The organism is Bordetella genomosp. 13 (genome assembly GCF_007679965.1).
Classification (GTDB): Bacteria; Pseudomonadota; Gammaproteobacteria; order Burkholderiales; family Burkholderiaceae_B; genus Bordetella.
This window is the reverse complement of record NZ_VEHL01000012.1, coordinates 55,759-111,520: the sequence shown is the minus strand read 5'-3', so window position 1 is coordinate 111,520 and position 55,762 is coordinate 55,759. Positions and strand designations below refer to the sequence as shown.

Below are 55,762 nucleotides of genomic sequence, written 5' to 3'. Positions count from 1 at the left end.
AAGGAGCGCTATGCCAGGCACGCCACGGCGCTGGGCAACGCGCTGTCCACGATCCGCCGCACCGCCGAGGCCGCGGCGCTGCGCTACCTGCTGACCGAGCAGATGAAGCAGACCGACATCCCGGTGGTGGTGCTGGGCGACATCAACGACGACCAGCACAGCAACACCGCCAACATCCTGACGGGGCAGCCGCGCTACCTGATGGGCGACTCGCTGGGCGGCGGCGACGTGGCGCTGTACACCGCGCAGACCCTGCAGGAATACCGCGACACGCGCGACGTCTACTACACCCACGTGTTCCAGGACCAACGCGAATCGCTGGACCAGATCCTGGTCAGCCAGGAGTTCTACGACCACAGCCGCAAGCGCATCTGGATGTTCGACGGCATGGTGGTCAACAACGACCACCTGAACTTCGACAACCACAAGACCAGCGGCACCAACGACCACGGCATCATCCGCGCGACGTTCAGGTACCGGCCGGCAAAGGGTTGAAGATCGGGCCGCGGTCGGCCGGGCCGCGGCGAGGCAGGCATCAGGCCTGCGCGCGCTCCCGGCACAGTTCTTCGTACACGGCCTCGGTGCCCTGCACGAACATGTCCAGCGAGAATTCGCGCAGGCTGCGTTGGCGGGCGCCGGCGCCCATGCGCTCGAGCACCGAGCGGTCGTCCAGGATGTCCGACAGGATCTGCGTGACGGCCTTGGGCGTGCGCGACGGCACGATCCAGCCGTCTCGGCCCTCGGTCACGTTCTCGGGCAGTCCACCCACGTGGCTCACGATGACGGCCTTGCCCATGGCCATCATCTCGCGACAGGCAAAGGAGATCGTCTCTTGATAAGAGAGCACGAACCCCACGTCCAGCGCCGCGATGAACGGGCGCACGTCCTGCAGCAGCCCGGTGAAGATGACCTGGTCGGCCATGCCCAGCGCCCGCACCTGCTCGCGCTGCGCATCGGTGGGCAGCTGGCCCGCCAGCAGCACGTACACCTTGCGGCGCTTTTCCTCGGGCAGCTCGGCCACGCCCTTGACCATGTCGATCCAGCCCTTGTAGTCGGGCGTGCCGGCATTGCTGCCCACCAGCAGGACGTCGTCGCCGGCCTGCGGCACCCACTGCCGCCGCGCCACGCGCGCGACCTCGGGACTGGCCGGACTGTAGTGGTCGGTGTCCACGCCGTTGTGCACCACGCGCAGGCCGCGCGTGCTGTAGGGCGAGGCGGACAGCGCGCGCCGCGTGTACTCGCACACGCAGACCACGCGGTCGGTGGCGAAGCGCGCGCGCATCAGGTTGCCGGTGCTGCCGGCCCACAGGTCATTGTGCTTGGTGTAGACCACGCCGGGCCGGCGCTTGCCCATGCCCATGATGGCGAGCATCACCAGGCGGTGGTCGGTGGATCCGTTGACGTGCACCACGTCGAAGTGCTCGCGCCGCAGCAGGCGGCGCAGGCTCATGCATTCGCGCCACATGCGCCCCACGCGCGTGGAAAACGGCACGGCCAGCGCGCGCACGCCGTCGATCTCGCCGGCGCGCGCAAACAGGCGGCTGGAGCCCGGCGCCGCCACCATGATGTCGTGGCGCTGGGACAGGGCGCGGGCCAGGGTCAGCACGTAGGTCGTGTGGCCCCCGCCGTCGCCGCCGTGGAAATTCGTGTACAAAATCTTCATGAACGAGCTGCGCTCTCGGCCGGTAAGGCAGTAGTGGGTTGGCCGGAAGCCGGCTTGGACGGAATCAGCGTCCGCCAATCGATCTTGGGAAATACGTCCGCGCCCAGCGCACTGTCCAGGGAAAGGTTGTAGACCTGGACGCCGCGGCTGCGCAGCAGCACGCTGGCATCGCGGAAGGTCGGTTCGATGTGGTTGGCGAACTGCCGGTCCAGGGCGGTGCCCAGGCGGTCCTTCTCGGTCTCGTAGAAGCGCGGCTGGCTGGCCGCGTTCTTCATGTCCAGGCCGTGCAGGTAGATGCGCTGGAATCCCAGCCACACCAGGAACTGCAGCGCGCTGTAGGCCACGGTACCGCCGCCGAACAGGCCCCGCCGCACGTCCAGGCTGAAGCCATGCGCGTGCACGGGCCGGTAGGCGTCGAACAGGATCAGGTCCGGATCGCCGCGCAGCTGTTCGGTCAGCCGCGCCGGACTGGGACGCGGCAGCATCGTGCGCTGGTGCACTTCCTCGAACACGGCCAGGCGGCAGGCGATGCGCTTGGCCGGCACGTTCTGGGCGATCCACTTCACCGCCTCGGGCGTGATCAGCAGCAGCAGGTCCTGGCTGAGAATCTGGTCCACCAGATGCCGGCGCCGGCTCATGAAGCCGGTGTCCAGCATGGCGTAGTAGTTGAAGCGCAGGTCGGGAAAGCGCGCCTGCAGCGCGATCGAGCCATTGACGCCCATGACGTGGCTCAGGTCGAGCTTCGAATAATCGATCTCGGCCACCGACGGACCGCTGAGGATCAGATGGCAGGCCTCGCCCGGCGGACGCGGCTCGTTGTCCAGGTCGATCAGCGGCGGCGAATAGGGCGTGCCGCGTATCCGGCACTCCAGCAGGCGCGAATTCTCGTCACGGCGGACAGAAACCATCGGCCAGACGGCCTGGTTGTGGCGCATGGCCCGCGAGTGGCTGTATCGGTAGGTGTACCGCAGCAGCCTGGTCACCGGGCGTGAGGCCAAGATTCGATTGAGCATGGCTCCGGAGGCGGCAAAAAAAGTGACGGCAAGTATAGCTTGCCCACCTTTTGACATCCTTCCGGCGACGGGCGCGAAACCCGGGTTACATCGGCACACATCGCGCCGGCGTCCAACCATTGCAGCGCGTTGCAGCGGGCGCACAGCGCGATGGAAATGGAGTCTCATGGGTTCATGGAGTCCGCATTCGCCGCGGCGCGGCCCGCGATCCGGGCCTGGCCGCAGCGGACCCCGACAGTCCTGGGAGATGACCATGCGAGCCTTGAAACTGACCCTGATCCTGAGCGCCGTCGCGCTGACCCTGCACGGCTGCATCGTGGTGCCGGGGCGGCATCATCACCATCATGATCGGTACTATCACGACCGGTACGACCATCGGGGCCCTTACTGGCGTTGAAGCTGCGGCCGGGGCGGCACACAGGCGGGCAGGTCGTTGCCGGTGATCCGGCATATCGCCTCCTTGTGATGGCCCACCAGCGTGGCCGCGCCCGTGCGGTCCAGGCAGTCGCTGTAGGTATGGACGCCCCCGCCCTGCACGAAGCCGGACACGATGCCCACCACGGTCCGGGGGTCGGAATCGTAGCCGCGCTCGAAACCCGCGAAGACCGGCCCGCCGGAATCGCCCGCGCACGGGCCGCCGTCGAAGCCGCGCTTGCCGGTTTCCCACAGCAGGTACTGCGCCGCGTCCTTGCCCTGCAACGCGCTGACCAGGTTGAAGGCGGCGAAACGGCGCCAGCGCGGCTCTTCTTCCGATCGGCCGTAGCCGGCGAATGTGATGGGGTCGGCGGGTTTCAAGGGCGTGCCGAGCAGGAGTTCCCTGGGCAGCGCCTTGAGCGGCGGCGAGAATGAAAACAGCACCAGGTCGACGGCCGGCGCCCTGCCCGCCACGTAGCCGCCCTGATCGTGCTGGTCGGGGATGAACACGTCCTCGACCACACGGTCCCCCGTGTCATCCATGCCCACGCCGGGCTGGAAACCCAGTTGCAGCACCCTGGCGTCGCTGCGTCCTCGCATCCACCCATCGACGCCCGTGGGCTGCAACAGGAAATTCGCGGTCAGTTCCGCGCTGCCGTCGGCCACGCAATGCAATGCGGTCAGCGCATACCGCTTGCCCACGACGACGGCCGAACAGAACGGCGTCCAGTCCTTTCCCGCGACACGCCGGCGCATGAGCACGACGGAGCCGTGCGCCGCTTCGGAATAGGGAAGCTTCGGCAGGTAATGGTCGGTCAGCGCGTTGCGGCCGCAGTAGGGGCCGTCACATCGGCCGCCCGTCCATTTTCCCTGCTCGATCAGTTCGCCACGCCGCACCTGCCTCACCGCGTCCTGCATCTTCAGGATCCTGGCGAGCGCCTCCTGCATGGAGAAGGGTCGCGTCTCGATCGGAACCTCGATGGCTTGCATCAGTTGCGATGCGCGAGGGTTCGCGTACGCCGGGTTGACCGAGACGGACCCGAACGGTCTGGACGAGCCAGGCTCGTGCTGCATGCTCGGCTGCGTCCATGCCGCCCCCGCGGGCACGAGAGAAGCGGCAACGATGAGCATGCCCAGGATCGGCGGCGCAGGATGCTTCATGGTCTCTCCCGTCAGTCAGGTCAATCCTCCGACCTGTCGCGCAAGGTGGTGGAGTCGCCGGGATCGCGCACGTCGGGAGCAAAGCCCTTGAACGCGCCGGCGCACAACGCCGGGCTGAATCCGGTCAGTTTCACGGACATCATGTCGACGCCGAATGCCAGCGGCCTTTCGTAGTCCTCCGTCAAGGACAGCCCGTCCTTGGACGAATAGGTCAGCCGGCCGGACACGCCCGGCGCCACGGCGATCAACTTGGCCATGTCGAACTCCGCCGCCTTCGGCTTGTCTGCCTGCAGGTCGGCCGGCTTGGTCAGATCGTCCGCGGAAATCTCGGCCCCGACCGCCGCGCGCAACGCCGCGGCGAAGGTGTCGCCGTACGCGAAGTCGATGGAGCGCGCATACATGACGCGCGTCACCAGCGCCAGGCGGATGTCGCCGAACGATTTCGCCCCGAGCGCCCCGGCCGCCTGGCACACCGCCTGGATGAACGCCGGATCCCTGGGTTCGCCATCGGCGCTGAACCGCGTGGCCAGATAGTTATGGAACCGGGGCGCCACCTTGTCGTCGCTGACCTCGATCGTCTCGATGCCCTTCAGCGACACTGTCACGGTCTGCTGGCTGTCGGCGCGTGCGCCGGCCACGAAGTTACCCGAACCGCCGCCCCCGCCGCCCGCCAGCTCCGCCCCGGTGATGCGCACCAGTTCCAATCGCGGCAACGCCGCCAGCCGCAGGCGGTCCGGCTCCGTGCCTACCGGCCTGAGGCTACCCACGGGTTGCGACCACGCCGAGCCCTTGGCGGGCAGCGTCGACGTCTTGGGATATTGCGGCTGGGGGGTATCGACATACTCCGGATAGACGTCCAGCGAGCCGAATTTTCGGGAGTCCAGGGAATATGCGTCGCCGTTGACGCGATACATGCGCAATTGCCCGATGAAAACATCCTCGCGCATCGGATATACCGGCACCACGCCATAGTTTCGGATGCTTTTCGCCCAACGGTCCTTCACCGAAAGCGTCGGGGTGGAACAGCCCGACAGCAGGACTGCGACCAATGCAGGAGCAGCAAGACGAGCCAACATATTTCCCTCCGGTTATTTTTCTTTGCGCGGGCGCAGCGCCATTTGATACGCGCGTCCATGCGAAATCAATTGAATAACCGTAGGGAACCTTGAATAAATAAATTATTTCCTTTGACGGCACGGAAAAGCCAGAAAAAACCCAGCCGGCATTTTCCTCCGACAAAAATAAACTCGTCCGAAAATACACCTACCGCCTGCGCCGGCGGTTTCGGGAACGGCCCGGGGCCAACCCCGGGCCGCCACGCGGCTGCCGTATCAAGCCCGGCCGTCCAGCCTGCGGCTGATGACCTCGGCGATCATGATGGTCGTCACGTTGGTCGCCACCGACGGAATCTCCGGCATGATCGACGCATCGACCACGTGCAGGCCTTCCACGCCGCGCACCTTGCCGTCGGTATCGACAACGGCGCGCGGGTCGCGCTCGGTGCCCATCGGCACCGTCGACGTCGGATGCGCATAGCCGTCCACCGCGCCGATCACGGCCTTCTGCAGCGCATCGTCGTCCTGGACGTTCCAGCCCGGCGCGATCTCGGAATCGACGGCCTCGCTGAACGGCGCGGTGCGGCCGATGCGGCGCGACAGGCGCACCGCTTCCATCATGCGCCGCAGGTCGCGCGGCTCCTGGAAGAAGTTGTAGCGGATGAGGGGCATCGCGCGCGGATCGCGGCTGGCCAGGCGCACCGAGCCGACCGAATCCGGCAACGTCACCGCGCACGCCAGCACGATCGCGCCGCCCGTCGGGCTTTGCGCCGGATCGAAGATGTGGGTGCCGGAGATGTGCAGATCGAGTTCGTCCTCGCCAGCCTCGCTGGAACGCGTCCAGATGATGGCGCCCGCGACGGGCTCCATCGATTTCACGTGCGGCTTGAGCGCATAGACGTTGTAGTAGAAAGGATGCTCTTTCAGGCGCTCGCCCACCGGCGCCTGCTGCAGCACCGGGATGTCCAGCGCTTCCAGGTGCGGGGCCGGGCCGATGCCCGAGCGCATCAGGATGGCGGGACTGCCGAACGCGCCGGCCGACAGCACCACCTGCCCCGCCGAGATCGTGCGGCCGTCGACCAGGCGCACCCCCACGGCGCGGCGGCCCTCGAACAGGACCCGGTCCACCTCGACCTGATCCAGGATGCCCAGGTTGGGACGCGCACGCACCGCGTCCGTCAGGTAGGCCATGCCGGTGTTGATGCGGCGGCCGTCCACCACGTTCAGGGGATACGGCGACACGCCGTTCTGCTGCTCGCCGTTGAAATCGTCCAGGCGCGCCACGCCGGCGGCTTCGGACGCCAGCACGAAGGCGCGCATCGAGGGGGTGTTCTCTTCCATGGTGCGCTGGCGGATCGGGAACGGGCCCGAGCGGCCGTGCCAGGCATCGTCGCCCGTCGGCGTGTTCTCCAGCGCCTTGTAGACCGGCAGCACGTCGTCGAACGACCAGCCCTCGATGCCGCGCGCCGCCCAGCGCGCGAAGTCGGACGCGCGCGCCCGCATGGCCACCGCCGCGTTCACGCCCGAACTGCCGCCCAGCACCTTGCCGCGCGGCGCGCCCACGTCATGGCCCAGGCCCGCATGGTCCTGCGTGCGGTATCCCCAGTCATGGTTCGCATCGCCGCCCACTCGATTGGCATTGGCGATCACGTCGGGATAGTGCGCGGGCGCATAGGCGGTGCCCGCTTCCAGCAACAGCACGCGCCGGTTCCCATCTTCGCTCAAGCGATTGGCCAGCACCGCGCCGGCGGATCCGCCGCCCACGATCACGACGTCGAAAGTCTTGTCGGCTACGTTGGAAGAAGTCATGGCAAAGCTCCTTGTTCAGTCCAGTGAAGTCACCGCGATGGCGCGGTCATGCGTGATCGAAGGCGTCGCGCAGGAAACGCGCGGCGCGGTCCAGCGCGCGGCGGCTGCTTTCCAGGTGCGCGACGTCGAGCTGGAAGACGTGATGCATGCCTTCCCAGATCTCGAGCTGGACGTGAACGCCCGAGGCGGCGGCGCGCTCCGTGTATTGGCGGGCGTCGTCCAGCAGGCGTTCGTCGCGGCCCACCTGCACCAGTAGCGGGGGCATGCCGAGCAGCGAGCCGTACAGGGGCGAGGCCAGCGGATCGGTGGCGTCGTAGTCGCCCAGGTACTTGCGGGCGCAGTCGCGCAGGTAGTCGTGGCCGATCAGCGGGTCCTCGATGGAGGGGTCCGTCATCGACGCGCCGGTGAAGGCCAGGTCGGTCCAGGGCGAGAAGACCGCCCCGGCCACGGGCGCCGGACCGGACGCCTGATGCGTCAGCCGGGCCAGCGTGACCAGCGCCAGGCCGCCTCCCGCGGAATCGCCCACCACCGCGATGCGGGTGTAGCCTTGCTCGACCAGCCAGCGCCAGGCGGCCAGCGCCGCATCCGGCGCGGCCGGCAGGGTCGCCTCGGGAGCCAGCGGATAGTCGATGACCAGGGCGGGCACTTGGGTGCGCTGGACGATCTGGCTGACGAAGCCGCGATAGGCCGCCGCCGAGCCCAGTTGGTAACCGCCGCCATGCAGGTACAGGATCGCCTGGCCAGGCTCGCTGGTGGTGGGTTGCACCAACCACCCGCGCCCGCTTGGCATGTCGACGGCGACGAAGCCGACGCCGTCGGCCAGCGGCGTGGCGGCGATGAAATCGTTGTAGGTGTAGCGCAGGTCCGGCCCGGCCGATTGCCAGAAGCGGGCGAAGTGCGCCCGCAGGGCGTTTTCGCGCATGCGTTCTTCGGCGCCGATGCCGAAGACCGAGGTGCTGCCGGTGGCGGCGTGGTCGAGGATTTGCAGGTCGGACATGGTCTGTCTCCAGGGAATGGGGCCGCCGCGCGGCGATGCGCCAGGGCGGCGCGGGCGATACGGGGCCTGCACGCGAGGCGAGGCCCCGCGCGGCGACAAGAGGATCGGTTCAGGAAAAAAGCTAGGACGGCACGCGGCCGAAGCGGCCGTTGGCGTAGTCCGTCAGCGTCTGGCGCACGTCGTCCGTGGACGCCATGACCAGCGGGCCGTGCTTGACGAAAGTCTCGCGTATCGGCCGGCCCGCCATCAGCACGAAGTGCGAGGCCTCGCCGGCCTCGAGGGCCACGTCGGCGTCGGGGCCCGCGGCCACCGTGGTGGCCTGGCCGGCGGACAGCGTCCGCACGCTGCCCTGCACGCTCACCGCCAGGGAGCCGGACACCGCATACACCCAGGCCTGGCGGCCTTCGGGCAGGCGGTGCGCGTAGCGTCCATGCGGCGCCAGGAATCCGTCCAGCAGCGTCATCTCCTGGGGCGTGCCCTGCGCGCCCGTCGCGCCGCCGCTGCTGCCCAGCACCACGCGCACGCGATGGCCCGGACCCTGCAGCACCGGCACGTCCTGGCCGGGCACGTGCAGCGCGCGCGCCGGGTCCTTCTTCAGCCGCGCCGGCAGGTTCACGAAGATCTGCAGGGCATGCACGCGCGCGCCCTCCTCGGGCCGCTCTTCATGCGCCGCGCCGCTGGCGGCCGTCAGCCAGTACAGGTCGCCCGCGCGCAGCGTCAGGTTGTGGCCCAGCGTGTCGCGGTTCAGGAAGCCGCCCTCGGCGTCCTCGAACATCGCCGTCACGGCCGAGATGCCGGCATGCAGGTGGGGCGCGAAGGTCGGCGCGGTCATCACGAAGTGATCGACCATCAGCAGCGGGTCCATGGCCGTGCCGAACATCTCTTCGGAGAAATGCAGCGCGGAGAAGCCCGCGCCGATGTTGTGCGTCAGGCCGGCCACGGTCTTGCCCAGCCGGTCCGTCTGCTCGATTGTGGAAAGGGTGTCCATCGCCAGGAGGCTCCAGAAAGTCGTTTGTCCTTGGAACGCATTCTGGAGACGGGGCGATCGGCCGAGAAGCCGTCGAGATTGAAACATAGCGTCCAACGGATTGGACGATGGCGCAACGCGCAAGGCGGCGGCTAGATCAGCACCGTCTTGGGAAACTCCGCCGCCAGGTGATCCAGGAAGACGCGCACCGAGGGCAGCAGGCCCTTGCGGTAGGGAATCAGCGCCGTCAGGGTCGAATCGCCCGCGATCCACTCGGGCAGCACGCGCCGCAAGGCGCCGGAGCGCACCGCCTGGCGACAGATGTAGCTGGGCAGGGCCACCACCCCCAGCCCGCGGATGGCGGCCTGCTGCAGGCCCACCATGTCGTCGCTCAGCAGCCGGGGCGCCAGCGGCATCACGGCCTCGTCGCGCGCCTCGCTGGCATGGCGCAGCCGCCACACGGGCGCCACGCCGGTGCGCATCATGAACAGCGAGGGATGGGCCGCCAGGTCCTGCGGCGTGCGCGGCTCGCCGTGCGTCTCGATGTAGGCGGCGCCCGCGAACAGGAACCATGGCGCGGGCGCCAGGGTGCGCTGCACCAGGTTGGAGTCGGGCAGCGGGTCGGAATGCGCCCGCACGGCCACGTCGAAGTTCTCGCCCACGATGTCGACCGAGCGGTCCGCCGAGTGCGCCACCACGTTCACCTTGGGGTACTGCACCAGGAAGTCCGCGATGATCTCCGACATGGCGAACTGCATGGTCGCCACGCCCGCGGTGCACCGCACCGTGCCCGTGGGCTCGGTCAGGCGGTTGCGGATGGTGTTCTCGGCCAGTTCGGCCTCGCGCAGCATGGCCACGGCGTGCCGGTAGAACTCCTCGCCGGCGTCGGTCATGCCGAAGCGGCGCGAGGTGCGGTTCAGCAGCCGCACGCCCAGGTGCCCTTCCAGTTGCTGCATGCGATGGCTGAGCGTGGACTTGGGCATGCTCAGCGACCGCCCTGCCGCGGTGAATCCGCCGCGGTCCACCACCTGGACGTAGAAGAAGAAGTCGTTCAGATCCAACATGCCTTGCCCTCATCGTCCAACCGGTTAGACGCTGCGTCGCAATTTTGCCGTCTTCTGGTCCATGGGTCCAGCCGATAGCATGACCTCACTGCCTCACCCAACCCCTCGGAGACCGTCATGACCCAACGCAACTACGAACCCCTGACCGCCGACAACGCCGCGCTCGTGCTCGTCGATCACCAGGTCGGCCTGATGACCGGCGTGCGCGATTACTCGACCGGCGAACTGAAGCACAACGTCGTCGCCCTGGCCCGCGCCGCCCGCGTCCTGGGCCTGCCCATCGTCGCCACCACGACCGCGGCCGACAGCATGTGGGGCCCCACCTTCCCCGAGCTGGTCGAGGCCCTGTCCGGCATCGAGATCATCAACCGCTCCTCGGTGAACGCGTACGACGACGAGCGCGTGGCCCGCGCCATCGAGGCGACCGGCCGCAAGAAATTGATCTTCGCCGGCATCTCGCTGGAAGTGTGCGCGGCGTTCCCCGCGATGACCGCCGTGGCGCGCGGCCTGGATGCCTACGTCGCCGTCGATGCCTCGGGCACGTTCAGCGACACAAAGCGCCAGGTCGGGCTGCTGCGCATGCAGCAGGCGGGCGTGGTCCTGTCGGACTACGCGACGCTGATGGTCGAGATCCTGAAGGACAACGGCCGTCCGGAAGCCGGCGCCCTGTACGGCGCGCTGGACATGCCGTGGGCAACCCTGGTCGGCCAGGTGGCGCAGGCCTACGCCAAGTAGTAAAACGGCACCGCCTGCCCCATTAGGCGGCCGGCGGTGCGCAAGCAGACCAAGGAGCAGCACAATGAACGGGCAAGCCACATCACCTATCGCCTCCCGCATCCCACCATCTTTCTTCGGCATCGTGCTCGGGCTCGCCGGGCTGGGGAACGGCTGGCGCGCCGCCCACGCCGCATGGGGCCTGCCCGCCGCCGTGGGGGAAATCCTCTATCTGGCCGCGGCGCTCAGCTGGCTCACCCTGGCGGTGCTGTACGCGCTGAAATGGCTGGGCGCTCCCGCGGCCGCGCGGCAGGAAGCGGAGCATCCGGTCCAATGCTGCTTCATCGGCCTGGCCGGCGTGGCGACCATGCTGGTCGCTCAGGGCGTCCTGCCCTATTCGCGCGCGCTGGCCGTCGTGCTGTTCGCATCGGGCGTCGTGTTCACCATCGCGTTCGGCCTGTGGCGCACGGGCCTGCTGTGGCGTGGCGGACGCGATGCCGCCTCGACCACGCCGGTGCTCTACCTGCCCACCGTGGCGGGCTTCTTCGTCACCGGCATCGTGTCCGCCACGCTGGGCTGGCGCGAATGGGGTCAGTTGGCCTTCGGCGCGGGGCTGTTCGGCTGGCTGGCCATCGAATCGGTGCTGCTGCACAGGCTCTACACCGCCTCTGCGATGGCGCCGGCGCTGCGGCCCACGCTCGGCATCCAGCTGGCGCCGCCCGCGGTGGGCGCGGCCTGTTATCTGGCCGTCGGCGAAGGCCGTCCGGACCTGATCGTGCATGCGCTGATCGGCTATGCCCTGCTGCAGGCGCTGCTGCTGCTGCGCATGAGCCGCTGGATCGCCGAGCAGCCCTTCGGCGCCTCGTACTGGGCCTTCACCTTCGGCGCGACGGCGCTGGCCACCGTGGCCGTCCGTACGGCAGTCGCCATCCCCGACGGCGCATTCGCCGTGCTGGCACCCGTGCTGTTCGTGGCGGCCAACGTGCTGGTTCTGGGTATCGCGGCGGGAACGTTGAAGCTGCTGGCGCAGGGAAAGCTGCTGCCGCCCGCGGCGGTTGCCGCGCCTGCCGCCGTGCCCGTCGCGCCCGGCGCGGCGCCGTCCAAGGTCGGGTGATTTCCGGGCCCGAGACATCGCGCCTCCCGGGCCAATCGAGTTGCCGTCCGCGGCATCGTCCAGGGGGCCTCGCAGGCCCCTTATTCGTTTTCAGTCGGCCAACGCCAGCACCAGATACGGCCGCAACGCCTCCATCGGCGGCGTCACGCCCAGCCCCGGCTCATCGGACAGCGTGACGCGGCCGTCCCGCACGGCCTGGCCCGCTTGCAGCAGCAGGTCGCGCAGCGGATTGGTGTTCGAGTCGACCTCGACGTAGCCCGGCCCGCCCACCGCCGCCTTCAGGTGCATGGAGGCCGTCAGCCCCAGGCCGCCGCCCAGCCAGTGCGGGCAGAACCACTTGCCTGCCGCCATGGCGCCGCGCGCCACCGGCAGGCAGCCGCTGAAGCCACCCCACTTGCCCAGGTCGGGCTGGATGACTTCCAGCCCGCCGGACCGGGCCGCCGCCTCGAAGGCCGCTTCGCCGCGCAGGTTCTCGCCGCCCGCCAGGCGCAGCGGGCTGGCCTCGGCCAGCGTGCACCAGACGTCCAGCGCGCTGTCGGCCGGAATCGGCTCCTCCAGCCAGATGAGGCCGTAGGGCGCCAGCCGTTGCGACATGTCCGCGGCCTGTTCCGGCGTCCAGGCCTGGTTGGCGTCCACCATCAGCGTGGCGTCCGGGCCCATGGCCTGCCGCAACGTGCGCACGTTGGCCTCGTCGCGCTCGTCGCCGAAGCCCACTTTCAGCTTGAAGGCCGTGTAGCCCTCTTTCGCCTTGGCCTGCGCGACGCGTTCCGGCTGGTCGGGATTGATGCCCGACGTGTACACGGCGATGGCCGGCTCGCCCCCCAGCAGCTTCCACAGCGGCTTGCCGGCGCGGCGCGCCAGCAGGTCCCACAGCGCCGTGTCGACGCCCGCGATGGCATGGGCCAGCGGCCCCGGCTCGCCGGTCTGGATGGCCAGGATGCGCACCAGCACGTTCAGCGCATCGAAGCACGCGCGCGGCGACTCCCAGCGGCGCTCGCGCACCGCCGGCGCCAGGCAGCTCTGCACCAGGCGGGCGCGATGCTCCGCGCCCACGGCGGGGAAGTTGCACCAGATCTCGCCCCAGCCCTGCGCGCCGTCCGCATCGGTCACCCGCACCAGCACCGCGGGGCGGTCGTGCATGACGCCGAACGACGTGCGCACCGGCGGCGAGGCGGGCGCGCGGAACACGAAGGTCTCGACTTTCTCGATCTTGAAGGACAGGTCTTCATCCATGCGATGCGTCCTCATCATGGCTTCGGTTCAGTAGATGGGCGGTTCAGGCGTGGGGTCGTTGCCGGCCAGGCTGTGGAAATCGCAGCCCAGGTGTGCCTGCGTGACCTCGTTCTGATACATGCGCGTGAAGCCGCGCGTGTGCGGCCGCGGCGGCGGCGTCCAGGCCTCGCGGCGCCGGGCCAGTTCGTCCTCGGACACCAGCATGTCCAGGCTGCGCGCGCCGATGTCCAGCCGCACCAGGTCGCCCGTGCGCAGCAGCGCCAGCGGACCGCCCACCGCGGACTCCGGCGATACGTGCAGCACGCAGGTGCCGTAGTGCGTGCCGCTCATGCGCGAGTCGGAGATGCGCAGCATGTCGCGCACGCCCTGCTGCAGCAGCTTCTTCGGGATGGGCAGGTTGCCCCATTCGGGCATGCCCGGGCCGCCGATGGGGCCGCCGTTGCGCAGCACCAGCACGGTGTTCTCGTCCACGTCCAGGTCGGGATCGGCCATGGCCGCGAACATGTCCGCGTTGGAATCGAACACCAGCGCCGGGCCGGTGTGACGCAGCAGGTGCGGGCTGGCGGCCGAGGGCTTGATCACCGCGCCGTCCGGCGCCAGGTTGCCGCGCACCACCGCCATGGCCAGGCCGGCCTCCGGGCACGCTTCGCCGCCCTGCTTCAGCGGCGCGGCCACGTCCAGGATGGTGCCGTCGTCGGGCGTATCCGGCCAGGCCGCCAGGTTGTCGCCCAGCGAGGCGCCGGTACAGGTCAGCGCCGACAGGTCCAGGTGGGCGGCGACCTTGCGCAGCACGGCGGGCAGGCCGCCGGCATAGAAGAAGTCTTCCATCAGGCGCGTGCCCGACGGATACAGGTTGGCGATGACCGGCACGTCGCGCGCGATGGCGTCGATCTCGTCGATGGACAGCGCGATGCCCGCGCGCCCCGCCATCGCGGGCAGATGCACCGCCGCGTTGGTGGAGCCGCCCAGCGCCACGTACGCCACCACGGCGTTGCGAAAGGCCGCGGCCGTGCAGATGCGCGAGGGCTTCAAATCTTCCCAGACCATGTCGACCACGCGGCGGCCGCATTGCCACGCCATGCGCGTATGCGCCGCGTCGACCGCGGGGATGGCCATGGCCCCCGGCAACGACAGGCCCAGCGCCTCGACGATGGCCGTCATGGTGCTGGCGGTGCCCATGGTGTTGCAGGTGCCGACGCTGCGCGTCATGCGCGACTCCATCCGCACCCATTCGGCGCGATCGATGGCGCCGATGGTGTACTCGGCGAAGAACTTCTTGGTGTGCGTGCCCGCGCCCACGGCCTGGCCCTGGTAGCGGTCGTTCAGCATGGCGCCCGCCGGCATGAAGATCACCGGGATGTCCATGGACAGCGCGCCCATCACCATGGCGGGCGGCGTCTTGTCGCAGCCGCCCATCAGCACCGCGCCGTCGATGGGCAGGCTGCGCAGCAGCTCTTCGCATTCCAGCGACAGCAGGTTGCGGTACAGCATGGTCGTGGGCTTGACCATGACCTCGCCCAGGCTGAGCGCCGGCAGTTCCAGCGGATAGCCGCCCGCCTGCAGCACGCCGCGCTTGACCGCCTCGGCCCGCTCGCGCAGGTGCGCATGGCAGGGCGACAGGTCGCTCCACGTGTTGATCAGCGCGATCACGGGCCGGCCCATGAACTCTTCGCGGTTCAGGCCCTGCTGCTGCATGCGCTGGCGGTGCGCGAAGCCGCGGATGTCGTCGCTGGCGAACCAGCGGTGGCTGCGCAAGGTCTCGGGCGTCTTGCGCGCGGGGGTCTCTGCCATGCTGTCTTCCTGCGTTGTCAGTACGTGGCGGGCGCGGCCGGCTGGCCGGAGGCGCGGGCGGCGAAGCGCGCCGCGGTGTCGTCGCAGGCCTTGCGCAGCAGCACCTGGTCGGTGGCCACCGCCACGAACAGCGCGCCCTGGTCCAGGCATTCGCGTGCGCGCGGCTCGTCCAGCATCAGGATGCCCGGCGCCTTGCCGCAGGCCAGGATACGCCGGATGGCGTCGTCGGTGGCGGCGCGCACCTTGGGATGCTGCAGCTGGCCCGCCACGCCCAGGCTGGCGGACAGGTCCGCCGGGCCGATGAACACCCCGTCGATGCCGTCCACCGACGCGATCTGTTCCAGCTGCTCCAGCGCCTCCATGGTCTCGATCTGCACCAGCACGCACAGTTCGCGCTCGGCTTCCTGCACGTAGGCCGCGTCGCGGCCGAAGCGCGAGGCGCGCATCGAACCGCCCATGCCGCGCACGCCGCGCGGCGGATAGCGCGTGGCGGCCACGGCGGCCTCGGCCTCGTCGCGGTTCTGCACGAAGGGCAGCAGCAGCGACTGCGCGCCCACGTCCAGGTGGCGCTTGATCAGCACCGTGTCGTTCCAGGCGGGACGCACCACGGCCGACGACGGGCGCTCGTGCTCGGCGGCCACCGCCTGCAGCAACTGCTGCACCACGATGGGATCGCTGGGCGTGTGCTCGGTGTCGATCAGCAGCCAGTCGAAGCCGGCGCCGGCGATCAGCTCGGACACCATGGGAAACGGCAGCGTCGACCACAGGCCGATCTGCGCCTGGCGCGCCTGGAGGGCGCGCTTGAAAAGATTGGGGGTGGGCATGGGAAAGCTCGCTTCAGTCGATGTGCACGTTGCCGGCCTTGATGACCTCGCCCATGCGGGCGTAGTCGGCCTTCAGGCGCGCGGCGAATTCCTCGGGCGTGGACGAGAGGATCTCGCTGCCCTGCTCTTCCTGCGGCTTGCGGAAGGCGGGCGTGGCCAGGATGGCCACCATTTCCTTGTGCAGCTTCTGCACGATGTCGTCGGGCGTGCCGCGCCGCACCAGCATGCCGCTCCAGGCCACCTGCACGGTGCCCGGCGCGCCCGCCTCGGCCATGGTGGGCACGTCGGGCGCCAGCGGCGAACGCTTCTCGTCCGCCACCGCCAGAATGCGCACCTTGCCCGCCTTGGCCGTGGCCAGCACCGCCGACAGGTTGTGGAACATCATGGGGATCTGGCCGCCCATCACGTCGGTCAGCGCGGCCGGGCCGCCCTTGTAGGGTACGTGCACCATCTGCGTGCCGGTGCTGGCCTGGAACTGCAGGCCCGTCAGGTGCATGGTGTTGCCGTTGCCGGCCGAGCCGAAGGCCAGCTCTCCCGGCCTGGCGCGCGCGGCCTTGACCACGTCGGCGACCGTGCGGTAAGGCGTCTGCGCGCCCACCACCAGCACGTTGGGCGTCTGGTTGGTCAGCGTCAGCGGCTGGTAGTCCTTGAACGGATCGAAGCCCGTCGATTTGTACAGGTGGGGATTGACCGCCAGCGTGCTGACCGACCCGTAGAAGATGGTGTAGCCGTCGGCCGGCTTCTGCACCACGGACGCGGCGGCGATGTTGCCGTTGGCGCCGGGCCGGTTCTCCACGATGACGGGCTGGCCCAGGCGCTCGGACAGCGCCTGCGCGAATGGGCGGGCCACGGCATCGGCCGCGCCGCCGGGGGGCTGCGGCACCACCAGCGTGATGGGCTTGTCGGGATAGCCGGCCGCGTGGGCCAGGGGAACGGCGGCCAGGGCCGCGACGGCGAACAGGCGGCCGCACAGGCGGGTCAGGGTCATGCGTGTCTCCAGGATTGCCGCTGGGTGGTATGGATGAGGCGGTCTGGGATCGATGATACCGGTTTCATTTCCGAAATGGAACCGGTGTCATTCCTGTTGGCAGGGGTATAGTGGCGCCCATGGCAACCTCTATTCGGCCCCCGCGGGCCGCATCCGGCACGGCGGCACAGGCGGACGACGACGCGGCGCCCGCGCGCACGCGCGTGCGGCCCAAGCTGGGCCACTACACCATTCACGACGTGGCCGCCCTGGCCGGCGTGTCGTCCGTCACGGCCTCGCGCTACTTCAACGCGCCGCACAAGGTGTCGGAGAAGCTGCGCGAGCGCATCGGCGCGGTCGTCGCCGAAACCGGCTACATGCCCAGCCAGGTGGCGCGCCGCCTGGCTTCCACGCAGGGCGGACCGGTGGGCGCGGTCATGCAGAACGTCAGCAGCCCCACCTTCGCGCAGATGGTGCGCGGCATGAGCGACACGCTGGACCAGCAGAACCTTCAGCTGCTGCTGGCCAACAGCGAGTACTCGATGGAGAACGAGGCGCGCGCCATTCGCGCCTTCGTGGGCTGGCATCCCAGCGGCCTGGTGCTGACGCGCGGCGACCACGATCCCGCCATCGAGGTCCTGCTGCGGACGCTGCGCGTGCCCATCGTCGAGGCCTGGGAGATTCTGGAAGACCGCCCCTACCACCAGGTGGGCTTCGCGCAGCACGAGGTCGGCCGCATGCTGGCCGAGCACTTCCTGCAACAGGGCGCGCGCCGCATCCGCTTCGCGCTGGGCGGCGCCTCGCGCGACACGCGCGCGGGGCGCCGGGCGCAGGGCTACGTCCAGGCCATGCGGCACGCGGGTCTCACGCCCGATGTCGCCTATGTGGACGACACCGAGGACTATGCCGCCGGCATCGCCCACATCGCGCGGCTGGCGCAGGAATCGCCCGCGGACCGGCCGCAGGCCATCGTCTTCGCGCACGACCACCTGGCCATCGGCGCGCTCCTGCGCGCGCGGGCGATGGGCCTGTCATTGCCGCGCGACTGCGCGGTGGCGGGCTTCGGCGACGTGCCGCTGGCCGGGCTCGTCGAGCCCGGCCTGACCACGGTGCGCACCCGGCCCTATGAAATCGGCCGCCAGGCCGCGGCGGCGCTGCTGGCCGCCATGCAGGCACCTGCCGCGGCGCACCTGCCGCCCGGCGTGCATCGCGTCGACTGCGAGCTGGTGGTGCGCGACAGCAGCCGCGTGGCGGCGGGATGAAGGCCCCGGCGCGGGACGCAGGGGCGGCCGCGTGCAATGCCTGCGCACCGTGCCGCGTCCAGGCCGCCGGCGACGATGGCTCTGGCAATGATAAGGTTGCGGTCCTCTCCCATCCGACCGAGTCCGCATGAAAGCTCTGAAGATCTCGTTGCTGTGCGCGCTGGGCGGCGCGGTGCTGTTCGGCGTGATCGGCCTGCTGACCGGCGGCGGCAAGATGGTGCCGGGCGTGGCGGCGGCGGTGCTGGGCCTGCTGCTGGGCCTGATCGCGGCCCCCGAGTTCGAACCCAGGGCGTTCCGCCGTGCCGCGCTCTACCAGACCGCGTGCGGCGCCATCGCGGGCGGACTGCTGGGCGGCTGGCTGTCCGGCAGCCTGGCCGCCGCCGGCATGACGGCGGTGATCGGCGGATTGCTGGGCTGGCTGGCGCCGCTTTGGATACGGCACGTGCAAGGGCCTTGACGCCGGCGGGAACAGCCCGGCGCCGGCCCTGCCCGCGATGCATGCCGGGCATGCCGTCGCATCGCTATAGCGCGCCGGCCACGCGCGTTCAGCGCCCCGCCGCGCCCGGCGTGCGGGCCAGCACCGCGCCGGTGCGCGTATGCAGGTGCTCGCCGTTGCGGTAAGCCACCGCGCCGTTCACCACCACCGCCTCGATGCCGCGCGCCGGCTGCATGGGATTGTCGTAGTCGGCCGTGTCGTGCACCGTCTCGGCATCGAAGATCGTGATGTCGGCATGGTGCCCTTCGGCGATCACGCCGCGCCCTTCCAGCCCGAACACGCCGGCCGTCAGGCCGGTCATCTTCCACACGGCGGTCTCCAGCGGGAACAGCCCGATGTCGCGGCTGTAGCGGCCCAGCACGCGCGGGAACGTGCCCCACAGCCGTGGATGCGGCCTGTCGCCCGACGGAATGCCGTCGGAACCGATCATCGTGGGCTCGAACGCCAGGATGCGCTGCACGTCCTGCTCGTCCATGCTGTAGTAGATGGCGCTGGCGGGCTGCAGGCGGCGCGAGGCCTCGACGCGCGACACGCCCCATTCGTCGGCGATGTCCTGCAGGTCGCGGCCCTGCGCGTCGGGATGCGCGCCGCTGGACGCGATCACCACCCTGCCCTGCAGCCGCTCTTCGTCCATGTGCAGCATGGTCGAACTGGCGGTGTACGGATAACAGTCCAGGCTGACGCACTGGCAGCGCATGGCCTGCTCGATGCGCTGCAGGGTCTGCACCGACTTGCCGAAGTTGGCGGCGCGCATCAGCTTGTGGTGCGACACCAGCACGGGCGTGTCCACTTGCTGGCCGATGGAGAAGGTCTCTTCCAGCGACTCCATGCAACGGTCGGCTTCGTTGCGCATGTGGGTCACATATAGCGCCTGGCGCGCGGCCAGCGGACGCGACACCTCGACCACCTCCTGCGTCGTCGCCGCCGCGGCGGGCGGATAGTAGGTGCCCGTGGACATGCCCGCCGCGCCGGCCTCCAGCGCCTCCTGCAGCAGCGCCTGCATGGCCTGCACTTCCGATCCGGTGGCCGCGCGGCCCAGGTCGTCCATGGCCATCACACGCAGGGTCGTGTGGCCCACCATGGGGACCACGTTGACCGCCGCGGGCCGCGCGCGCAGCGCGTCCACATAGGCGCGGAACGTGGCAAAGCGCTCGCCGCCGTCGGCTTCCAGCAGGTTCAGCGGCGACGGCAGCGCGGCGCCGGCGCGCAGCGGCGCCAGGCTGATGCCGCAGTTGCCGGTGACCACGGTGGTGACGCCCTGCGACACCTTGAAAGGCATGTCGGGCTGGGTCAGCAGCGCCTGGTCGTCGTGCGTATGCGAATCGATGAAGCCCGGCGCGACGATCCTGCCGTGCGCCGGAATGGTGATGTCCGCCTCGTGGCCGGACAGGTCGCCGACCGCCACGATGCGGCCGTCCTTCACGCCCACGTCCGCGTCGAAGCGGGGCTTGCGGGTGCCGTCGATGACGGTGCCGCCAACGATCAGCAGGTCGTATTTTTCGGGTGCGCGCATGTTTGTTTCCCTTGTCGATAGGGTGCTTCGGGGCCGCGGGCTCGCGGGCGCGTCAGTCGGCCGCCATCGCATCGGCCAGCCGGCTGGCCGAGCCGAACGCCAGGGTCAGCCCCAGCGCGCCCTGTCCCATGTTGAGATAAACGTTATCCACAGGCGACCTGCCGATGATGGGCACCGACGTGGGCGTGGCGGGCCGCAGGCCCATCCAGGGCGTCACGGCCTGCGCGTCCACCGCGTCGCCGAAGGCTTCGCGCGTGTGCGCGACCAGTTCGTCGATGCGCGCGGCGTCCACGCGCCGGTCGTAGCCGCGGATCTCGATCACGCCCGCGGCGCGCAGGCGTTGGCCGATGCGGGCATACACGACCTTGCGGGCCGCGTCGGTCACGCTGGCGCGCGGCACGCCGTCCGGATCGCGGATCGGGACCGTGATGCTGTAGCCCTTCAGGGGATACACCGGCACCGAGAAGCCCAGCTTGCGCGCCATGGCCGCGCTGTGCGGACCGGTGGCCAGCACCACGTCCTCGACTTCCCGCGCCCCTCCCGACGTCTCCAGGTGCGTGACGCGGCCGCCTGCATGGCGGCGAAAGCCCTGCACGCTCACGCCGAACTCGAAGCGCACGCCGCGCTGCTCCAGGCGCGTGCGCAGGTCGGCGCACAGCGCCGCGCTGTCGACGGCGCATTCCGTAGGGGTGTAGATGGCGCCGGCCATGCGCGGGCGGAAGCGTTCCAGCGCGGGCTCGCGGCGCAGGCACTCGTCCACGCCCAGCGCCTGCTGCGCCGGCCCCACCGACGCCTGCAACTGCATCTGGGCCGCGGCCTTGGCCATCGCGCCCTCGGTCGGCACGACCACCAGCTTGCCGCTGCGCGCGAAGCTCAGCGCCTGCGCGTCCGAACCCTGCATCCACAGGTCGGTTTCCTGCTGGCTGAGGCGGCCCAGCGCCAGCAGGGCCAGCGAGCCGTCACGGGCCCGGTCCGCGCGGCACGCGTTCAGGAAAGACAGCAGCCAGCGCCATTGCGCGGGATTCCAGCGCGGCACCAGCTTCAGCGGCGCGCCCTTGGAGAACAGCAGCGAAGGCAGCTCGGCCAGCACGCCGGGCTGCGCCAGCGGCGCCACGTAGCCGTACGACAGCTGGCAGCCGTTGCCCAGGCTGGTTTCCAGGCCGGGCCCCGACGCGGCATCCAGCACGGTGACCGGGCGGCCCGCGCGCGCCAGCGCGGCCGCCGAGGCCAGGCCGACGATGCCGGCGCCGATGATGGTGACGTGGCGCGCGGCGCCGCGGACAGCGCCGCGTGCGTCGCTGCCGTTGCCGGCCTGCCAATAGGCGTCAGGGCCGGCAGCCGCGGGGCCAGTCGCCGGCCCTGACGCCGCACTAGCCGCCGCACTGGCCGCCGCATCCGCCGGCACATCCGCCGCCGCGTTGCTGCCGCCGCTGGCCACGCCGGCCGCCGAGTCTTCGATCTCGCTCATACCTGTTCAATCCACCTTCGCGCCGCTTTCGCGCACCACCTTGCCCCATTTGTCGCGTTCCGACGCCATCAGCGCGCGCAGGTCGGCCGCCGTGCCGCCCAAGGGCACGAAGGCCAGCTGCGCCAGCTGCTTGCGCACCTGCTCGTCCTTCAGCACCGCGTTCAGTTCGGCATTCAGGCGCGTGACGACGGCGTCCGGCGTGCCGGGCGGCGCCACCACCGCGCCCCAGGCCTCCATCTGGAATCCCTTCACGCCGGCCTCGTCCAGCGTGGGCACGTCCGGGAACAGCGGCGAGCGCGTGCTGGACGTGACGGCGATGGCGCGCAGGCGCCCGCCGCCCACGTTGGGGCCGACGGACGCGATGTTGTCGAACATGAAGTCGAAACGGCCGCCCAGCAGGTCGTTGATGGCCTGCGGCGCGCCCTTGTAGGGCACGTGCATGCCCTGGATGCCCGTCATCGTCTTGAACAGCTCGGCGCCCAGGTGGCTGGTGGTGCCCGTGCCGCCCGAGCCGAACACCACGCCGTCCGGCTTCTTCTTAGCGAACGCGATCAGCTCCTGCACGCTTTTCACGGGCGAGCTTTCGTTGACCACCACCAGGCTGGCCGTGGAGGCCAGCTTGATCACGGGCACGAGTTTCTGCGGATCGTACGGCAGCGTGCTGAAGAGAAATTCGTTGGTAGCCAGCGTGGCGTTGTTGCCGTAGCCGATGGTGTAGCCGTCGGGTGCGGCGTTCATCACCGTCTGCATGCCGATGTTGCCACCCGCGCCGGGCCGGTTCTCGATCACCACCGCCTGGCCCAGGCGCTCGCCCAGCGCCTTGCCCAGCAGCCGCGACATGATGTCGGGGCTGCCGCCCGCGGCCGACGGCACGATGATGCGCACGGGCCGGTCGGGCCATTCGGCATGGGCCGCGGTTCCGGCCATCGCCAGGCCGAGAGCGAAGAGACAACGCAGCGCTGTCGATTTACGCATGTTCATTCCCTTGATATGTCGTCGTGGCGCGCGTGAAAGATGGCGCCCAGAAGGCAGTATCGAATTGTGCGCGGCGTGCGGCCAGGGAAAAAGGCACGGGGGGGTAGTCGTTTTCGACTACCCCGCGATTACCCTGTATGCGAGAAGCAGCCGCGCAGGACGTCGATGAACGCGTCCAGCGCGATGGAGCGCACGTCCGACGCCACGTGGAAGGCTACCGCCTCCACCGCCACGGGCGGCGTCAGCGGCCGCATCCGCAGGCCCTGTCCCATGGCGCGCGCCGTCAGCTCGTCGACCAGCGCGAAACCCAGGCCCTGCCGGGCCAGCGCGGCCGCCACGTAATACGTGCGCGTCTCCAGCACCGGTTCCGACTCGGGCAGTTGCAGGCGGTCCCACGTGTCGCGGATCAGTTGCGCCACGGGGTCGCTGCCGCCCAGGCCGATCCATTGCGACGCGTCCAGGGTCTGCAGGTCGACGGGATCGGTCCGGCCTGGAGAGGTCCGGCCTGGAGAGGTCCGGCCTGGAGAGGCTCGCCCGGCATCCGCCTCGTCGTCCGGCGACACGTGCATCACGCGGATGCGGCCCAGCGGCAGGCGCGCCAGCGCGGGGCGCAGCGGCATGTCGAAGCAGACCACCACGTCCAGCTCCCGCGCCAACAGCCCATCGACCAGCTCGTCGCCGTTGCCGGTCAGCACTTCGATCGGCATGCGGGCGTGGTCGCGCCGGAAGGCCTTCACCGCGCCCGGAATGACGCTCAGGCCGAAGCTGGGCAGGCAGCCAATGCGCAGATGGCCTTCGGGATTGCGCTTCAGGTTGCGTGCCAGCCGCTGCACGTTCTCGGCCTGGGCGAACAGCAGCGTGGTCTGGCCATACAGCTGCTCGGCTTCGCGCGTGTGCACCAGCCGGCCCTGCACGCGCTGGAACAGCGTGAGGCCCAGCGCGTGCTCGGCCTGGGCCAGCGCCTTGCTGGCGGCCGACTGCGACAGGTTGAGCAGGGTGGCGGCGCCGCTGACCGAGCCGGTGCGCATCACCGCGTGAAAGATCTCCAGATGGCGCAGGCGCATGGGCGGGTCGGGTAGCGGAAAACGTCGCGCCAGTATATCCGTGGCCCGTCCTCAGTCCCGCGATGCCGCCTGTGCCTGCGTCGAAGCTCCGCGCCACAGGCCCTTGGTTGGCACGCATGCAGACCGCCGCTGCTCGGAGGTACGACTTCCGGCCGGACACGCAAGGGGCGGAGGGAGGCCCTACCCCCGATACCGCCCCGGCTTGTGCCAGGCGATCAGCATGGCGTTCATGGCGACCGTGCCCAGCACCGACCACAGTATCTTGGCCAGCGGCAGGTAGGCCGCCGCGAGGGCGAACAGCGCCAGGTCGAAGCCCAGTTGGGTCAGGCCGGCATTGAAGGCATAGCGGCGCTGGATCCACAGCGTCAGCGCCCCGGTGCCGCCCATCGACGCGTTGTGCCGCGCCAGGCACAGGATGCCCATGCCCAGGATGGTGCCGCCCGCGATGGCCGCGAAGCCGCCGGGCACGCTGGCGACGTCCAGCGATTGCGAGATCACGCCGACGCCCAGGCCGATGGCCGCGCTGACCAGCAGGCTCTTCAGGCCGAAGAACCGGCCCATCGCGCAGAAGGCGAACAGGATGAACGGAACGTTGATCAACGGCACCAGCGGCGCCGGCGCCCAGCCCGTGAGGTTCGATGCAAGCAGCGCCATGCCCGCGATGCCGCCTGCGATGAGGCCGCCCTTGGCCAGAAGGCTGATGCCCATGGCTGCGAAGAGCACGCCGATGAACAGCCCGTAGGCGTCATCCCAGGCGTTGTGGGCAAGTGCGCGCTCGGGCGAGCCGGCCGCGGAAGATAGGGCGCTGGCGTGCGCGCCCGGATGCGCCGGCGAATGGCGGCGGCTGACGGAAACCATACTTTCCCTTCTGGGTAATCTGGGAACGAAGCCGTGCGGCAGGCCGGTGCTTGTGGCTCGGCGCCATGCGGCGGGAAGCAATACTGCCTGTGATGCGGACGCATTTTAAGACAGGTTCGGGCCACCCTGAAGTCGCTGATGTCCAGACGGGACGCGCATCGCGCCATGCGACGCGCAGCAGTCTGGCCCTATCCTTCCCGCGCGACCTGGCGCAGCGCCTGTTCGAAGGCCTCGGGCGGCTGGCCGCCCGACACCAGGTATTTGCCGTTGAGGATCACCGACGGCACCGACGAGATGCCTCGGTCGCGCCACAGTTCTTCGTCCCGTCGCACCTCGTCGGCATAGCGGCCGGACGCCAGCACCTCGCGCGCCTGGGCCTCGTCCAGCCCGGCATCGGCCGCCGCGCGTGCCAGCACGTCGGCATCCGCCGTGTCCTGGTTGTCGTAGTGATAGACCTCCAGCAGGCGCTTCTTCAGCGCCGTCTGCGCAGACTGCCCCTGCTCCCCCGCCCAATGCAGCAGGCGATGCGCATCGAAGGTATTGAACGAGCGGTTGTCCTCGGTCATGCGCATGCGCATGCCGACCGCCGCCGCGCGCTCGGTGATCACCTGGCGATTGGCCTGCACCTGTTCGCGGGTGTAGCCGTACTTGGCCATCAGGCGCTCGACGGTGTTCTGCCCGCCCAGCGGCATGTCGGGATTGAGTTCGAACGGCTGGAAGCGCAGTTCGACCTCAGCGTCGTCGCCCACGCGGTCGATGGCCGCCAGCAGGCCGCCCAGGCCTACCGCGCACCAGGGACAGGCAACGTCGGACACGAAATCGATGGTGATCTTGGGCATGGCAATCTCCGGGGACAGGCGGTTAGCGTAGAGCAAAGCGGGCCGCCGCTTCGCAATTCCCCTGGGCCGGCCAGGGGCACCGGCGCCGACGTCGCCGCCACGGCCTCGATGTCCCATCGGGCCGGGCAACCATCGCGTCTCAGTATCTGGACGCCATTGCCGCCCGGCATCCGCGCAGTTGCCGATTCCCGGAGAAAATCTCGCGAAGCCGCGCATTGAGTTCACATTGTGGGCGTTTTCGCATTGCCGGGGGGTGCCTGCATTCCTATCATTTCCTGGCTTGCAAACGCTACGTCGAAGCGGACAGGCCCGGCGCATGTGCCGGCACGACCATTCCCATAACAACCAGGAGACATCCGTGCCCTCCACGACATCATTCAAATTCCTGCTCGGCGTGGCCGGCGTGGCGTTTGCCCTGCAGGCCTCGGCGGCCGACAACTTTCCTTCCGAGCCCATCAAGATGATCGTGCCCTACGCGGCCGGCGCCAGCACCGACGCGCTTGCGCGCCTGGTGGGCCAGGACGTGGCGGCTGAGCTCAAGCAGCCCGTGGTGGTCGAGAACCACGCCGGCGCGGGCGGCACGATCGCCGCCGACTACGTAAAACGCCAGCCCGGCAACGGCTACACCCTGATGCTGACGACCGACGGCATCCTGTCGGTGAATCCGTCCATCTACAAGAAGCTGAACTACGACCCGGTCAAGGACTTCACGCCCCTGTCCATCGCCGTGACGGCGCCGCTGGTGCTGGCGGTCCGCACCGACTCGCCGTTCAAGACGGCTCAGGAAGTGATCGACTACGCCAAGAGCAACCCCGAGAAGCTCAGCTACGGCTCGGCAGGCGTGGGCAGCTCGCAGCACATGGCGGGCGAGCTGATGAAGGCGATGGCCGGCGTGAAGATCACGCACGTGCCCTATCGCGGCGGCGGCCCGGCCATGACCGACATGCTGGGCGGCCACATCGACATGATGTTCGTGCAGTCGGCCTCGGCCAAGGAACTGGCGGACAAGGGCTCGCTGCGCATCCTGGCCATCGGCAGCCCGCAGCGCAACAAGCAGTTGCCCGACGTGCCCACGTTCTCCGAGATCGGCCTGAAAGGCTATGACTCCGACACCTGGTACGGCTTCAACATGCCCGCCAAGGCCGATCCCAAGGTGGTCGCCAAGCTCAACGCCGCCATCGTCAAGTCGCTGCACAAGCGCCAGGGCCAGCTGGAGCGGCTGGGCTATGGCGTGGTCGCCGGCTCGCCCGACGCGATGAGCAAGAACGTCGAGAGCAACCTCGTGAAGTGGCGCGACGTCGCCAAACAGGCTGGCATCTACCAGGTGCAGTAAGCCTTCCAACCTATCCATGCATATGACTCCAACGCCAGACCCCACGGCACTGGCCGGCATCACCGTGCTCGACGTGGCGGGCCCGCTGGGCAACTACTGCGGCAAGCTGTTCGCCGACCTGGGCGCCCGCGTCATCCTGGTCGAGCCGCCGGCCGGCGCGCCGACCCGGCACGTCGAACCGCGCGTCGCGAACCGCGACGATCCCGATGCCAGCCTGACTTTCCAATACCAGAACACCAACAAGGAATGCATCGTGCTGGACCTGGACACTGCAGCGGGCCAGCAGGTGTTCCGCCGGCTGGCCGAGCGGTCGGCGCTGGTCATCGAGAGCGAGCCGCCCGGCACGCAGGCACACCGCGGCCTGGATCACGCGCAGCTGGCCGCGGCCAACCCCGCGATCACGGTGACCAGCATCACGCCGTTCGGCCAATCGGGCCCCTATGCCCATTGGATGGCCACCGACCTGAACGCCATGGGCATGGGCGGCATGCTGTACCTGGCAGGCTATCCGGACACGGCGCCCATGGTGGCCTGCAGCGAGCAGGCCGTGGGCGCCGCCAACCTGTTCGCGGCCGTGGCCTCGCTGGCGGCGGTGTTCGACGCCGAAGCCTGCGGCACGGGACAGCACGTCGACGTCTCCATGCAGGAATGCGTGGTGATGGGCATGGAGAACGCGGTGCAGTTCCATGACCTGGAAGGCACGATCCGCAAGCGCAACGCGGGCACGCAGCGCCTGGCCGGCACCGGCGTCTTCGAATGCGCGGACGGCTACATCTACCTGATGGCGGGCGGCGTGGGCAGCAACCGCTTCTGGAGCACGACCACCGAGTGGCTGATCGCCGAAGGGGTGGAAGGCGCACGGCAGTTCACCGAACCCCGCTGGACCGACCAGGCCTTCCTGGCCACCGACGAAGCCAAGCGCATCTTCGGCGAGGTCTTCGATCCCTTTGCGCGCGCCAACGACCGGCAGACGCTGCACGCCCAATGCCGCGCGCGCCGCATCCCGCTGGCGCCGATCCACGACGCCCGCGGCATCGTGGACGATCCGCAGCGCGCCCATCGCAACTACTTCGTCGGCACCACCGACGCGCAGGGCACCGCGCTGCGCATGCCCGGCGCGCCCTACCTGCTGTCGGAGACGCCGTGGCGGCTGCGCCGGCGCGCGCCCAGCCCGGGCGAGCACACCGCACAGATCCTGGCCTGGGCGGGCTATGGCGAGGCGGAACGACGGACGATGATGGAGCAGGGAGCGGTGCGATGAGAAGACTGCTGGCAGGCGTGCGCGTGATCGACTTCTCATGGATCGGCGCGGGCTCCTACACCACCAAGATCCTGGCCGACCTGGGCGCGGACGTCATCAAGATCGAAAGCGCCGCGCGGCTGGACACGCTGCGCGTCACCAAGCCGTTCAAGGACGGCAAGCCCGGCGTGAACCGCAGCGGCTATTTCGCCGACCGCAACTCCAGCAAGCGCAGCATCACGCTGAACCTGAAGACGCCGCGCGGCCTGGAGCTGGTCAAGCGGCTGATCGCGGACGCCGACCTGATCACCAACAACTTCACGCCCGGCGTGATGGCCAAGCTGGGCCTGGACGACGCCACGCTGCGCGCGCTGTCGCCGCGGCTGGTGGTGGCCGCCATGTCCATGCAGGGCGCGTCCGGGCCGCTGAAGGACGACCTGGGCTACGGCCTGACCATCGCGGCGCTGACGGGGCTGCAGCACATGACCGGCCTGCCGGACCGCCAGCCCGCGGGCACGGGCACCAACTATCCCGACCACATCCCGAATCCGGGCCACGGGGCCTTCGCCATCCTGGCCGCGCTGCGGCACCAGCGCCGCACGGGCCAGGGGCAGTTCATCGACCTGGCCCAGATGGAATCCACGCTGGCGATGACGGGCCCCAGCCTGATGAACTACCTGGTGAACGGCGTCGCCGACGGCCGCCACGGCAACGCGCGGCCCGGCCATGCGCCCAGCGGCGTCTATCCCTGCGCGGGCGACGACCGCTGGATCACCATCGAAGTGTGCAGCGACGCGCAATGGCTGGCGCTGGCGCGCGCGCTGGACCTGCCATTGCGCGTCGAATGGAACGGCATCGAGGGCCGCCTGCGGGACCGGGACGCCATGGACGCCGAGATCGGCCGCCGCACGGCCATGCATGACGCCATGGCCCTGGCCAGGATGCTGCAGGAAGCCGGCGTGCCCGCGGGCCCGGTGCACGACGCCCGCGATGTGATGCGCGACGCGCAACTGGACTACCGCGGCCACTGGGTCACGCTGGACCATCCCGAAATGGGGCCGAGCACCTACAACGCCTCGCCCTACCGCTTTTCCGGCGCGCATTTCCAGCCGACCGCGCCCGCACCGCTGCTGGGACAGCACACCGACGAGGTCTGCCGCGAGCTGCTGGGCCTGGACGACGCGGCCATCGCCGACCTGCGCGCGGACGGCGTGCTGTCCTAGGCCGCGCCGCGCATCGAAACCGAGGAGAACATCATGCCCCTGGACTTTACGGTGGCCGACCACGTCGCCACCCTGACGCTGAACCGCCCCGAGGCGATGAACAGCATCGACCCCGACATGCGCGCGGAGCTGAAGGCCGCGTGGCGGCGCATCGACGAAGACGACGACATCCGCGTGGCAGTGCTGACGGGCGCGGGCGAGAAGGCCTTCTGCACGGGCTCCGACCTGAAGAAGACCATGCCCCCCAAGGAGAGCTTCGCCGAGCTGACGTTCGGCCGTCCCGAGTCCGACCACCTGCTGGCGGGCCTGGACACCGACAAGCCGCTGATCTGCGCCGTGAACGGCTATGCGATGGGCGGCGGCATGGAGATCGCGCTGGCCTGCGACATCCGCATCGCCTCGGCCAACGCGGTGTTCGCGCTGTCCGAAGTGCGCATCGGCAGCATCCCGGGCGCGGGCGGCACGCAGCGCCTGCCGCGCGCCGTCGGCGCGTCCGATGCCATGCTGATGCTGCTGACCGGCGACCGCATGGACGCCGAAGAGGCGCTGCGCATCGGCCTGGTCAGCAAGGTGGTGCCGCACGCCGAGCTGCTGCCCGCCGCGCTGGAGATCGCGCGCCGCATCGCGCAGAACGCGCCATTGTCGGTGCGCGCCATCAAGCGGCTGGTGTACGCGGGGCGCGACATGCCCCTGCCCGCCGCGCTGGACGGCGAGCGCTACGTGTTCGGCCTGCTGCGCGACACCGAAGACCGCATCGAGGGCCGGCGCGCCTTCCAGGAAAAGCGTCCGCCCGTCTACAAGGGGCGCTAGAAGCCGCCCCGCCAGGAGAAAAACATGGATTTCGAACTACCCGAAGAGTCGCGCATGGTGCGCGACACCGTGGCGCGCTTCACCACCGGCGAGCTGATCCCGCACGAGCCCACCATCATCCGCCGCGAGGCCGAGCGCGGCTACACCGACGCGCCGCTCATCCCGCCCGAACTGGAGGCGACGCTGCAGGCCAAGGCCCGCGAGATCGGCCTGTGGGGCATCGACGTGCCCGAGGAATTCGGCGGGCAGGACATGGGCATGCTGACCAAGTGCCTGGTCGTCGAGCAACTCAAGCACAGCATCGTGCCCTTCGTGCTGCCGCCGGAAAGCCCCAACCTGTTCATGCTGAAGGAGTTGTGCAAGGGCGAGCAGGTCGACCGCTACCTGCTGCCCTATTCCCGCGGCGAGAAGAAGAGCTGCCTGGCCCTGTCCGAGCCCGGCGCGGGCTCGGACGCCGCCGCGATCAAGACGCGCGCCGAGCGCAGGAACGGCAAGTGGGTGCTGAACGGCACCAAGCTGTGGATCAGCGGCGCGCGCCGCGCCGACTTCATGATCGTGATGGCGGTCACCGATCCCAAGGCCGACAAGCGCGCCGCCTACACGGCCTTCCTGGTCGACCAGGGCACGCCGGGCCTGAGCATCCCGACCTCGTTCCCCATGATCGGCGAATACCATCCCTACGAGGTGGTGCTGGACAACGTGGAACTGGACGACAGCCAGGTCCTGGGCGAAGTGGGCGCGGGGTTCGGACCGCTGTCGCAGCGCCTGGGCGTGCGCCGGCTGGAGATCGCCTCTCGCTGCCTGGGCCTGGCCACGCGCTGCCTGAAGATGATGATCGAGCAGGCCAACACGCGCCACACCTTCGGTGCGCCGCTGGCCGACCGCCAGGCCGTGCAGTGGTGGATCTCGGACTCGTACCAGGAACTCGAGATGGTGCGCCTGATGGTCTACCAGATGGCCTGGAAGATGGACCAGGGCCGCGGCGACGTGCGCCTGGACGGATCGATGGTGAAGGTGCAGGGCACCGAGATGATCGCCCGCGTGGTCGACCGCGCGATGCAGCTGTTCGGCGGCATGGGCGTGTCGAAGGAACTGCCGCTGGAATACATCTCGCGCATGTGCCGCGTGATGCGCATCGTCGAAGGCCCCAGCGAGGTGCACCGCTGGGTGGTGGCGCGCGAGCTGCTGCGCCACGGCCTGCCCGGCTGAGCCCGGAGGCGGCGATGGAACGGTTTGCCTCGCTGTCGCCCGCCGTCCGGCTGCATGCCGGCGACGATGCCCTGGACATGCTGCCGCGCGAGGCGGCGCGCCTGGATGCCAGGCGCGCCTTCGTGCTGTGCGGCCACAGCGTCGCCACGCGCACGCCCCTGCTGGACCGCATCCGCGCCCTGCTGGACGAGCGCTACGCCGGTGCCTACACTGCCTTGCGCAAGGACGCGCCGCTGGAGGACGTGGAGGCCGCGGCGCAGGATGCCCGGTCGCAGGGCGCGGACCTGCTGATCGCCGTGGGCGCGGGCAGTGTGCTGAAGGCGGCCCGCGTGGTCGCCATCGCGCTGGGCGAGAACCGGCCGCTGCAGGACCTGGCCACCCGCTACGTGGACGGCCAGCCGCCCCACAGCCCGCGGCTATCGCGCCCCAAGCCCCCCATCATCAACGTGCTGACCGCCGCGACCTCGGCGCAGAACCGCGGCGGCGCGGCCCTGCGCCGCGCCGACGGCGGCGCCCGGCTGGAATTCTTCGATCCCAGAACGCGGCCCGCGGCCATCTTCTGGGACACCGACGCGCTGCTGACCGCTCCGCCCTCGCTGGCGCTGTCCACCGGCCTGGGCGTGTATTGGCGCGCGCTGATGAACGCCGGCGCGCTGCGCCAGGCCAATCCCCTGGTGCAGGCCTCGCGCCTGCATGCCTACACGTTGTCCGACGCGGCCCTGCCACGCATGGGCGATGCCCGCGACGGCCAGGCACGCCTGGACATGTGCGCCGCCGCGCTGCTGCAGAACCGCGACGAGGACGACGGCGGCCGGCCCTTCGACGCGCACTGGATCGCGCGCGCCGTCTACGCGCTGGGTGCCGCGCTGTTCAACCGCGTGCCGCACCTGGACCAGGGCACGACGCATGCCGTGCTCACCGCGCCCGCCATCCGTCACTTCGCGGACCTGTGCCCCGAGGCCGTCGCGCAGATCGGCCTGGCCCTGGGCCTGTCCGCGCAGGATGCCGCCATGCCGCAACGCGTGGCCACGGCGGCGCGGGACCGGTTCGACGCGATGGCCCTGCCCCGCACGCTGGACGGCGTGTCCCGCGCCGACTGCGAGCACGCGCTGGAAGCCTCCCTGTACAACTTCAACGCCGATCGCGCGCGCGAACTCGCGCGGCACCGCGAGCGCCTGCACGCCATCCTGTCGGAGGCCACCGAGCCATGAGACCCGCCATCCCCTTCACGCTGCTGCGCGGCGGCACCAGCAAGGGCGTGTTCATGCCCGCCGACCGCCTGCCCACAGACCGCGCCGAACTGGCCACGCTGCTGCTGGAGATCTTCGGCAGCCCGGACGCCCGCCAGATCGACGGCATGGGCGGCGGCGACAAGCTGACCAGCAAGGCCTGCATCATGGGGCCGCCCACGGTGCCCGACGCGGACATCGACTACCTGTTCGGCCAGGTCGGCATCCGCCACGCCGAAGTGGACTTCAATCTGAACTGCGGCAACCTGACGGCCGGCGCCGCGGCCTACGCGGTGCACGAGGGCTACGTCGCCGCGCAGGGCGAGCACGCCACGGTCCGCATCCACAACGTCAACACCGGCCGGATCATCGTGGCCACCGTGCCCCTGTGCGACGGCGCCGTGCAGGAAGACGGCCCGCTGGCCATCGGCGGCGTGCCCGGCACGGGCGCCGCCATCGACCTCGACTTCCATCGGGCCACGGGCGCGATCACCGGCGCGCTGCTGCCGCTGGGCGCGGCCATCAACCGCATCGACGTGCCGGGCTACGGCCCGCTGGACGTGTCGGTGGTGGACGGGCCGAACCTGATCGTGCTGGTGCACGCGGACGACCTGGGCATGAGCGGCATCGAGACGCCCGACGAGATCGACGGCAACGCCGAGCTGACGGCCCTGATGCAGCGCATCCGCGAGACCGTGGCCATCCAGGTCGGCCTGGAGGATTACTGGCGCAGCCGCGCCGCGCCGTCCACCCCGATGCTGGTGGCCGTGCAGTCGCCGCGCGAGTACCGCGCCTACACCAACGGCGCACGCATCGCGGCCGGCGACGTGGACCTGGTCTGCCGGCAGTATTCCACCTCGGCCACCAGCAAGGCGCTGGCGGCCACGGTCTCGGCGGCCGTCGGCATGGCGTGCCGCATCCCCGGCACCCTGGCCGCGCGCCATCTGCGCGAGGGCCAGGCCGGCGTGCTGCGCCTGGGTCATCCCAGCGGCACCATCCACGTCGACGCCGCCGCCGCGCAGGGAGGCGCCATGCCCGCCATCACCGCCGCCACCATCCAGCGCACCGCGCGTCTCATCGCGCGCGGCGAGCTCTATCCCAGAACCCCGCAACGGAGCGCGCATGCCTGATTCCTCCGATCCCACCGTTTCGCGGCGCATTGCCGCCTATGCCTGCCGGTTCGATCCTCATTCACTGGACGCCGCGCAGCGGCGCCAGGTCGGCCGCGCGCTGATCGACACCGTCGGCGTTGCGCTGGCCGGCCATGCCGAGCCCGCCTCGCGCCTGTTCTACCGCCATGCCACGGCACGCGGCGGCCATGACGCGCGCGCCACCGCCTGGGGCCAGCGCGCGCCCATGCCTGTCGAGGAAGCCGCGCTGTACAACGGCGTGGCGGGCCACGTGCTGGACTTCGACGACGTCAACAGCCCCTTGCGCGGCCACCCCAGCATCGCGCTGCTGCCGCCGCTGGTGGCGCTGGCCGAGGCGCGCGGGCTGGACGGCCGGCGGCTGGCCAGCGCCTATGCCGTCGGCTTCGAGGTCATGGTGCGCCTGGCGCGCGCCATGGTGCAGGACCACTACGCGCGCGGCTGGCATGCCACGACGACGCTGGGGGGCATCGGCGCGGCAGCGGCCTGCTGCCACCTGCTGGGCCTGCCGCAAGCGCAGACCGTCAACGCCATCGGCCTGGCCGTGGCGCAGGCCTCGGGCTCGCGCATCAACTTCGGCACCATGGCCAAGTCGTTCCAGGCGGGACATTGCGGCGCGTCGGCCGTGCGCGCCGCGCTGCTGGCGGAGCTGGGCGTGGATGGCGCGCCCGACGCGCTGGACGGCGCCGAGGGCTTCGCCACGCTGTACGGCAGCGGCGAAGACCTGATGCAGGCCTTGCAGGGCCTGGGCGATGACGAACTGGAACTGACGTCAAGCGGCATCGACATCAAGAAGTACCCCATGTGCTATGCCGCGCACCGCTCGCTGGACGGCATGCTGGCCCTGCGCGCCGAGCATGGGCTTGTCGCGGATGCGATCACGGCGGTGCACGTGCGCTCGAACCGCCGCGCCATGGTGCCGCTGATCCACGACCGTCCGCAAACCGGCCTGGAAGGCAAGTTCAGCATGCAGTACGCCATGGCCACCGCGCTGCTGGACGGCCACGTGCGCCTGTCCAGCTTCACCGACGAGGCGGTGCGCCGTCCGGCCGCGCAGGCCCTGATGCCGAGGATCACGTGCTCGGAAGACGACGGGCCGCAGACGCCGCGCTGGAACACGTTGGCCGTCACCCTGGCCGACGGCACGGTGCTGCACAAGGAGATCCGCCAGTTGCGCGGGTCCGCGGCATCTCCGCTCAGCGACGACGAACTGCATGAGAAGTGGCGGGATTGCCTGGACTACGCGGGCGCCGACGGCGATGGCGATGCGTTCTTCGATGCGGCGCTGACCTTGGACGACGCGCCCATCCAGCGCCTGATGGCGCGGCTGCCCAGGCTGGGCTGAGGCCGGAAGCCGTCCCGATGCCCGCGACCGGCCACGAACCTGGCCGGTCGGGCCTCGACGCCGGTATCCCGGCGTTCGATCGGGGCATGCGGACATGCCCCTTTCCATCTCAACGATCCAGTGTGAACTTCGGCACCTTGTAGCCGTCGGGATGGTCCGCATAGAGCATGCGCACCGGCGCGTCCAGCTTCAGTCCGTCCAGCTCGGCATGGTCCATGTACGACACCATGATCGGACCTTCCTCCAGCTGCACGGCCACCACCAGGTGGGGCGCGGGATAGGCGGGCAGGTACTGGCGATGGAAGATCGTCCACGACACGATCTTCGCCTTGCCGCTGACCGGCACCCATTCATAGTCCATGCCGAGGCTGACCGGGCACATCGGGCCGGGCGGATAGCGGAACGCGCCGGACTCGGTGCAACGCTGCAGCTTCATGTTGCCTTCGGCGATGCTCTCCCACATGGGCGCGTCGTAAGGGGAATACAGGCGGGGCGTCTTGCTCATGGTCATGCCCTCCTCAACGTCCGTAGATGATGGACATGGCCTTGCCGGCGACGTCCGATACGTATTGCACGAAACGGCAATCGGGCACCTGCCGCTTGCCCAGCCCGCCGCGCGCCTGGCGCACCGCCTCGATCTGGTGGCTCCAGCCCTGCATGTACGACTCGGACAAATGGCCGCCGTGCGTGTTCACCGGCAGCTTGCCACCCACGCCGATGCCGTTCTCGGCGATGAAGCGCCCCGCCTCGCCGGGGCGGCAATAGCCGAAGCCCTCCAGCGCGAACAGGATGTGCGGGCTGAAGCTGTCGTACACCATCAGCGCGCTGATGTCCTTGGGGCCCAGGCCGGCGGCGGCGTAGACCTGCTCGGCCGCGCCCTGTTGCGCGGGCAGGTAGAAGTCGACCAGGCGCGGGCCCAGGCTGGTGGCGTTGCGGTTCAGGTCGCTGCGGCCCAGGCCGTGGATCATCACCGCCTTGTCCGACAGGCGCCGCGCGCGGCTGGCCTCCATGATGATGAGCGCCACGCCGCCGTCGTTGATCAGGCAGTAGTCGTTCATGCGCAGCGGCTCGGCGATGTACTTCACCGCCAGGTAGTCCTCCATGCCGAGCGGTTTGTCCTGCATGATGGCATTGGGATTCAGGCTGGCCCACTGCCGCTGGCCCACGGCCACCTGGCCCAGGTCGCGGTCGGTGGCGCCGTGCAGTTCCTTGTAGCGCTGGAACATCAGCGCATACAGGGCGCCCTGCGAGGTAAGGCCCCAGGGGCTGTGATAGACGTACGACAGGAACGAGCCGCCGCCCATGGCCTCGGGCCCGCCGTACTGCACCGCGGCCGATCGCTGGTCGTTGCCATACACCAGCGCCACCACCTCGGCCATGCCGGACTTGATGGCCATGACGGCCTGGAACACGGCCTGCACCGCGTCGGCCTGGCCGCCCCAGCGCGGGTCGATGTTCAGGATCTCGCCCATGCGTTCGTAGGCCGTCGTGGGCCCCACGATCAGGCCGTCGACGTCGTCTCGCGTCAGGCCCGCGTCTTCCAGCGCGCGCTTGAAGGCCAGCGCCGCGTAGCCGTACGAATCGTGCGGCTTCTCGCCGTTGCGCACCCGCCGGTAATCTTCCACCCAGTCCGTGTGGCCGATGCCGACCACCGCGGATATCTGGGACGTGTCGGTGTCCAAAGTAGCAGCTGTCACCTGAGCGGTCTCCCTTAATGTGGACTATTCTTGCCGAGGCAATGTCGATTTCTGCCATTATCTGCGGATCGCGGCGGCAGACTCGACCAATTTCGTCCACATAATGAGATTCAATGAAGACCGATCCCGACATCGATGAAGGCCGCACCGGCACGCAGATGGTCCACCGCTGCGCGGCGCTGCTCAAGCTCATCACCGCGGACAATCGCAAGGGGCTGCGCCTGGTCGAGCTGTACCAGGCCTCCGGCCTGACGCGCCCCACCACGCACCGCATCCTGCAGGCGCTGGTCACCGAGCGCATCATCCGGCAGGACGAGAAGTCGAAGAAATACCACCTGGGTTCGCTGGCCTACGAGATGGGCCTGGCCGCCGCCATGTCGTTCGACCTGCGCGACGTCTGCCACCCGTACCTGGAGCGCATCGCCAGCGCCACCGGCGACACCGTGTTCCTCACCATCCGCTCGGGCTTCGACGGCGTCTGTGCGGGGCGCGCGGAAGGCGCCTATCCCATCAAGGCCTTCGTGCTGGACGTGGGCCGGCACCGCCCGCTGAACATCGGCGGCGGCGCCGTGGCCTTGCTGAGCGGCCTGCAGGACGAAGAGATCGAACGCATCTACCAGGCCAACAGCAAGCGCCTGGCGCGCGACTATCCCACCTTCAGCGTGAAGAAGATGTGGGAACGCGTCGAGCACGTGCGCACCAAGGGCTACTTCATCAACGAAGTGCTGGAGGTGCAGGAGATCCGCGCCATGGCCGTGCCGCTATTCGGGCCGCATGGCGCGCCCGTGGGCGGGCTGAGCATCTCGGCGCTGAAGAAGCGGCTGTCGGGACATCACCTGCGGGAAAAGCTGGCGGTGCTGACCGAAGCGGCGCGGGAGATCGAGGCGAGGTTGCGGACGGATGATCGGGAAGAGCATGCGTAGGCGCGGCGGGCGTCCCCGCTTGCGGGGCTCCGTCCCGTCCGCGGGCGCCGCGCCAGGAAACGCATCAGGGACGCGCCACGCCGGCGGGACTCACTCCGCGGCCGGCCACTGGAACGCCGGCGGCTGCTTGTCCAGGAAGCGCCGCACCGCCTCCTGGTGATACGCCGTCGACCGGGCCACGCCCTGGGCCGCGGCCTCCATTTCAAGCATGGCCGGCAGGCCACTATCGAGCGAGGCGTCGAACGCCCGCTTGGTCATGCCCAGCACGGCCGTGGGCAGGCCCGCCAGCGCGCGGGCCATCCGGTCGGCCCGGTCGTCCAGGCGCTCCGTCGGCACGATCTCCATCACGATGCCCAGGTCGCGCGCCTCTTCTGCGCCGAACGGCCGGGTGGAAAAGGCCAGCGCCTTGGCGCGCTGCACGCCCACGATGCGCGGCAGGGTATAGAACACGCCGCTGTCCGGCACCGCGCCCAGGCGCAGGAACGACAGGCAGAACTGCGCGCGCGGCGACGCCAGTATCAGGTCCGCCGTCAGGGCCAGTCCCAGGCCCGCCCCGTAGGCCGCCCCGTCGACCGCGGCGATGACCGGACGGTCCAGCGTCAACAGGTCGTGGATGACGCCGTGCAGCGCCACCATGCGGTCACGCGCCTGCTCGGCATCGGCCTGGCGCTGCATGCTCTCGATGTCGCCGCCGGCGCAGAACGCGCCGCCCGCCCCCTTCAGCACCAGCACCTTGATGTCGCGGTCCCGGCGCACGCGGGTGACCGCCTCGGCCAGCTCGTCGCGCAGCACCTGGTCCAGCGCGTTGCGGCGGTGCGGCCGGTTCAACACCAGAGTGGCGACGCCCTGGCCGCACGTGAACAGCAGGTTGCCATAGCCCGCGGACGTCGACGCGGCAGGCATTTCGGAAGAGGCGGTCATCGGGCAAGGCTCCTGCGCGTGCGCGCGTGTTCCAACGTTCAAGCCCATGCGCGGCCAACGCGCACGGGCGGCGATGTCAATGAATGGCGCCGTCGCGCCGCAGGCCGTCGACCTGCTCCGGGCCGAAGCCCAGTTCGGCCAGCAGCGTGGCGGTGTCGCTGCCGGTGACCGGCACCGGCCCCGCCTGGCCAGGCGTGCGGCTGAAGCGCGGGCTGGGCGCCGGGTGCGTGAATTCGCCGGACTGCACGAAGCCGCTTCGCGCCACGTAGTGCGGATGAGCGCGGGCCTCTTCGAAGTCCAGCACGGGCGCGAAGCAGACGTCGGTGCCCTCCAGCAGGGCGCACCACGCGTCGCGCGTCCTGCGACGGAACACAGCGGCCAGTTTCTCGCGCAACTGCGGCCAGGCAGCGCGGTCCCATTGCTGCTCGAACGCCGGATCGTCCAGTTCGCACAGGCGGCACAGCAAGGCATAGAACTGCGGCTCGATGGACCCCACGGACACGTAGCGGCCATCGGCGCATTCGTAGCAGCCATAGAAATGCGCGCCGCCGTCCAGCATGTTCGACTCGCGCAGGTTCACCCAGCGGCCGCTGCTCAGCATGCCGTGATACGCGTTGGCCAGGGTCGACACGCCGTCGCAGATGGCGGCGTCGATCACCTGGCCGCGGCCGGATCGCGCGGTCTCCAGCAACGCGCACACCAGGCCGAAGGCCAGCATCATGCCGCCCCCGCCGAGGTCTCCCACCAGATGCAGCGGCGGGGTCGGCGGACGGTCCGCGTGGCCCATGGCGTGCAGCACGCCGGTCAGCGCGATGTAGTTGAGGTCGTGTCCCGCGGCCTGGCTGAGCGGGCCGTCCTGGCCCCAGCCCGTCATGCGGCCGTACACCAGGCGGGGATTGATGCCCAGGCAGCGTTCGGGCCCCAGGCCCAGCCGTTCCATCACGCCCGGCCGGTAGCCCTCGATCAGGGCGTCGCAACGCGACACCAGGCGCAGCAGCACGTCGATGGCGCCGGGCGCCTTGAGATCCAGCGCCATGCTGCGCCGGCCGCGGTCGACCACCGTGCCGCCGCCGCCCAGGAACCCGGGCGTCTTGCGATCGACGCGGATGACCTCGGCGCCCATGTCGGCCAGCATCATCGCCGCGAAGGGACCGGGTCCGATGCCGGCCATCTCCAGGATGCGGTATCCGGCCAATGGCCCAGTCCGGGCGTGCGCACCCTGGTCCGTCATGCGAGCTCCGCGTCCGCCGTGCCGAAGAACTCGGCACGCGCCCCCTGCATCACGCGCACCATCTCGTCGAAGTTCTTTTCCATGCGATGCGTGGGGCCGACGATGGACATCGCCGTCAGGCGGCCGCCCGCCTCGCCCGAGATGCCGATCGCGAACACGCCTTCGTTGCCTTCGTTGCGCGTCACGAAATACTGGTCGCGTCGGCCCTGCTCGATCTGGGCACGCAGCACCTCGCGGTCGACAATGCTGTGCGAGGTGACCGCGGGCAAGGGCAGGCTGTCGATCAGCGCGTTGCGGTCGTCGTCCGCCATGGCGCCCAGCAGCGCCTTGCCCAGCGCCGTGGTGTGGATGTCCACCACCGTGCCGGGCCGAAGCACGTAGCGCAGCGCGCGGCTGCTTTCCTGGCTGGCGAAGATCTTCACCTTGTCGCCGTCGATGTGCGCGCACATCGAGGTCTCGCCCGACCGCGAGGTCAGCAGGTCCAGGGATTCCTCGGCGAATGCGCGCAAGGGGTCCACGCCCGCGTTGGCGCGCGCGATGTCCAGCAGGCGGCTGGTGGGATGGAACACCCGTGACTTGGGCGTGCGCAGCAGGTAGCCCGCCTGGCGCAAGGTGTACATCAGGTCCGAGCAGCTGCTGTCGGCCAGGTCCAGATACCGGGCCATCTCGGAGTTGGTCAACGGTCGGCGTTCGCGGGCGTACACCTCGAAGACCTGCAAAACGCGCTGGGCGGCGGGAACGATCTGGGGCATGGTTCGACGTCTACGGGTAAGGATCCAAATACGAAATTGTAGGGTTGCGGCCTAGGCGGACGACGCGTCCGGCGGGTTGGCGGCCGGCGCGAAGGCCAGCAGCGCATCGAGCGCCATCACGCCCTGGCCGGGCGCGCCCACCCATACCGGATTGAGCTCCAGCTCATGCAGCGTCGCGGCATGCGCATGAGCGAAGTCCGACACCTGCAGGATCAGGCCGGCCAGCGCCTCGAGGTCGGCGGGCCCCTGCCCGCGCACGCCCTGCAGGATGGCGCCGTAGCGGATCTCGTGCACGATGGCGCGGGCGTCCCGCGGCGCCAGCGGCACCAGCTTGTGGGCCACGTCGCCCAGCACCTCGACGTAGACGCCGCCCAGCCCGAACGTCAGCACCAGGCCGAACGCGGGATCGCGGTGCACGCCGATCAGGACCTCGCGGCCGCCCGCGGGCAGCATGCGTTCGACCAGCACGCCGTCGCGCCGCGCCCGCGGCGCATGGCGAGCCACCGCAGCCTGGATGTCGTCGTACGCCTGCCGCGCGGCGGCCTCGTCGGCCACGTTCAGGCGCACGCCGCCCGCGTCGGTCTTGTGCGCGATGTCCGGGCTGACGATCTTCATGACCACGGGATAGCCGATGCGGCGTGCCAGGTCCGCGGCCTCTTGCGCGCTTGCTGCCACGTGCCCTTGCGGCACCGGCAGGCCCGCCTGCGCCAGCAGGTGCTTGGCCTGGGTCTCGCTCAGCCGCGTCAGCGGCGCCTCGTCCGGGTCCGCATGCAACGCGCCGCTGCCCGTGCCGGCCACGGCCGCCTCGCGCGCCTTCGCATCGCCCGCGGCCTCATCCGGCGTCGAGGCCGGGAACACCGCGGACAAGGCCGCGACTGCCGCCGACACGGATCCGAACGGCAGCAATCCGTGTTGTTCCAGGATCTCGAACCCGCCGCCCCGGCGCCGGCTCATCCACACCGGAACGATGGGCGTGCCGCTGCCCTGCCCCACGTTCACGATGGACCGCGCGATGCTCTCGGTCACCTCGCCATAGTCCATCGGGATGGGAAACAGCACCGCGCCCACGTTCGGATCGCGGCAGACGATGGCCAGGCACTCGTCCGCCGCAGCGGTGTCGCGCAGGATGTCGGCCGTGGTGTCCACCGGATTGGCGATGCTGGCGAACGCGGGCAGCAGCCCCTGCAGCGCCTGCCGCGTGTGCGGCGCGAACTCGGCCATGGGCACGCCCGCCGCGCCCGCGATGTCGGCGGCCAGCGCCGCCGTGCCGCCCGAGAACGTATAGATGCACAGGCCCGTGCCCGGCGCGGGACGCGGCCGCGTCATCAGATGCGTGACCGACAGCAGCTGGTCCAGGTCATCGACCTCGATGGCGCCGAGCTGCCGGAACACCGCGCTGTTGACGGCGGCGCTGCCAGCCACCGATGCTGTGTGGGACTGCGCCGCGCGCACCCCGGCCTCGGAGCGCCCGACCTTCAGCACCACCACCGGCTTGCCTTGGTCCCGCGCCAGCGTCAGCGCCTGTGCGAGCCGCCGCCCGTCCTTGATGCCTTCCATCAGCAGCGCGATCACGTCGATGGCCGGATCACGGGCCATGTAGGCGATGAAGTCGGCGATGTCCAGGTCGGCTTCGTTGCCGGCCGAGAACCACAGCCCCACGCCGGCGCCATGCACCAGCCCCTGCAGGATGTTGCGCCCCAGTCCCCCGCCCTGCGTGGCCAGGCCGATGCGCCCGCCGTTCAGGTCGTGCCGGAAGGCCGGCGAGAACGTCATGCCGATGCGGTCGCGCACGTTGACCAGGCCGGGGCAGTTCGGCCCGTACACGCGCAGCCCGGTTTCCTGGCTGATGGCCCGCAGCTGCGCCTCGAGCGCGCGTCCCTCCTCTCCGGCCTCGGAGAAGCCCGAGGTCATGACGATGGCAAACGGTATGCCGCGCGTCGCGCACTGGCGCAGCACGTCCGGCACCCGGCCGGCATTGACGATGACCAGGGCCACGTCGATGTCGTCCGCCGGCACGTCGGCCACCGACGGGTAGCAGGGTGCGTCGCCGATGTGGTCGTAGGCCGGATTGACCGCGTAGACCTTGCCCGAGAGGCGCGAGTGCCGCACCAGGTTCTCGTACAGGCGCTGGCCCTGGCTGGCCTGCCGGCCGGAAGCCCCCACCACCACGACGTTGCGCGGCGCGACCAGGCGGTCGAGGTTGGCGAAATCCATCATGCCCGGGCCTCCGTGCGCATGAGCATGGCGAACGCGGCCTGCACCACGACCTCGCCACGCTGGTTGACCGCCTCGCGCAGGAACACCACCCTGTCGCGGCCCGGTTTCTCCTGCCGCACCTCGGATACGGTGACCCGGGCGTGCACCGTGTCGCCGATGAACGTCGGCTTGGGAAAGCGCACGTTCAGGTCGACCAGCGCCAGCACCGCAGGCTCGAGGCTGCGGTATTCCAGGGTCTGCGTCGTCAGGCCGGACAGCACCGACAGCACCAGCAGGCCATGCGCGATGCGCTGGCCGAAGCGCGTATCCGCCGCGTAATGATGGTCGACGTGCAGCCGGTTGTAGTCGCCGGACAGCCCGGCGAACTGCACGACGTCGGTCTCGGTGATGGTGCGGCCGGCCGACTCGAACGTCCATCCCACGTGCCAGGCCGGCCCCTGCCGCGCCACGGCGCCGGCGGTCTCAAGAGGCATAGCGCCCTCCCGTGACGTGCAGCGTCTCGCCCGTGATGAACCCGGCGCGCGCAGAGGACAGGAAGGCCACGGCATCGGCGATGTCGTCGACCGAGCCCAGCCGCTGGATGGGTTGGCGCGCCAGGGCATTGGCCCGCAGGGTTTCATAGGTCGGCAGCGCGCGGATCAGGTCGGTCTCGACGAAGCCCGGCGCGATGGCGTTGGCCGTGATGTCGAACTTGCCCAGCTCGTAGGCCAGCGACCGCGTGAAGCCCAGCAGGCCCGCCTTGGCCGTCGAATAGTTCGTCTGCCCCGGATTGCCCAGGTGCGCGCGCGAGGAGATGTTGATGACGCGGCCCCAGCGCTTCTCCATCATCGACGGAATCGCGGCCTTGGTGCAGTAGTAGGCGCCCTTGAGGATCGTGTCGACCACCGCGTCCCAGTCCAGCTCGGGCATCTTGGTCAGGTACTTGTCGCGCGTGAAGCCTGCGTTGTTCACCAGGATGTCGACTCCGCCGAAGCGCTCGTTGGCGGCCGCGACCAGGGCCTGCACCTGGTCCTGGTCGCACACGTCGGCCACCTGGCCGAACACGGTATGGCCTTCGGCCTCCAGCGCCGCGGTGGCCTGCGCCACCGACTGCGGGTTGATGTCGGTGATGACCACGCGGGCGCCTTCGCGCGCCAGGGCCAGGCACGACGCAAAGCCTATGCCCCGGCCAGAGCCGGTGACCAGGGCGGTCTTGCCGCTGAGCGAAAAATCCATGACGGGTTGTCTCCTCGTGTCGTTGCACGCTAGTTTACGGAATGCTGTAAGACTATACGCATCACCGGATTTATTTGCAAATTATTCCGACACCTCGTTATACTCTACTCACACCCGGAAAAAATACACAAACCTCGGGTGCATAAAAACGAGGAGACAACCATGCTGCAGTTCCTGCTGTCGCTGACGCTCGCCGTCGGCCTGATGCTGGGCGGCGCCGCGCAAGCCGATGCCGATTACCCGGCCAAACCCGTGCGCGTCTTCGTCGGCTTCGCCCCCGGCGGCGCCACCGACCAGCTGGCGCGGCTGTATGCCGCCCGGCTCACCGAGAAGCTGGGCCAGACCTTCGTGGTCGAGAACCGGCCGGGCGCCGGCGGCAACATCGCCATCCAGGCCCTGACCCAGACCGAGCCCGACGGCTACACCATCGCCATGGGCGCCAACTACGTGGCGGCCAATGCGGCCCTCAAGCGCAATCCCTACGACTGGGAAAAGCAGGTGGCGCCCATCGCGATGATCGCGTCCACGCCAAATGTCTTGGTCGTGCCCGCCAATTCGCCGCTGTCCAGCGTGGCCGACGTCATCGCCGCGGCGAAGAAGAAGGGGTCGAACGTCACGTTCGGATCGGCGGGCGTGGGGTCGTCCATCCATCTTGCCGGCGAACTCTTCAAGACCATGGCGCACGTGCCGATGACCCACGTGCCGTACAAGGGCGTGACGCCGGCCGAGGTCGATCTCACCGCCGGCCGGGTCGACCTGATGTTCGGCAGCATTTCCAGCGCGATCCCGCTGGTCAAGGGCGGCAAGCTCAAGCTGCTGGCCATCACCGGCCTGCAGCGCATCGCCGACTATCCCGACGTGCCCACCATCGACGAGTCCGGGCTCAAGGGATTCGACGTCAGCGCGGTCTACATCCTCATGGGCCCGATGGGCATTCCCCAGGCCCGGATCGATCGGCTGGCCAAGGCCGTGCACGAGATCAACCAGGAGCCGGCCATCCAGCAGCAGATCGCGCGGCTGTACGCCACCACCGAAGAAGGCGGCCCCAAGGAAGCGCGCGCCTTCCTGGAACGCGAAGTCGCCAAATGGGAGAAGGTGGTCGAGACCACCGGCCTGAAAGTCGACTGAGCCCTTCCGAATGCACGCTGCACCGAGGCGTGCCGCCCGCGGCGCGCGCCATCCCCTTCTGCCGGAGTCCGGATCATGCCCCTGTTCGCTTCCTCCGCCCGCACGCTGCTGCGCGGCGCCCTGCTCGCCCTGCTGGCCGTCTGCACGGCCCATGCCGCGCAGGACTTTCCTTCCCGTCCCATCCGCCTGATCGCCCCCAGCTCGCCGGGCGGCATTCTGGACCTGACCAGCCGCATCGTCGCCAAGCCGCTGTCGGACAAGCTGGGCCAGCCCGTCATCGTCGAGAACATGGCCGGCGCGGGCGGCATCATCGGCATGCAGGGCATGCTGCGCGCCGCCCCCGACGGCTACACGCTCGTGATGGGCAGCCTGGGCCCCAACGCCGCCAACTATTCCCTGTACAGCAAGCTGCCGTACGCGATGGAAGACTTCGCGCCGGTCATCAATGTGATCTCCATGCCCAGCATCCTGGTCGTGCACCCGGCCGTGCCGGCCAGGAGCCTGGAAGAGCTTGCCGCGTATGCCCGCAAGAAGCCGGGCGGCGCCTCGATGGCGGTCTCCACCATGGGCGCGTCGGGCCACCTGATCGGCGAGCAGATCAAGGCCGCGCTGAAGATGCCCGCCGTCAACGTCGTCTATCGCGGCGCCGCGCCGGCGCTGACGGACCTCACCGGCGGACAGGTCGACTTCATGGTCGACAACCTGGTCAGCGCCCAGCCTCTGGTTCAGGCCGGCAGGCTGCGCGCGCTGGCGCTGTTCACCGACAAGCGCAATCCGACGCTGCCCGACGTGCCCACCGTCGCCGAGCAGGGACATCCGGAACTGGTGGGCGGCACGTGGATAGGCATCCTCACCCGCGCCGGCACGCCCGCCGACGTGGTGGCGAAGCTGAACCGGGCCATCGGCGAAGTGCTGGCCGATCCACAGGTGAAAGAAACGCTGCAGAAGCAGGGCGGCACGCCCATCGGCGGCAGCCCGGCCGACTTCGACCGCTACATCCGCGCCGAGAAGGACCGCTGGGCCAAGGTGATCCAGCAGGCTGGCATCAAGGCGGACTGAAGCATGCCCATCGACTACGAGAACTTGCGCAGCTGGCATTTCGAGCCGCGCGTGGACCGCTACGCCACGAAGGACGCGATGCTCTATGCGTTGAGCCTGGGCTACGGCAACGACCCTTGCCGCGAGGACGAACTGCCCTTCGTGCACGAGACCGGGACGCTCGCCGTACCCACGCTGCTGGCCACCATCGGCGCGCCGGGCGCCTGGGCCACCGACCCGCGTACCGGCATCGACTGGCTGCGCATCCTTCACGGCGAACACCGCATGCGCTTTCACCGCGCGGTACGGGCCGAGGATGCGCTGCGCAGCCGCACCCGCGTCAGCCACGTCGTGGACAAGGGCGCCGGCAAGGGCGCCCTGGTGGTCACCACGCGCGACATCACCGACGCGGCAACCGACGCGCCCGTGGCCACCATCGAGCACGTCTCGTTCTGCCGATCCGACGGCGGTTTCGGCCGGGGCGACGCGCCCCTGCCGCCCCTGCCCGCGCCGCCCGAAGACCGCCCGCCCGATTCCGAGGTGGCGCTGCAGACGATCCCGCAGGCGGCCCTGCTGTATCGGCTGAACGGCGACTACAACCCTATCCACATCCTGCCCGCCAAGGCGCGCGAGGCCGGCATGCCGCGGCCCATCCTGCATGGGCTGTGCAGCTACGGCATGGCCGCGCGCGCGCTGGTGCGCGCCTGCTGCGACCAGCAGCCCGAACGCCTGCGCGCCATCGCCCTGCGCTTTTCCGCGCCGGTCCTGCCGGGCGAGACACTGGTGGTGCGGATTTGGCGCGACGGCCGCACGGCCTATTTCCAGGCACGCGTGCGCGAACGCGACCTCGTCGTGCTGAACAACGGGGTGGCCGAGATCGACGCCCCCGCCCCGCAATGAACCCCATGAAGGAGAGTCCGCGCATGTCCCCCATCGAACGCCACGCCGCCGACCGGCCCGACGCGATCGCCTACCGCCTGATTCCGTCGGGCCACGCCGTGACCTGGCGCGACCTGGAGCGCCGCAGCCGGCAATGCGCGGCGGCCCTGGTCGCGGCGGGACTGCGGCCCGGCGACGCGGTCGCCGTGTTCCTGGAAAACCACCCTCGCTACTTCGAGATCCTGTGGGGCGCGCACCGGGCGGGCCTGTACTACGCCACCATCAGCCGGCACCTGAAGCAGGAGGAGATGCAATACATCGTCGACGACTCCGATGCGAAGGTGCTGTTCTGCTCCAGCCACACCCTGGCCGAGGTGTCGATACAGACCTTGCAACGCAACGGCACGCTGTGCATCTCGATGGACGGCGGCCCCGACGGCGTGCTGGCCTACGAGGACTGGATCGCCGGCGCGGGCGCCGATCCCGTGCTGCCCGACGTGCCCGAAGGCACGGACTTCTGCTATTCGTCGGGCACCACCGGCGTGCCCAAGGGCATCAAGCGGCCGCTGGTCACCGCGAACCGCTATTTCCGGGTTGAGGCCTCGCCGCGCATGCAGTGGAAGACCTTCGACACGGACACGGTCTATCTGTCGACCGCGCCGTTCTATCACACCGCGCCGGTGCGCTGGAACATGGCGGTGCTGGGCAGCGGCGGCACCTGCGTGATGATGGAGAAGTTCACGCCGGAAGGCGCGCTGGAGGCCATCGAGGCCCATGGCGTCACGCATGCCCAATGGGTGCCCACGATGTTCGTGCGCCTGCTGCGCCTGCCGAAGGACGTCCGCGAGCGCCATGACCTGTCCACGCTGCGCTGCGCCGTGCACGCGGCGGCCCCCTGCCCGCGCGAGGTCAAGCAGCAGATGATCGACTGGTGGGGCCCGATCCTGTACGAGTACTACAGCGGCACCGAGCTGGTCGGCCGCACCTCCATCGACAGCCACGAATGGCTGGCGCATCCCGGCTCGGTGGGCACGCCCGAGTTCGGCCAGGTCCACATCGTGAACGAGGCGGGCGACAGCCAGCCGGCCGGCCAGCCGGGTGTCATCTACTTCTCGGGCGGCAGCGGCTTCGAATACCACAAGGCCCCCGACAAGACCCGCGAGGCCTACAACGACAAGGGCTGGGCCACCTATGGCGACATCGGCTACCTGGACGAGGACGGCTACCTCTACCTGACGGACCGCCTGGCCAACACCATCGTGTCCGGCGGCGTGAACATCTATCCGCAGGAGACCGAGAACTGCCTGCTGCAGCATCCGGCCGTGCACGACGTGGCGGTCATCGGCGTGCCCGACAACGAATACGGCGAAGCGGTCAAGGCCGTGGTGCAGCTGCGCACCGGCGTGCAGGGCAGCCCGGCACTGGCCCAGGAAATGGTCGACTTCTGCCGCGCCCGCATCTCGCACATCAAGTGCCCCACCAGCGTCGATTTCGCCAAGGACCTGCCCCGCACCGAAACCGGCAAGCTGCTCAAGCGGCTGGTCAAGCAAAGCTACTGGCCCACCGGCGTGGGCATCGCCAAATGAATGGAGTCCCTGCATGAGCGCATCGCCCTATTCGTCCCTCGACACGTCGCGGGCACACCTGTTCTCGCCCGAACACACGCTGTATCGCGACAACGTCGCGCGCTTCCTGGCCGCCGAGGTCGTCCCGCACCATGACCGATGGGAACACGAGGGCCACGTGCCGCGCGACCTGTGGCGTCAGGCGGGCGCGGCGGGCCTGCTGATGCCCAGCGCCCCCGATGAGTACGGCGGTGGCGGCGGCGATTTCCTGCACACCGTCATCGTGATCGAGGAGATCGCCCGCGCGCTGACCAGCGGCATCGGCGGCTTCACCACGCACTCGGACATCGTGGCGCCTTACGTGCTGAACTTCGGCACCGAAGCACAGAAGCGGCAGACACTGCCGGGCATGGCCAGCGGCGACATCGTCGGCTCCATCGCCATGACCGAGCCGGGCGCGGGCAGCGACCTCAAGGCCATCCGCACGCAGGCGGTGAAGACCGCGGACGGCTACGTGATCAACGGCCAGAAGACCTTCATCACCAACGGCTACCACGCGGACCGCGTGATGGTCGTGGCCAAGACCGACCCGGCCGCGGGCTCGCGCGGCATCAGCCTGTTCTGGGTCGACACCACCACGCCCGGCTTCAAGCGCGGGCGCCTGCTGGAGAAGATCGGCCAGAAGGCGCAGGACACCTGCGAACTGTTCTTCGAGGACATGCGGGTCGACGCCGACACGCTGGTGGGTGAAGAGAACAAGGGCTTCGGCTACCTGATGAAGGAACTGGTGCGCGAACGGCTGATGATCGCGGTGCGCTGCGCGGCGGCCCTGGAGGCCGCCCTGGCGCTGACCATCGACTACACCAAGCAGCGCCAGGCCTTCGGCCATGCCCTGATCGACAACCAGCACATCCGCTTCAAGCTGGCCGACATCAAGGCCCTGGCCTGCGCCACGCGCGCGCTGGTCGACGACAGCGTGCTGCGCTACATGCGCGGCGAACTGGATGCCTCGGGCGCGGCGGTCGCCAAGCTGTGGGCCGCCGAGGCCACCCGCGCCGTCGACGAGCTGCTGCAACTGCATGGCGGGTACGGCTACATGCGCGAGTACGGCATCGCGCGCCTGTACACCGACGTGCGGCCGAACCGGATCTACGGCGGCTCTTCCGAGATCATGCGCGAACTGATCGCGCGGTCGCTATAGCGCGGCGCCCACGGGCCGCGCGCCCGCCCTCTTCTTCCCAATGCGGAGCAAACCCCTATGAAACGAGACACCCCGGCCTGCGCCATCGTGGGCGCAGCCGAATCCGACCTGGGCCGCGTGCCCGGCCTGTCCCCGCTGGAGATGCAGGGCCAGGCCGCGCGCCGCGCCCTGCTGGACGCGGGCCTGACGCTGGCCGACGTCGACGGCGTGTTCGCCCATACCGACGACAAGTTCTCCAGCCTGCAAGTCTCCGAGCACCTGAACATCCGGCCGCGCTACGTCGACTCGACCAACGTGGGCGGCCTGTCGAACGTGCTGCACCTGCAGCACGCCATCGCCGCGATCTCGGCCGGCCTGTGCTCGGTGGCGCTGATCACCTACGGCAGCACGCAGCTGTCGGACGGCTCGCGCAAGCTGACCCCTCTGGGCGAGGACATGCGCTCGCCGCGCGGCCAGTTCATCGCGCCCTACGGCCAGCTCAATCCCATCGGCTACTACGCCATGGTGGCGCAGCGGCACATGCACCAGTACGGCACCACGCGCGAGGCGCTGGCCGAAGTGGCGCTGGCGGCGCGGCGCTGGGCCATGCTCAACCCCAACGCGTACCGCCGCGAGCCCAGCTCCATCGAGGAGATCCTTGCCTCGGCGCCGATCGCCGAACCCCTGCACCAGCGCGACTGCTGCCTGGTGACCGACGGCGGCGGCGCGGTCGTGGTCACCACCGCCGAGCGCGCGCGCGACCTGCGGCGTCCGCCCGTGCACATCCTGGGCATGGAGGCCGCGTTCTCGCATCACTACACGCCCTTCGAGGTGCAGGACTGGCTGGACACGCGCGTGGCGCAGACGGCCCAGGCCGCGCTGGACCAGGCCGGCCTGACGCGCCAGGACATCGACGTCGTGCAGATCTACGACCACTTCACCATCGGCGTGATCCAGTCGCTGGAAGAGCTGGGCTTCTGCAAGCGCGGCGAAGGCAAGGATTTCGTGGCCGGCGGCCGGCTCGGGCCGGACGGCGACTTCCCGATCAACACCTCCGGCGGCGGGCTGTCCTACAACCATCCGGGCATGTTCGGCATGCTGCTGCTGATCGAAGCGGTCAAGCAGCTGCGCAAGGAGTGCGGAGAACGGCAGTTGCCGCGCGCCGAGCGCGCGCTGGTGCATGCCCCCGGCCTGGTGTTCTCCACCAACACGACCTTGATACTGGGAGTCTGACGATGCAAACGAACCAAGCCCCGGCCGCGCCGGCCGCCGAGCGCCCGCTGCCCCAGCCCACCGATGCCACGCGCCCCTACTGGGAGGGCGCGGTGCAAGGCAAGCTGCTGATCCAGCAGTGCGCCTCGTGCGGCAGGCACCAGTTCTATCCCCGCCTGTTCTGCACGGCCTGCCTGAGCGACGAGATCCGCTGGGTCGAGGCGTCGGGCCACGGCACCGTCTACAGCTACACGGTCAACCACCGCGGCAGCACGCCCTACTTCAAGCCGCGCACGCCGTACGTGGTGGCGGTGATCGACCTGGAAGAGGGGGTACGGCTGATGACGAACATCGTCGATTGCGAGCCGCGGAACGTGAGGATCGGCGCGCGCGTGCAGGTGTGCTTCGAAGCGGTGAACGCGACGCTGGCGTTGCCGCAGTTCAGGTTGGCTGGGACGGAACGCTAGATGCGGCCAGGCGGTCCACGACGCGCCGCACCCGGTTCGCCGCCAGGTCCACGTGGATGTCCACCACGCGGTGCTGCGGGAACCGCGCCAGGTTGGCGTACTGCGCCTCGATGATGACCTTGTCCTCGTTGAACGTGAACACGCTCTGCTCGTAGATGGCGTCGATGTTCCGGTGCTCGGGCGAGTACTGGTTGCTGGCCACCGTCCAGATGTAGTGCGTGGTCGTCTCGGTCTCGGGCGTCACGCCGTGGAAGCCGCGCAGGTGGAAGCCGTGGCGGTTCGCGTCTTCCAGCGATTGCGTGCCCGCATCGGCCGCGCCGGTCCAGATCCGGAAGTGCGTGGCCGCGGATTCAATCTCCTGCCAGCGGTCCACCGTGCCCGTGAACGGCCATGCGTCGGTATAGGTGCGCGGCGGACGCGAGTTCTTCATCCATCGCGTGACCCTGACGGTATCGCCTTCCTGCGTGACGCGCATGTCGGCTTCCATATGCGTCTTCGGATCGCCGCCGATGGTCTGTCCGTGCACGTAGCCCAGGTGGCTGAGATCCATCAGGTTGTCGTGGATCAGCTGGTACGCCGCCTTGAAGTGGAAGGCGCCGCCCTTGAACCGGTACTGCGGATCGCTGTGGAAAGAATAGGCCGGCGGCGCGAACGCGGGCGGCGCGTCGGGCTCGGCCGGCATCCAGATCCACACGACCTGGTCCTGTTCCACCACGTGATAGCGCCTCACACAGGCGCGCGGCGGGATGGTGTCCTGGCCGGGGATCTGGATGCACTGGCCCGTGCCGTCGAAAAGCAGGCCGTGATAGCCGCAGCGCAGGCCTTGCGCCTCCACGCGGCCATAGGACAGCGGCAGGCCGCGATGGCAGCACTTGTCCTCCAGCGCGGCGACGGTGCCGTCGGCCAGGCGGAACAGCACGACGGGCTGGTTCAGATAGGTGCGCGCAAGCGGCTCGTCCGTGACTTCCGACGCGAGGGCGGCCACGTACCATTGGTTCATCGGGAACATGATTCTCTACCTTCGAATGATGGCATGCAGGATGTTCAGATCGCCGCCTGGCCGGCGGCCAGCGCCAGCAGCATCAGCAAGCCGAAGAATCGGTTCGAGCGGAACTTGGCCAGGCAGTCGCGCGGCGTGTCCGTCTTCAGCGTGGCCACCTGCCAGACCAGATGCAGCGCCGCGGCCGCGGTGAAGGCCAGCGTGACGGGGCCGTCGAACTGCAGCGCGCGTTCCGCGCAGACGGCCAGCACCATGGTCATGACGTAGAAGGCGCCGACCCAGACGCGTACCCACTCGCCGAAGAGCCGCGCGGTGGACTTGATGCCGGTGCGGGTGTCGTCCTCGACGTCCTGCAGCGCGTAGATGGTGTCGTAGCCCAGCGTCCAGAAAAAGCCGGCCGCATACAGCAGCCACGCGGCCATGCCGGGGTTGCCCGCCGCCGCGGCCCAGCCGCCCGGCACGCCCCAGTTGAAGACGATGCCCAGGAACGCCTGCGGCCAGTAGGTGATGCGCTTCATCAGCGGATAGATGAAGAAGCCGACGACGGCCGCGAGCGCCAGCAGCACGGTCGTCAGGCTGAACGCAAGCAGCATCGGCAGCACCACCGCGATCTGCAGGACCAGGAAGGCCCAGGCCTGGCCCGGCGTGACCGCGCCGCTGGGCAGCGGCCGCGTGCGCGTGCGCGCCACCTGGGCATCCAGGTCGCGGTCGAAGATGTCGTTGACCGTGCAGGCGATGCCGCGCAGCAGGACGCACGCGATGCCGAACAGGATGCCGCGCCACAGGTAGTCCCGAAGCGCCATGTCCGAGGGCGCCATGGCCAGGCCCCACCAGCAGGGGTAGAGCAGCAGCCACGTGCCGATCGGCCGGTCCAGGCGCATCAGGGTCAGGTAGGGCCGAAGCGCGGGCGATGCGGTGCGCATCGGCCAGCTTTCGGTGCGGATGTCGGAGACGGGTTCGCTCATGGGAGAAGGCTCGGGACGCGAGGATCGGATTACGGCGGCTGTATACAAGGCCGCACGATCCGGCTGCGATGGCGAGGGCCGCGGGACAGCCGGAGCGCGCGCGAGTGTAAGCGCCGTCAACCCACAGCGTCCTGACGCATTCGCAGTGGCCTGCACGGATTACGAGGGAAAGGCGCCGCATTGCGCAGGCCGCCGCCGCCTTGATCGGCTATTCGTCATCCGCAATGAAAAACACCCCAAGAGGCTGGACGGAAGTCCAAACTTTTGGGGTGTTTTTCATGGATTCTGGCGGACAGAGGGGGATTCGAACCCCCGATACGCTTTTGACGTATACACGCTTTCCAGGCGTGCGCCTTCAACCGCTCGGCCACCTGTCCTGATTGGGATGCCGTCCGCCGCCATCGACACGGCATGGGTAGAAGCTACCCCGCGCGCCAGGCGGCAAAAATGGCAATCCGAGATTCTAGCAGGATTCCAGGAAACTTTCCTTACGTTCCCCCGCCCTGCCCTTACGCATGACGTGGCCGGGGCGCCGAGACACGCCGAACCCGGGGCCGGCTCGCCCAACAGCACGACCACCCCTCCAAAATGCCGGACCATCCGAACCCGCCCTGTCACGATCCGGACATACAGTCACCTGACCTACCCACAAAAGCCGCCCCGGTCCCGTACGCCCCAAGGAGTACGCCATGCTGGACTTCGACGTCGTCTGCGACGACCGCCATGACTATTCGAACGGGCCACACGCCCACGCGGACGACATGCTGTTCCTGCCGCTGGACGGGCTGTTTTCGATCTCCGCACGAGACGACGGCCGACCCGAACTGCTGGACAGCAGCAACGTCTGGTGGGTACCGAGCCGGCACGTCCATCAGGTAAAGGCGACACCGGGCCAGCGGCATCTCTGCTACTACCTCGACATGCCATCCCTGCTGGCCGCCCACCGCGCAACGGACGCGCCGCCCCGCTCGGGCGCGCAGCGCTGGATGATGTCGACCTATCTGTCGGACCTGCTGCGGCTGCGGGCCCACTTGCGCCATCGCCGGAGCATGGCCGCCTTGCTGACGCAGGCCGAGCTGGACCGCACCATACTGGCCGAAGTCGGCCGCATCGTGACGGCGACCGCGCCGACCCGCGCACGCGAACGCGATCAGCTGATCCAGGCGATCAAGACGTTCGTGCACGCCCACCTGGATGAAGACCTGTCCTGCCACGCGCTCGCCGAACGTGCGCAGATCAGCGCCCGCACGCTGGCGCGCTGGTTCCAATTCGAGGAAGGCAAATCGGTGGGCCAATACGTGCTGCAGGCGCGATTGGCCGAAGCGCGGCGGCTGCTTCGGTCCACGGCATTGCCCATCTCCGACATCCAGCACGCGGTCGGCTTCACGTCGGCCGCCCACTTCGCCTACTCGATACGCCGCATCTACGGGGTCGCGCCGCGCCAGCTGCGCGGCCATGCCGCTCCTGATCGACAGGACTGAGGACCTGGCACGAATCCGATAGTCCTGGCCGAAATTCGAAATCCCCGGCGGGCGACGCTGCCTAAGCTTGTCCGGCCGGCCCCAGTGGCCGACACCTCGTGGAACCGGCCAGCGCCCGATACCGCGCGCGACGCGTGCCACACCCGCCTTCTACCCATACCCATCCACCCGAAGCGGCCAGTCGCCCCAAGCGCACAGGCCGTACCGGGCCGCGCCAGGAGATAACGCAATGAACAAGATCCGCCCCGTCGTCGACGTGGAGATATCGCTGGTCGACAACGCCGCCGCTCGCCAGGCCCTGTTCGACTCTTACTCGGCCTCGGCCCGGTCGGTGGAACGCATCGAGGCGTTCTTCGACGCGTTCACGGCGCGCCCGTGGTCGCCGGCCTCGCGCAATACGTTCTTCCGCAACTGGCGTTCGCCGGGCACGGGCGCGGCCAGCTTCTGCGCGCTGGCCTTCCGCCTGATGGCGACGGCCGAAAGCGTGGACTCGGATCATGCGCGCGCCCTGCTGTACCGCTGCGCGACCCGCGTGTCCGAGGTGTCGCACGAGGACGTGGGCATCGGCACGATCGATCACCAGAAGCTGTACGAGGATTTCGCGACGCGGCTGGCCGACACCGATCAGTGGAAACTCGACCGATATGCCGTGCCCGGCTTCAAGCGCTTCCTGAACGCGTCGCGCAGCTATCGGCAGGGTGGCGACGACCTGGGCCGCGCCATGCTGATTTCGCTGCCCGAAGAGCTGTACAACCACGGCGAGTTCGCCTATGCCGCGGCGCGCTTCTCGCGCTGGCAGCGCGGCGTGCTGGGCCGTCCCGAGACGTCCTGGAACGCCGACCTGCAGTTCATCCATGACCATCTGGGCAATACCGAGCGCGGCCATTTCGCCGCCCTGGCGCGCGGCTTCGAGGACTATTGCGCGGCGCTGTCGGTCCAGCCCGACTGGAACGCCATGCACCAGGCCAACATCGACCTGCTGGACGACATGGCGGACTCGTACGACACGCTGTACGAGCGCCTGGTCGAGCTGGATCGCGGCGGCGAATCCATCACGCTTGCCCATGCGCCGGCCTGAACCGATGGCTCCAGG

At 69.5% G+C, this 55,762-nt stretch carries 52 protein-coding genes and 1 tRNA gene (1 of these 53 cut by a window edge); 24 read left to right on the top strand and 29 right to left on the bottom strand.

What is annotated here, in order from left to right; all coding sequences use genetic code 11:
* Window positions 1–495, top strand: partial view of an endonuclease/exonuclease/phosphatase family protein gene (locus tag FS845_RS24475; protein WP_144640558.1) — the end only. Its footprint begins 540 nt before the window's first position; only the last 495 of its 1,035 coding nucleotides appear in the window; its start codon lies off the left edge, out of view; the stop codon is at window positions 493–495.
* Window positions 496–535: 40 nt separating this feature from the next.
* Here FS845_RS24475 and FS845_RS24470 read toward each other — a convergent pair whose 3' ends face one another.
* Both FS845_RS24470 and FS845_RS24465 read right to left on the bottom strand, forming a co-directional pair.
* On the bottom strand, window positions 536–1,663 hold the full coding sequence (locus FS845_RS24470; RefSeq protein WP_144640556.1) for a glycosyltransferase: 1,128 nt from the start codon (window positions 1,661–1,663) through the stop codon (window positions 536–538).
* A complete protein-coding gene (locus FS845_RS24465; RefSeq protein ID WP_260986434.1) occupies window positions 1,660–2,571 on the bottom strand; it encodes a hypothetical protein in 912 nt (303 codons plus the stop codon). Before FS845_RS24465 ends, FS845_RS24470 begins: the two co-directional genes overlap by 4 nt.
* Before the next feature lie 358 nt (window positions 2,572–2,929).
* Here FS845_RS24465 and FS845_RS26650 point away from each other — a divergent pair, with 358 nt between their 5' ends.
* Complete coding sequence (locus FS845_RS26650) at window positions 2,930–3,073, top strand: hypothetical protein (protein ID WP_186332410.1); 144 nt, start codon at window positions 2,930–2,932, stop codon at window positions 3,071–3,073.
* Here FS845_RS26650 and FS845_RS24460 read toward each other — a convergent pair.
* The 6 genes from FS845_RS24460 to FS845_RS24435 form a co-directional block, all read right to left on the bottom strand.
* The gene (locus FS845_RS24460) at window positions 3,061–4,251 is read right to left on the bottom strand and encodes a trypsin-like serine peptidase (protein WP_144640550.1); all 1,191 of its coding nucleotides are present in this window, start codon (window positions 4,249–4,251) and stop codon (window positions 3,061–3,063) included. The genes FS845_RS26650 and FS845_RS24460 overlap by 13 nt on opposite strands.
* A 20-nt stretch (window positions 4,252–4,271) precedes the next feature.
* A complete protein-coding gene (locus tag FS845_RS24455; protein ID WP_144640547.1) occupies window positions 4,272–5,327 on the bottom strand; it encodes a hypothetical protein in 1,056 nt (351 codons plus the stop codon).
* A gap of 255 nt (window positions 5,328–5,582) precedes the next feature.
* A complete protein-coding gene (locus tag FS845_RS24450; protein WP_144640544.1) occupies window positions 5,583–7,115 on the bottom strand; it encodes a GMC family oxidoreductase in 1,533 nt (510 codons plus the stop codon).
* A 46-nt stretch (window positions 7,116–7,161) separates the two neighbouring features.
* A complete protein-coding gene (locus FS845_RS24445) occupies window positions 7,162–8,112 on the bottom strand; it encodes an alpha/beta hydrolase (protein WP_144640541.1) in 951 nt (316 codons plus the stop codon).
* Window positions 8,113–8,233: 121 nt separating this feature from the next.
* Entirely contained in the window at window positions 8,234–9,100 is an 867-nt protein-coding gene (locus tag FS845_RS24440; RefSeq protein WP_144640538.1) for a pirin family protein, read from the bottom strand.
* A 131-nt stretch (window positions 9,101–9,231) separates the two neighbouring features.
* Window positions 9,232–10,143: a LysR substrate-binding domain-containing protein gene (locus FS845_RS24435; RefSeq protein ID WP_144640535.1), complete on the bottom strand. Its 912-nt coding sequence runs from the start codon at window positions 10,141–10,143 to the stop codon at window positions 9,232–9,234.
* A 117-nt stretch (window positions 10,144–10,260) separates the two neighbouring features.
* On the opposite strand from FS845_RS24435, the gene FS845_RS24430 reads away from it, so the two are divergent.
* Both FS845_RS24430 and tehA read left to right on the top strand, forming a co-directional pair.
* Entirely contained in the window at window positions 10,261–10,878 is a 618-nt protein-coding gene (locus tag FS845_RS24430; RefSeq protein ID WP_144640533.1) for an isochorismatase family protein, read from the top strand.
* A gap of 64 nt (window positions 10,879–10,942) precedes the next feature.
* Window positions 10,943–11,971, top strand: a complete 1,029-nt coding sequence (gene tehA, locus FS845_RS24425; RefSeq protein ID WP_144640530.1) for a dicarboxylate transporter/tellurite-resistance protein TehA — start codon at window positions 10,943–10,945, stop codon at window positions 11,969–11,971.
* Between the two features lie 90 nt (window positions 11,972–12,061).
* On the opposite strand, the gene FS845_RS24420 is transcribed toward tehA, so the two are convergent.
* The 4 genes from FS845_RS24420 to FS845_RS24405 are packed head-to-tail and all read right to left on the bottom strand — an operon-like array spanning window position 12,062 to window position 16,807.
* Entirely contained in the window at window positions 12,062–13,204 is a 1,143-nt protein-coding gene (locus tag FS845_RS24420) for a mandelate racemase/muconate lactonizing enzyme family protein (protein WP_144640524.1), read from the bottom strand.
* A 27-nt stretch (window positions 13,205–13,231) separates the two neighbouring features.
* Window positions 13,232–14,995 carry a dihydroxy-acid dehydratase gene (locus FS845_RS24415; RefSeq protein WP_144640522.1) on the bottom strand — a complete coding sequence of 588 codons (1,764 nt, stop codon included), beginning with the start codon at window positions 14,993–14,995 and terminating at the stop codon, window positions 13,232–13,234.
* A gap of 17 nt (window positions 14,996–15,012) precedes the next feature.
* Entirely contained in the window at window positions 15,013–15,819 is an 807-nt protein-coding gene (locus FS845_RS24410; protein WP_144640519.1) for an HpcH/HpaI aldolase family protein, read from the bottom strand.
* 13 nt (window positions 15,820–15,832) lie between these two features.
* Complete coding sequence (locus tag FS845_RS24405) at window positions 15,833–16,807, bottom strand: Bug family tripartite tricarboxylate transporter substrate binding protein (protein WP_144640516.1); 975 nt, start codon at window positions 16,805–16,807, stop codon at window positions 15,833–15,835.
* Window positions 16,808–16,926: 119 nt separating this feature from the next.
* Here FS845_RS24405 and FS845_RS24400 point away from each other — a divergent pair, with 119 nt between their 5' ends.
* Entirely contained in the window at window positions 16,927–18,048 is a 1,122-nt protein-coding gene (locus FS845_RS24400) for a LacI family DNA-binding transcriptional regulator (RefSeq protein WP_144640514.1), read from the top strand.
* Between the two features lie 127 nt (window positions 18,049–18,175).
* On the top strand, window positions 18,176–18,505 hold the full coding sequence (locus FS845_RS24395) for a hypothetical protein (RefSeq protein ID WP_144640511.1): 330 nt from the start codon (window positions 18,176–18,178) through the stop codon (window positions 18,503–18,505).
* An 88-nt stretch (window positions 18,506–18,593) separates the two neighbouring features.
* On the opposite strand, the gene FS845_RS24390 is transcribed toward FS845_RS24395, so the two are convergent.
* From FS845_RS24390 to FS845_RS24365, 6 genes are all read right to left on the bottom strand, one after another.
* Window positions 18,594–20,057, bottom strand: coding sequence for an N-acyl-D-amino-acid deacylase family protein (locus FS845_RS24390; RefSeq protein WP_144640508.1), 1,464 nt, complete (start codon window positions 20,055–20,057; stop codon window positions 18,594–18,596).
* Window positions 20,058–20,109: 52 nt separating this feature from the next.
* Complete coding sequence (locus FS845_RS24385) at window positions 20,110–21,525, bottom strand: D-amino acid dehydrogenase (RefSeq protein ID WP_144640504.1); 1,416 nt, start codon at window positions 21,523–21,525, stop codon at window positions 20,110–20,112.
* Between the two features lie 6 nt (window positions 21,526–21,531).
* Complete coding sequence (locus tag FS845_RS24380; RefSeq protein WP_144640502.1) at window positions 21,532–22,500, bottom strand: Bug family tripartite tricarboxylate transporter substrate binding protein; 969 nt, start codon at window positions 22,498–22,500, stop codon at window positions 21,532–21,534.
* A 128-nt stretch (window positions 22,501–22,628) separates the two neighbouring features.
* Window positions 22,629–23,564: a LysR family transcriptional regulator gene (locus FS845_RS24375; protein WP_144640499.1), complete on the bottom strand. Its 936-nt coding sequence runs from the start codon at window positions 23,562–23,564 to the stop codon at window positions 22,629–22,631.
* 180 nt (window positions 23,565–23,744) lie between these two features.
* Window positions 23,745–24,422, bottom strand: a complete 678-nt coding sequence (locus FS845_RS24370) for a YitT family protein (protein WP_144640496.1) — start codon at window positions 24,420–24,422, stop codon at window positions 23,745–23,747.
* Window positions 24,423–24,610: 188 nt separating this feature from the next.
* The gene (locus FS845_RS24365) at window positions 24,611–25,261 is read right to left on the bottom strand and encodes a DsbA family oxidoreductase (protein WP_144640493.1); all 651 of its coding nucleotides are present in this window, start codon (window positions 25,259–25,261) and stop codon (window positions 24,611–24,613) included.
* A 358-nt stretch (window positions 25,262–25,619) separates the two neighbouring features.
* Between FS845_RS24365 and FS845_RS24360 the strand changes: the two genes are divergently transcribed.
* The 8 genes from FS845_RS24360 to FS845_RS24325 are packed head-to-tail and all read left to right on the top strand — an operon-like array spanning window position 25,620 to window position 34,798.
* Window positions 25,620–26,594, top strand: coding sequence for a Bug family tripartite tricarboxylate transporter substrate binding protein (locus FS845_RS24360; RefSeq protein ID WP_186332409.1), 975 nt, complete (start codon window positions 25,620–25,622; stop codon window positions 26,592–26,594).
* A 16-nt stretch (window positions 26,595–26,610) separates the two neighbouring features.
* Entirely contained in the window at window positions 26,611–27,855 is a 1,245-nt protein-coding gene (locus tag FS845_RS24355; RefSeq protein WP_144640487.1) for a CaiB/BaiF CoA transferase family protein, read from the top strand.
* Window positions 27,852–29,057, top strand: coding sequence for a CaiB/BaiF CoA transferase family protein (locus FS845_RS24350; protein ID WP_144640483.1), 1,206 nt, complete (start codon window positions 27,852–27,854; stop codon window positions 29,055–29,057). The genes FS845_RS24355 and FS845_RS24350 overlap by 4 nt, the downstream gene beginning before the upstream one ends.
* Before the next feature lie 33 nt (window positions 29,058–29,090).
* A complete protein-coding gene (locus FS845_RS24345; RefSeq protein WP_144640480.1) occupies window positions 29,091–29,867 on the top strand; it encodes an enoyl-CoA hydratase/isomerase family protein in 777 nt (258 codons plus the stop codon).
* A gap of 24 nt (window positions 29,868–29,891) precedes the next feature.
* Window positions 29,892–31,076 (top strand): acyl-CoA dehydrogenase family protein, encoded by a 1,185-nt coding sequence (locus tag FS845_RS24340; RefSeq protein WP_144640477.1) that lies wholly within the window; start codon window positions 29,892–29,894, stop codon window positions 31,074–31,076.
* Between the two features lie 14 nt (window positions 31,077–31,090).
* A complete protein-coding gene (locus tag FS845_RS24335) occupies window positions 31,091–32,287 on the top strand; it encodes an iron-containing alcohol dehydrogenase (protein ID WP_144640474.1) in 1,197 nt (398 codons plus the stop codon).
* Window positions 32,284–33,435: a PrpF domain-containing protein gene (locus tag FS845_RS24330; protein ID WP_144640471.1), complete on the top strand. Its 1,152-nt coding sequence runs from the start codon at window positions 32,284–32,286 to the stop codon at window positions 33,433–33,435. Before FS845_RS24335 ends, FS845_RS24330 begins: the two co-directional genes overlap by 4 nt.
* The gene (locus FS845_RS24325; protein WP_144640468.1) at window positions 33,428–34,798 is read left to right on the top strand and encodes an MmgE/PrpD family protein; all 1,371 of its coding nucleotides are present in this window, start codon (window positions 33,428–33,430) and stop codon (window positions 34,796–34,798) included. Before FS845_RS24330 ends, FS845_RS24325 begins: the two co-directional genes overlap by 8 nt.
* Before the next feature lie 109 nt (window positions 34,799–34,907).
* Here the strand turns inward: FS845_RS24325 and FS845_RS24320 are convergent, their stop codons facing one another.
* A complete protein-coding gene (locus tag FS845_RS24320; RefSeq protein ID WP_186332408.1) occupies window positions 34,908–35,303 on the bottom strand; it encodes a Zn-ribbon domain-containing OB-fold protein in 396 nt (131 codons plus the stop codon).
* A 13-nt stretch (window positions 35,304–35,316) separates the two neighbouring features.
* On the bottom strand, window positions 35,317–36,495 hold the full coding sequence (locus FS845_RS24315; protein ID WP_260986433.1) for a thiolase family protein: 1,179 nt from the start codon (window positions 36,493–36,495) through the stop codon (window positions 35,317–35,319).
* A 113-nt stretch (window positions 36,496–36,608) separates the two neighbouring features.
* Between FS845_RS24315 and FS845_RS24310 the strand changes: the two genes are divergently transcribed.
* On the top strand, window positions 36,609–37,418 hold the full coding sequence (locus FS845_RS24310; RefSeq protein ID WP_144640463.1) for an IclR family transcriptional regulator: 810 nt from the start codon (window positions 36,609–36,611) through the stop codon (window positions 37,416–37,418).
* A 90-nt stretch (window positions 37,419–37,508) separates the two neighbouring features.
* Here FS845_RS24310 and FS845_RS24305 read toward each other — a convergent pair whose 3' ends face one another.
* The 6 genes from FS845_RS24305 to fabG all read right to left on the bottom strand — a co-directional run bounded on the left by FS845_RS24305 (window position 37,509) and on the right by fabG (window position 43,754).
* On the bottom strand, window positions 37,509–38,339 hold the full coding sequence (locus tag FS845_RS24305) for an enoyl-CoA hydratase/isomerase family protein (protein ID WP_409929334.1): 831 nt from the start codon (window positions 38,337–38,339) through the stop codon (window positions 37,509–37,511).
* Window positions 38,340–38,415: 76 nt separating this feature from the next.
* Window positions 38,416–39,570: a CaiB/BaiF CoA transferase family protein gene (locus FS845_RS24300; protein WP_144640458.1), complete on the bottom strand. Its 1,155-nt coding sequence runs from the start codon at window positions 39,568–39,570 to the stop codon at window positions 38,416–38,418.
* A complete protein-coding gene (locus FS845_RS24295) occupies window positions 39,567–40,322 on the bottom strand; it encodes an IclR family transcriptional regulator (RefSeq protein WP_144640455.1) in 756 nt (251 codons plus the stop codon). The genes FS845_RS24300 and FS845_RS24295 overlap by 4 nt, the downstream gene beginning before the upstream one ends.
* A gap of 51 nt (window positions 40,323–40,373) precedes the next feature.
* A complete protein-coding gene (locus tag FS845_RS24290; RefSeq protein WP_144640451.1) occupies window positions 40,374–42,539 on the bottom strand; it encodes an acetate--CoA ligase family protein in 2,166 nt (721 codons plus the stop codon).
* Window positions 42,536–43,012: a MaoC/PaaZ C-terminal domain-containing protein gene (locus FS845_RS24285; RefSeq protein WP_144640448.1), complete on the bottom strand. Its 477-nt coding sequence runs from the start codon at window positions 43,010–43,012 to the stop codon at window positions 42,536–42,538. The genes FS845_RS24290 and FS845_RS24285 overlap by 4 nt, the downstream gene beginning before the upstream one ends.
* A complete protein-coding gene (gene fabG / locus FS845_RS24280) occupies window positions 43,002–43,754 on the bottom strand; it encodes a 3-oxoacyl-ACP reductase FabG (protein ID WP_144640445.1) in 753 nt (250 codons plus the stop codon). Before fabG ends, FS845_RS24285 begins: the two co-directional genes overlap by 11 nt.
* Before the next feature lie 162 nt (window positions 43,755–43,916).
* Between fabG and FS845_RS24275 the strand changes: the two genes are divergently transcribed.
* The 7 genes from FS845_RS24275 to FS845_RS24245 all read left to right on the top strand — a co-directional run bounded on the left by FS845_RS24275 (window position 43,917) and on the right by FS845_RS24245 (window position 51,223).
* A complete protein-coding gene (locus FS845_RS24275) occupies window positions 43,917–44,882 on the top strand; it encodes a Bug family tripartite tricarboxylate transporter substrate binding protein (RefSeq protein ID WP_144640442.1) in 966 nt (321 codons plus the stop codon).
* Window positions 44,883–44,957: 75 nt separating this feature from the next.
* Entirely contained in the window at window positions 44,958–45,941 is a 984-nt protein-coding gene (locus tag FS845_RS24270; protein WP_144640439.1) for a Bug family tripartite tricarboxylate transporter substrate binding protein, read from the top strand.
* A gap of 3 nt (window positions 45,942–45,944) precedes the next feature.
* Complete coding sequence (locus tag FS845_RS24265; RefSeq protein WP_144640436.1) at window positions 45,945–46,820, top strand: MaoC family dehydratase; 876 nt, start codon at window positions 45,945–45,947, stop codon at window positions 46,818–46,820.
* Window positions 46,821–46,843: 23 nt separating this feature from the next.
* Window positions 46,844–48,385 (top strand): acyl-CoA synthetase, encoded by a 1,542-nt coding sequence (locus FS845_RS24260; RefSeq protein ID WP_144640433.1) that lies wholly within the window; start codon window positions 46,844–46,846, stop codon window positions 48,383–48,385.
* 13 nt (window positions 48,386–48,398) lie between these two features.
* Window positions 48,399–49,565: an acyl-CoA dehydrogenase family protein gene (locus FS845_RS24255; protein WP_144640430.1), complete on the top strand. Its 1,167-nt coding sequence runs from the start codon at window positions 48,399–48,401 to the stop codon at window positions 49,563–49,565.
* Window positions 49,566–49,622: 57 nt separating this feature from the next.
* On the top strand, window positions 49,623–50,777 hold the full coding sequence (locus FS845_RS24250; RefSeq protein WP_144640427.1) for an acetyl-CoA acetyltransferase: 1,155 nt from the start codon (window positions 49,623–49,625) through the stop codon (window positions 50,775–50,777).
* A gap of 2 nt (window positions 50,778–50,779) precedes the next feature.
* Window positions 50,780–51,223, top strand: coding sequence for a Zn-ribbon domain-containing OB-fold protein (locus FS845_RS24245; protein WP_144640425.1), 444 nt, complete (start codon window positions 50,780–50,782; stop codon window positions 51,221–51,223).
* Here the strand turns inward: FS845_RS24245 and FS845_RS24240 are convergent.
* The 3 genes from FS845_RS24240 to FS845_RS24230 form a co-directional block, all read right to left on the bottom strand.
* The gene (locus FS845_RS24240; RefSeq protein ID WP_144640422.1) at window positions 51,198–52,232 is read right to left on the bottom strand and encodes an aromatic ring-hydroxylating dioxygenase subunit alpha; all 1,035 of its coding nucleotides are present in this window, start codon (window positions 52,230–52,232) and stop codon (window positions 51,198–51,200) included. The two genes, FS845_RS24245 and FS845_RS24240, sit on opposite strands and share 26 nt — an antisense overlap.
* Before the next feature lie 35 nt (window positions 52,233–52,267).
* The gene (gene ubiA, locus FS845_RS24235) at window positions 52,268–53,188 is read right to left on the bottom strand and encodes a 4-hydroxybenzoate octaprenyltransferase (protein ID WP_144640419.1); all 921 of its coding nucleotides are present in this window, start codon (window positions 53,186–53,188) and stop codon (window positions 52,268–52,270) included.
* A gap of 286 nt (window positions 53,189–53,474) precedes the next feature.
* Window positions 53,475–53,565, bottom strand: a tRNA-Ser gene (locus FS845_RS24230).
* A 312-nt stretch (window positions 53,566–53,877) separates the two neighbouring features.
* Here FS845_RS24230 and FS845_RS24225 point away from each other — a divergent pair.
* Window positions 53,878–54,669: a helix-turn-helix transcriptional regulator gene (locus tag FS845_RS24225; RefSeq protein WP_144640417.1), complete on the top strand. Its 792-nt coding sequence runs from the start codon at window positions 53,878–53,880 to the stop codon at window positions 54,667–54,669.
* A 229-nt stretch (window positions 54,670–54,898) separates the two neighbouring features.
* Window positions 54,899–55,747, top strand: coding sequence for a hypothetical protein (locus FS845_RS26645; protein WP_186332407.1), 849 nt, complete (start codon window positions 54,899–54,901; stop codon window positions 55,745–55,747).
* Window positions 55,748–55,762: the final 15 nt, after the last annotated feature.

What these genes read in the sequence shown, in the direction of transcription:
- FS845_RS24375 (WP_144640499.1), bottom strand. Translation starts at nt 23,564, where the DNA reads ATGCGCCTGCGCCATCTGGAGATCTTTCACGCGGTGATGCGCACCGGC.
- FS845_RS24275 (WP_144640442.1), top strand. Translation starts at nt 43,917, where the DNA reads ATGCTGCAGTTCCTGCTGTCGCTGACGCTCGCCGTCGGCCTGATGCTG.
- FS845_RS24300 (WP_144640458.1), bottom strand. Translation starts at nt 39,570, where the DNA reads ATGACGGACCAGGGTGCGCACGCCCGGACTGGGCCATTGGCCGGATAC.
- FS845_RS24460 (WP_144640550.1), bottom strand. Translation starts at nt 4,251, where the DNA reads ATGAAGCATCCTGCGCCGCCGATCCTGGGCATGCTCATCGTTGCCGCT.
- FS845_RS24415 (WP_144640522.1), bottom strand. Translation starts at nt 14,995, where the DNA reads ATGGCAGAGACCCCCGCGCGCAAGACGCCCGAGACCTTGCGCAGCCAC.
- FS845_RS24410 (WP_144640519.1), bottom strand. Translation starts at nt 15,819, where the DNA reads ATGCCCACCCCCAATCTTTTCAAGCGCGCCCTCCAGGCGCGCCAGGCG.
- FS845_RS24440 (WP_144640538.1), bottom strand. Translation starts at nt 9,100, where the DNA reads ATGGACACCCTTTCCACAATCGAGCAGACGGACCGGCTGGGCAAGACC.
- FS845_RS24260 (WP_144640433.1), top strand. Translation starts at nt 46,844, where the DNA reads ATGTCCCCCATCGAACGCCACGCCGCCGACCGGCCCGACGCGATCGCC.
- FS845_RS24240 (WP_144640422.1), bottom strand. Translation starts at nt 52,232, where the DNA reads ATGTTCCCGATGAACCAATGGTACGTGGCCGCCCTCGCGTCGGAAGTC.
- FS845_RS24470 (WP_144640556.1), bottom strand. Translation starts at nt 1,663, where the DNA reads ATGAAGATTTTGTACACGAATTTCCACGGCGGCGACGGCGGGGGCCAC.
- FS845_RS24320 (WP_186332408.1), bottom strand. Translation starts at nt 35,303, where the DNA reads ATGAGCAAGACGCCCCGCCTGTATTCCCCTTACGACGCGCCCATGTGG.
- FS845_RS24340 (WP_144640477.1), top strand. Translation starts at nt 29,892, where the DNA reads ATGGATTTCGAACTACCCGAAGAGTCGCGCATGGTGCGCGACACCGTG.
- FS845_RS24295 (WP_144640455.1), bottom strand. Translation starts at nt 40,322, where the DNA reads ATGCCCCAGATCGTTCCCGCCGCCCAGCGCGTTTTGCAGGTCTTCGAG.
- FS845_RS24285 (WP_144640448.1), bottom strand. Translation starts at nt 43,012, where the DNA reads ATGCCTCTTGAGACCGCCGGCGCCGTGGCGCGGCAGGGGCCGGCCTGG.
- FS845_RS24265 (WP_144640436.1), top strand. Translation starts at nt 45,945, where the DNA reads ATGCCCATCGACTACGAGAACTTGCGCAGCTGGCATTTCGAGCCGCGC.
- FS845_RS24370 (WP_144640496.1), bottom strand. Translation starts at nt 24,422, where the DNA reads ATGGTTTCCGTCAGCCGCCGCCATTCGCCGGCGCATCCGGGCGCGCAC.
- FS845_RS24365 (WP_144640493.1), bottom strand. Translation starts at nt 25,261, where the DNA reads ATGCCCAAGATCACCATCGATTTCGTGTCCGACGTTGCCTGTCCCTGG.
- FS845_RS24380 (WP_144640502.1), bottom strand. Translation starts at nt 22,500, where the DNA reads ATGCGTAAATCGACAGCGCTGCGTTGTCTCTTCGCTCTCGGCCTGGCG.
- FS845_RS24445 (WP_144640541.1), bottom strand. Translation starts at nt 8,112, where the DNA reads ATGTCCGACCTGCAAATCCTCGACCACGCCGCCACCGGCAGCACCTCG.
- FS845_RS24400 (WP_144640514.1), top strand. Translation starts at nt 16,927, where the DNA reads ATGGCAACCTCTATTCGGCCCCCGCGGGCCGCATCCGGCACGGCGGCA.
- FS845_RS24450 (WP_144640544.1), bottom strand. Translation starts at nt 7,115, where the DNA reads ATGACTTCTTCCAACGTAGCCGACAAGACTTTCGACGTCGTGATCGTG.
- FS845_RS24245 (WP_144640425.1), top strand. Translation starts at nt 50,780, where the DNA reads ATGCAAACGAACCAAGCCCCGGCCGCGCCGGCCGCCGAGCGCCCGCTG.
- FS845_RS24290 (WP_144640451.1), bottom strand. Translation starts at nt 42,539, where the DNA reads ATGATGGATTTCGCCAACCTCGACCGCCTGGTCGCGCCGCGCAACGTC.
- FS845_RS24395 (WP_144640511.1), top strand. Translation starts at nt 18,176, where the DNA reads ATGAAAGCTCTGAAGATCTCGTTGCTGTGCGCGCTGGGCGGCGCGGTG.
- FS845_RS24455 (WP_144640547.1), bottom strand. Translation starts at nt 5,327, where the DNA reads ATGTTGGCTCGTCTTGCTGCTCCTGCATTGGTCGCAGTCCTGCTGTCG.
- FS845_RS24310 (WP_144640463.1), top strand. Translation starts at nt 36,609, where the DNA reads ATGAAGACCGATCCCGACATCGATGAAGGCCGCACCGGCACGCAGATG.
- FS845_RS24390 (WP_144640508.1), bottom strand. Translation starts at nt 20,057, where the DNA reads ATGCGCGCACCCGAAAAATACGACCTGCTGATCGTTGGCGGCACCGTC.
- FS845_RS26650 (WP_186332410.1), top strand. Translation starts at nt 2,930, where the DNA reads ATGCGAGCCTTGAAACTGACCCTGATCCTGAGCGCCGTCGCGCTGACC.
- FS845_RS24270 (WP_144640439.1), top strand. Translation starts at nt 44,958, where the DNA reads ATGCCCCTGTTCGCTTCCTCCGCCCGCACGCTGCTGCGCGGCGCCCTG.
- FS845_RS24435 (WP_144640535.1), bottom strand. Translation starts at nt 10,143, where the DNA reads ATGTTGGATCTGAACGACTTCTTCTTCTACGTCCAGGTGGTGGACCGC.
- FS845_RS24405 (WP_144640516.1), bottom strand. Translation starts at nt 16,807, where the DNA reads ATGACCCTGACCCGCCTGTGCGGCCGCCTGTTCGCCGTCGCGGCCCTG.
- tehA (WP_144640530.1), top strand. Translation starts at nt 10,943, where the DNA reads ATGAACGGGCAAGCCACATCACCTATCGCCTCCCGCATCCCACCATCT.
- FS845_RS24350 (WP_144640483.1), top strand. Translation starts at nt 27,852, where the DNA reads ATGAGAAGACTGCTGGCAGGCGTGCGCGTGATCGACTTCTCATGGATC.
- fabG (WP_144640445.1), bottom strand. Translation starts at nt 43,754, where the DNA reads ATGGATTTTTCGCTCAGCGGCAAGACCGCCCTGGTCACCGGCTCTGGC.
- FS845_RS24255 (WP_144640430.1), top strand. Translation starts at nt 48,399, where the DNA reads ATGAGCGCATCGCCCTATTCGTCCCTCGACACGTCGCGGGCACACCTG.
- FS845_RS24325 (WP_144640468.1), top strand. Translation starts at nt 33,428, where the DNA reads ATGCCTGATTCCTCCGATCCCACCGTTTCGCGGCGCATTGCCGCCTAT.
- FS845_RS24345 (WP_144640480.1), top strand. Translation starts at nt 29,091, where the DNA reads ATGCCCCTGGACTTTACGGTGGCCGACCACGTCGCCACCCTGACGCTG.
- FS845_RS24250 (WP_144640427.1), top strand. Translation starts at nt 49,623, where the DNA reads ATGAAACGAGACACCCCGGCCTGCGCCATCGTGGGCGCAGCCGAATCC.
- FS845_RS24330 (WP_144640471.1), top strand. Translation starts at nt 32,284, where the DNA reads ATGAGACCCGCCATCCCCTTCACGCTGCTGCGCGGCGGCACCAGCAAG.
- FS845_RS24385 (WP_144640504.1), bottom strand. Translation starts at nt 21,525, where the DNA reads ATGAGCGAGATCGAAGACTCGGCGGCCGGCGTGGCCAGCGGCGGCAGC.
- FS845_RS24465 (WP_260986434.1), bottom strand. Translation starts at nt 2,571, where the DNA reads ATGGTTTCTGTCCGCCGTGACGAGAATTCGCGCCTGCTGGAGTGCCGG.
- FS845_RS24225 (WP_144640417.1), top strand. Translation starts at nt 53,878, where the DNA reads ATGCTGGACTTCGACGTCGTCTGCGACGACCGCCATGACTATTCGAAC.
- FS845_RS24430 (WP_144640533.1), top strand. Translation starts at nt 10,261, where the DNA reads ATGACCCAACGCAACTACGAACCCCTGACCGCCGACAACGCCGCGCTC.
- ubiA (WP_144640419.1), bottom strand. Translation starts at nt 53,188, where the DNA reads ATGAGCGAACCCGTCTCCGACATCCGCACCGAAAGCTGGCCGATGCGC.
- FS845_RS24335 (WP_144640474.1), top strand. Translation starts at nt 31,091, where the DNA reads ATGGAACGGTTTGCCTCGCTGTCGCCCGCCGTCCGGCTGCATGCCGGC.
- FS845_RS24355 (WP_144640487.1), top strand. Translation starts at nt 26,611, where the DNA reads ATGCATATGACTCCAACGCCAGACCCCACGGCACTGGCCGGCATCACC.
- FS845_RS24420 (WP_144640524.1), bottom strand. Translation starts at nt 13,204, where the DNA reads ATGGATGAAGACCTGTCCTTCAAGATCGAGAAAGTCGAGACCTTCGTG.
- FS845_RS24305 (WP_409929334.1), bottom strand. Translation starts at nt 38,339, where the DNA reads ATGACCGCCTCTTCCGAAATGCCTGCCGCGTCGACGTCCGCGGGCTAT.
- FS845_RS26645 (WP_186332407.1), top strand. Translation starts at nt 54,899, where the DNA reads ATGAACAAGATCCGCCCCGTCGTCGACGTGGAGATATCGCTGGTCGAC.